The sequence below is a fragment of the Phaeovulum veldkampii DSM 11550 genome, assembly GCF_003034995.1.
Lineage (GTDB): Bacteria > Pseudomonadota > Alphaproteobacteria > Rhodobacterales > Rhodobacteraceae > Phaeovulum > Phaeovulum veldkampii.
This window is the reverse complement of record NZ_PZKF01000005.1, coordinates 1-54,808: the sequence shown is the minus strand read 5'-3', so window position 1 is coordinate 54,808 and position 54,808 is coordinate 1. Positions and strand designations below refer to the sequence as shown.

Here is a 54,808-nt window from a genome sequence, read left to right as displayed (position 1 = left end):
GCCCGATCAGGCCGCCCGGCGCATAGATCACGATGGCCAGCAAAAGCAGCCCCAGCAGCGCCTGCCAATAGTCGCTGACGCCGCCCAACAGATGCTCCAGCGCGATATAGGCCAGCGCCCCCGCTACCGGCCCGAACAGTCGCCCCACCCCGCCCAGGATTACGAACACCATGATTTCGCCAGACATGTGCCAGCTCAGCATCGCCGGGCTGACAAAACGGTTCAGGTCGGCATAAAGCGACCCCGCCAGCCCCACGATCATGCCCGATAGCATGAACGCCAGCAGCCGGATCGAATAGGGCCGGATGCCCACGGCAACCACCCGCGATTCATTCTGCCGGGCCGCCCGCAGCGCAAGGCCAAAGCGCGACCGGGTCAGCACCGCCACCAGGCCCAGGGCTGCCGCCAGCAGCCCCGCGCAGATGGCGAAAAACTGGATCGGGTCAAAGGTGTTCAGGCCAGGGAAGGTGTTGCGGACGTAGAACGACAGCCCATCCTCGCCGCCGTAGGCTGGCCAGCTGATGGCGAGGTAATAGATCATCTGCGCGAAGGCGAGCGTGACCATGATGAAATAGACGCCCGAGGTGCGCAGGCTGAGCGCCCCGATCGCCAGCGCCGCAAGGCCCGAGGCCGCGATGGCCAGGGGCCAGATCGCCAGCATTTCGGTGCTGCCGTTCAGTGTGAAGGGCAGGGTGGCGACGGGCACCCCGCTCATGGCGTGGCTGGCCAGGATGCCGGTAGCGTAGCCGCCCAGCCCGAAGAACGCGGCGTGGCCGAAGGACACGAGGCCCCCATAGCCCAGCACCAGGTTCAGCCCTACCCCCGCCAGCGCAAAGATCGCAGCCTTGGTGGCCAGCGTGATGATGAACCCCTCGCCCAGCGCCTGCGCCACCAGCGCGGTGCCGATCAGGGCCACGAACAGCGCGGCATTCAGCGCGGCCTCGCGGGTCATGCCATGCCCCTTTCGCCGTAAAGCCCCTGCGGGCGCACGATCAGCACCCCCGCCATCAGCACATAAATCAGCACCGAGGCGATGGCCGAGCCGATGGTGTTGGCTGCCGACGGGTCGATCAGCCGCGCCAGAACGCCGGGCAGGAAGGCCTTGCCCAGGGTGTCAGTCATGCCCACCAGCAGCGCGCCCACCAGAGCGCCCTTGACCGACCCGATGCCGCCGATGACGATCACCACGAAGGCCAGGATCAGCACCGGCTCGCCCATGCCGACCTGCACCGACTGGATCGTGCCCACCAGCGCCCCCGCCAGCCCCGCCAGCGCGGCGCCAAGGGCGAAAACGGCGGTGTAAAGCCGCGCAATATCCACTCCCAGCGCCGCCACCATCTCGCGGTCGGCCTCGCCCGCGCGGATGCGGGTGCCAAGGCGGGTGCGGGTGATCAGCAGATAAAGGCCAAAGGCTATCGCCGCTCCCAGCCCGATCAGCGCCAGCCGGAACAGCGGGTATTGCAACCCGCCCGGCAGGGTAACGGCCCCCGACAGCAGTGGCGGCAGCGTCAGATAGAGCGGGAACGACCCGAACAGCCAGCGCGTGCCCTCGGAAAACACCAGGATCAACGCAAAGGTGGCCAGCACCTGATCCAGATGATCGCGGGCATACAGCCGGCGGATCACCAGCAGTTCCACCACCGCCCCCGCCGCAGCGGCGGCCGCAAGGCTGGCGGCCAGCCCCAGCCAGAACGAGCCCGTGGCGCCTGCCACCGCAGCGCAGGCAAAGGCGCCCACCATGTACAGCGCACCATGCGCCAGATTTATCAGCCCCATGACCCCGAACACCAGCGTCAGGCCCGCAGCCATCAGAAACAGCATCATGCCGTATTGCAGGCCATTCAGGGCCTGCTCGATCAGCAGCATCATGGGGTGATCCTCATGTCGGTCGGGCCGGGGGGCTGCCCCGGCCCGTCGGCCTTACATGCCGCACTGGTCGGCGTAGGCGTCGGCCCGGTCGGTCATCGCGGTTCCGACGATGCGGTTGGTCAGCGCGTCGCCTTCCTTCATCACCTCGCGCACATAAATATCCTGCACCGGGTGCTGGTTTGTCCCAAAGCGGAACTTGCCGCGGACCGAGGCGAAGTCGGCCGCCTGAAGTGCCGCGCGGAACGCCTCGGCATCGGCCACATCGGCCTTGGCGATCGCCGACAAGAGCAGGTTGGCCGTGTCATAGCCATACGAGGCATAGATCGACGGCAGTCGCCCATATTCGGCCTTGAACCCTTCGACAAAGGCGGCGTTGGCGGGGTTGTCCAGATCATGCGACCAGTTGGCAGTGTTTTTCACCCCCAGTGCCGCATCACCCACGGCGGGTAGGATGTCCTGGCTGAAGGAGAACGCCGGGCCGATCAGCGGCAGGCCCACGCCGGATTCGGCATATTGTTTCAGGAAGGCGATCCCCATCCCGCCCGGCAGGAAGAAGAACACCGCATCCGCCCCGCTGGCGCGGATTTGCGCGATTTCGGCGGCGTAGTCGGTCTGGCCGACCTGAGTATAGACCTCTGACACCACTTCGCCATCATAGAACCGCTTGAAGCCGGTCAGCGAATCCTGCCCTGCCGGGTAGTTCGGCGCCATGATGAACACCTTGCCGATGCCCGCGCTGGCCGCGTAGGCGCCAGCCGCCTCGTGCAGGTTGTCGTTCTGGTAGGATACCGAGAAATAGCGTGGGTTGCAGCCCTTGCCCGCCAGCGCCGAGGGCGCGGCGTTGGTGGACAGGTAGAACTTGCCCTGCGCCACGGCGGCCGGCACCACCGCCATCGCAAGGTTGGACCAGACGATCCCGGTCAGCACATCGACCTTGTCGGACTGAATCATCTTGTCGGCGATCTGCACCGCCACATCGGGCTTTTGCTGGTCATCCTCGATGATCAGTTCCACCGCCTTGGCGGCATCGCCTGCCTGTTTCAGCGCCAGTTGGAACCCGTCGCGCGTATCGACGCCGAGGCCCGCGCCGCCGCCCGAAAGGGTGGTGATCATGCCGACCTTCACCCCCTCGGCGCTCGCCGTGCCAAGGCCCATCGCCAGCGCCGCCACGGCACCCATCAGAATTGCCTTCATCGTCATCCTGTTTCCCCCGGTTGGTCTTTTGTCGAGTTAGCGGGCAGTTTTGCACGCCCGCAACCGAAACTTGACCGCGGCCGGGTATTTGGCGCCCGGCGGGGGCAGGATGCCGCAGGTTTCAGCCCATGCGCCCGGTTTCGCGCAGCCGCGCGTGCCAGGACAGCGCCTCTTCCAGAACATGTGGGGTATGCCCGCCGCGGGCGCAGGCGCGTTCGAAATAGTCCTGCAATGCGGGGCGCCATTCAGGGTGGACGCAGTTGGCGATGATGGTCTTTGCCCGCTCGCGCGGCGCAAGCCCGCGCAGATCGGCAAGGCCCACCTCGGTCACCAGAATGTCCACGTCATGTTCGGTGTGATCGACATGGCTGACCATCGGCACCACCGACGAGATCAGCCCGCCCTTGGCCTCGGATTTTGTCACAAAGACCGACAGATAGGCATTGCGCGCGAAATCGCCCGACCCGCCGATGCCGTTCATCATGTGCGAGCCCATCACATGGGTCGAGTTGACATTGCCATAGATGTCGAACTCCAGCGCGGTGTTGATGCAGATCAGCCCGAGCCGCCGCACCACCTCGGGGTGGTTCGAGATTTCCTGCGGGCGCAGGATCAGACGTGGCTTGTATTCGGCCAGTCGCGGCAGAATCTCCTGATACTTGCCCGCCGACAGCGTGATCGACGAACCCGAGGCAAAGATCAGCTTGCCCGAGTCGAACAGATCGAAGGTCGAATCCTGCAAGACCTCGGAATACATTTTCAGGTTGTGGAACGGCGTGTCGAGAAAGCCGTGCAGCACGGCATTTGCGATAGTGCCGATCCCGGCCTGCAAGGGTTGCAGGCTGTGATCGAGCCGCCCCATTTTCACCTCGTGCAGCAGGAAGTCGCCAAGGTGGCGCGCAATCGCGCGGGTGTGGTGATCGGGTTCAAGAATGGTTGCCGAACTGTCCAGCTTTTCGGTCACGACGATGGCCGCGATCTTTTCCGGCGGCACCGGAATAAAGGGCAGACCCACCCGGCTTTCAGGCGTCACCACGGGTATCGGCAGCCGGTTCGGCCGGTAGGTCGGGATGTAGATATCGTGCAGACCTTCCAGCGCGGCGGGCTGGTTCAGGTTGATCTCGACGATCACCTTTTCTGCCAGAATGGCAAAGCTGGCCGAGTTGCCGACCGAGGTCGTGGGCACGATGCCGCCGGATTCGGTGATCGCCACGGCCTCGATCACCGCGACATCGACAGCTGGAAGCTGGCGGGTGCGCAGCATTTCCACCGTTTCTGACAGGTGCTGGTCGATGAACATCACCTCGCCATGGTTGATCGCGCGGCGCAGCGCCGGGTCGGACTGGAACGGGATGCGGCGCGCCAGCACATGCGCCTCGGTCAGGGTTTTGTCGAGATCGTTGCCAAGGCTTGCGCCGGTCATCAGCGTGATCTTCAGCGGCTCAGTCTTTGCGCGGGCGGCCAGCGCCATCGGCACGGCTTTGGCCTCGCCCGCGCGGGTAAAGCCCGACATGCCCACGGTCATGCCGTCGCGGATCAAAAGCGCGGCCTCGTCGGCGGTGACGATCCGTTCGCGCAGCGTTGCGTTGCGAATTCGGTCCAAGTTCGGATTTTGCACGATTGCCTCTCCCAAGGATGTGCCGCACACCCCGATGGGCTGGGGCCAATGTCCGGCCGGGGGGGTCCGCCGGCTCGGACAAGGCCCCGACAGGGGCAAGGGGTTTGCTAGAACCTGGCCGTAGAAACCTCAATTGTCCGAATCGGATATTGGCCGACGTGAAGGCAGACATGCGAAAAACGCATGGCCTTTGGCGTCTGGTGCATGGCCTGCGGATTATCACGAATTTGTGATCATCCGCACCGGGCGCGCCGGGTGTTCCCTTGCGGGCGGTAAGGGAGGGGTAACTGTTCCCGCTCTCTGCATCGCATCTGAACAGCGTTCCGGGTTTCGGATATCCGCAGAACATATGCTTGAAATGCAATGTTTTTTTGCTGGTCAATCGTGCTAACCCCGGCCTTGAATGCCGCGGCGTCGGGTGCCACCAGAAACAAAACATTGTTCGCCAAGGAGCCCCCGATGAACAAGATCCTTGCCCTTGCTGCCGCTATTGCGCTGGTTCAGGCGCCCGCCTTCGCGCAGGGGGCTTTTGGCCCGCTGATCGCCCCCGCCGATCTGGCCGCGCAGGCCGACGCGCTGCTGATCCTCGATATCCGCCCCGCCAGCACCGAAGACGGCAAGAAACCCTATGCCGAGGGCCATATCCCCGGTGCCGTGGCCGCGCCCTATGGGCTGTTCCGCGGCCCGGCTGAAAACCCCGGCGCTGTACCCGCCATCGACAAGCTGACAGAGGTTCTGCGCAGCCTTGGTGTCACCCCTGGCCGGCCCACCGTGATCGTGCATCAGGGCAGCGACGAAACCGATTTCGGCGCCGCTGCGCGGGTTTACTGGACGCTGAAATCTTCGGGTGTCAGCCAGTTGGCGATCCTGAACGGCGGCTTTGACGCATGGACAGGGGCGGGCCTGCCGGTTTCGACCGAAGCGGTCGCGCCGGTGGTCTCTGACATCACGGTGACCTTTGCCGATACCTGGCTTGCCACGACTGACGACGTTCTGGCGGTGGTCGAAGGCAAGGCCGTGGGTGATCTGATCGACGCGCGGCCCGAGTCGTTCTGGGCGGGCGAGCAGGCCCATGCCTCGGCCGCCCGGCCCGGCACCTTGCCGCAGTCGAAATACTTCACCCATTCGCGCTGGTTCACCTCTGGTCCCAGCCTGATCGACGGCGCCGCGGTGCAAAGCCTTGCGGCGGCAAACGGGTTCCAGCAGGGCGACCAACTGGTGTCGTTCTGCAACACCGGCCATTGGGCCGCGACCAACTGGTTTGCGCTCAGCGAGCTTGCCGGGATCGAGGGGGTGAGGCTCTACCCCGAGTCGATGGTGGGCTGGTCGCAGGCGGGCCTGCCGATGGACAACACACCCGGCCCGATCCGCAACCTGTGGAACCAGATCAAGAGCGTGTTCTGAGGCAGCCATGACCGATACAACACTTTCTCCGCCCCGCGCGGGTGCCCCGATTGCCGGGCGCCTGGCGCTGGTGGCGCTGGCGCTTGCGGCGGCCCTGGCTGTCGCAGCCTTGGCGGGCGCGCGCTATGGCGCGCTTTTGCTCATCGGCCTTGGTTTCGGCATCACGCTGGAGGGGTTGCGCTTTGGTTTTGCCGGCCCGTGGCGTGCGATGATCCTGCGGCGTGAACCGGCCGGGCTGGTGGCGCAGCTTCTGGCGATTGCGTTGGTCGCGGCGGTGGCCTTTCCACTGCTGCAATCGAACGCAGGCGAGTTGATGGGCGCCCATGCGCCGGTGGGCGTGGCGATGATAGGCGGTGCCTTCGTGTTTGGTGCCGCGATGCAGCTGGTGCTGGGCTGTGGGTCAGGCACGCTGGTAAACGCGGGCAGCGGCAACCCGGTGGGGGCGCTGGCGCTGCCGTTCTTTGCGCTGGGCAGTTTCGCCGCAACGCTGCACCTGGACTGGTGGCTGGGCCTTGGCACGGCGCCGGTGGTGGCGTTGGCGGGCAATTCGGGGCTGGGCCTGACGCTGGCTGCGCTGGCGGCAGTGGCGGTTCTGGCGCTGGCGCTGGGCAAGCCCGGCAGCCGCAAGCTGCCCGGCCGGTTGTGGCTGGCGGCGGTTTTGCTGGCGGGGCTGGCGGTACTGAACCTGATCGTGTCGGGCCAGCCCTGGGGCGTGGTCTATGGCCTTGGGCTTTGGGCTGCCAAGGGCGTGCAGGCGCTGGGGGCCGATCTGACCGGCGTCGCCTTCTGGGCCGCGCCCGGCAATGCCGAACGTCTGGCGCAAAGCGTGCTGACCGATGTGACTTCGCTCACCAATATCGGCATCCTCGCGGGCGCCGCTCTGGTCGCTGCCTGGCGCGGCGGGCTGACAGCGCGGCTGCCGCGGCTGTCTGCACGGGCCTGGGTGGCGGTGGTGCTGGCGGGGCTGGTGCTGGGCTATTCCTCGCGGCTGGCGTTTGGCTGCAACGTGGGGGCCTTCTTCAGCGGAATTTCGACCGGCAGCTTGCACGGCTGGGTCTGGTTTGTCGCGGCCTTTGCGGGATCATATGTGGGCATCAAGGCCCGCCCCGCCCTGGGGCTGGAGGCGCGGCCATGACCCGTCGCCCCGTCGCCCTTGCCGTCGTGGCTGCCCTTGCCGCCGTGATCGGCCTTGATCTTGCGGCCAGCGCGCCGCTCAACCCCTACAAGGCGCCGCCGTTTCTGGCGCTGGGCTCGGGCCTGGCTGCCAGCGGGGCGCATTGCACCGCAGCGCCCGCCAAATGACCAAAGGACATGACATGACCATTTTCGCTGATAACTCGCTTTCGATCGGGCGCACCCCGCTGGTGCGGCTGAACCGGATCACCGACGGCGCCGCGGCCACCGTTCTGGCAAAGATCGAGGGGCGGAACCCGGCCTATTCGGTCAAATGCCGGATCGGCGCCGCGATGATCTGGGATGCCGAGGAAAAGGGCATCCTGACCCCCGGCAAGGAGATTGTGGAGCCGACCTCGGGCAACACGGGCATCGCGCTGGCCTTCGTGGCCGCTGCCCGCGGCATTCCGATCACGCTGACCATGCCCGACACCATGAGCATCGAGCGGCGCAAGTTGTTGCTGGCTTACGGCGCCAGGCTGGTGCTGACCGAGGGTGCCAAAGGTATGAAGGGTGCCATCGAAAAGGCCGAAGAGATCGCGGCATCAGACCCGAAATATGTGCTGCTGCAACAGTTCCAGAACCCGGCCAACCCGGCCATCCACGAACGCACCACGGGGCCGGAAATCTGGCACGATACCGACGGCGCGGTGGATATTTTCGTGGCGGGCGTGGGCACCGGCGGCACCATCACCGGCGTGTCGCGCTATCTCAAGGCGCAGAACCGCGCGATCACCTCGGTTGCGGTAGAGCCTGCCGCCAGCCCGGTGTTGACCCAGACCCGCGCGGGCGTGCCGGTGCAGCCGGGCCCGCACAAGATTCAAGGGATCGGCGCAGGCTTTGTGCCCGGCGTGCTCGACCTGTCGCTGGTGGACGTCATCGAGCAGGTCAGCAACGACGACGCCGTGGCAACCGCCCTGCGGCTGGCGCGCGAGGAGGGAATTCTGGCGGGCATTTCCTGTGGTGCGGCCACCGCGGCGGCGCTGCGGCTGGCGCATCGGCCCGAAAACGCGGGCAAGACCATCGTTGTGGTGCTGCCCGATTCCGGCGAACGCTATCTGTCGTCGGTGCTGTTCGAGGGGGTGTTCGACGCGGCAGGCGCGCCGGGCTGATCCTCGGGGCGCAGCCGACCCATGATCTCGGCATGCAGCGCGGGCGGCGCGGCGATCAGGCCGCAGGCCTGCGGATGCGGGCGGTTGAACCCCAGTGCCGCGCCCGTGCGGTCGGTCACCGTCGCCCCGGCGCGTTCGGCGATCAGGCTGCCCGCGGCACTGTCCCATTCCCAGGTGGGGCGCAGCGACAGCATGGCGTCGAACCGCCCCTCGGCCACCAGACACAGCCGCCAGGCAATCGCCGGGCGAAACGCCCGGCGCCACAGCGGCGGCTGGTCGTCGTGCCAAAGCGCCGGGTCGGAACTTGCCGCGGTCGTCAGCACCTCGGCCCCGGCCAGCGGGCGGTTTGCGGCGGCGCTGATCGGCAGGCCGTTTTTCAGCGCAGGCCCGCCCGCGGTGGCGGCATAGAGCGCTCCGCGCGCGGGCAAAAACACCACCGCCGCAATCACCCGCCCTGCTTCGGTCACGGCAAGCGAATGGGCAAAGCCGTCCTGCCCGGCCAGAAAGCTGCGGGTGCCGTCTATCGGGTCAATGATGAAGCTGCGCGGCGCGGCCAGCCGTCCGGCGCTGTCGGCGCTTTCTTCCGACAGCCAGCCATAATCAGGGCGCGCGCCGCGCAGCATCTGCGCCAGCGCGGCATTCACGGCCAGATCGGCCGCCGAGACGGGCCCCGCGCCGCCGGGCTTGTCCCAGACCTGCACCGGCTTGCGCCACCAGCGCAGCGCAATCTCGCCCGCCGTCCGCGCGGCCTCGGTCAGCAGCGCAAGCTCATGCTCCGGCAAGGGTCAGACCTTCGACCAGAAGGCTGGGTACGACATGGCTCAGATGGGGCCGCGCGTCATTGGCAGGGGTGATGCGCATCAGCATGTCGCGCAGGTTGCCCGCCACGGTGCATTCGTTTACCGGATAGACCGGCACCCCGTTTTCCACCCAAAACCCCGCAGCGCCGCGCGAATAATCGCCGGTGGTGGGGTTGATGGTCGAACCCAGCATGGAGGTGATCCACAGCCCGGTGCCCATCTCGCGCAGCAGATCGTCGCGGCTGGCGGTGCCTTGGGTCAGCGCCACATTGCCTGCCGAGGGGGAAGGCGGGGCCGCCGGGCCGCGGCTGGCCGAGGCGGTGCTGTCCATCCCCAGCTTGCGCGCCGAGGCGAGATCGAGCGTCCAGCCGGTCAGCACGCCCCTGTCGATGATCAGGCGGGGCCTGGTTGCCAGCCCCTCGGCATCGAAGGGGCGCGAACCGGAGATGCGCGGGCGGTGCGGGTCTTCGCGCAGCGACAGGCCCGCGGGCAGCACCTGCGCCCCCAGCGCATCGCGCAGCCAAGATGACCCGCGCGCGATCGAGGCGCCGTTGATGGCGGCCAGCAGATGCGTGATCAGCCCCGAGGCGATGCGTTCGTCATACAGCACCGCAAAGGCGCCAGTCGGCGGCTTGCGCGCGCCTGCACGGGCCACGGCGCGTTCGGCGGCCAGTTGGCCTACGCTTTCGGGGCTGGGCAGGTCGGCCTGAAAGGTGCGGCTTTCGGCGGCCCAGTCGCGTTCCATTCCCAGCCCCTCGCCGGTGATCGCCACCGCCGACACAGCGCGCGAGCTGCGCGCATAGCCGCCCGAAAACCCGTTGGAGGCGGCCAGATGGATCGCCCGGCGCGAATAGCTGACGCTGGCCGACTGCATCTGGCTGATGCCTGCCACGGCCAGCCCTGCGGCCTCGGCCCTGCGGGCGTCATCCTCCAGCAGGGCGGCGGCGGGTTCGGGGGCGGGGTCTTCCAGCTCCAGCGCGGCCACGTCCCAGTGGCGCGCGATCTGGTCCGGGTCGGCCAGCCCGGCGTAGGGGTCCACCGGGGCCTCGCGCGCCATCGCCACCGCGCGTTCGGCGATTTCGGTGATGGTGCGCGCCGAGATATCCGAGGCCGAAACACAGGCCTGCCGTCCGTCAAGGATCACCCGCAACCCGATTTCCACGCCTTCGGCGCGTTCGGCCTGTTCCAGCCCGCCGTCGCGCACGTCGATCGAGATCGACCGCCCCTCGATGGCGATCGCGTCGGCCTGCCCGGCGCCTGCCTGTGCCGCCGCCTGCAACAGTGCGGCCGTCAGCCCCTCTAGCCTGTCCTGCATGATGCCCCCTGCATCGCCCCATGGCGAGGAAAGAAGAAGCCGCCCGGCATCCGGGCGGCCCCGCGCGCCAAGGCGCCTGTTATTGCAGCCGCTGACCGTTGGCGTAGATGCCGCCATCGGCGCGGAACTCGATGGTCGAGGTCAGCGTATCCTCGCCCGAGGGCACCGCGAACAGGCCCAGCATCATCCGCGCGCCCATCGCCTGATCGTCGGGCAACAGGCCCATCGCCACCAGCTTGTCGATCAGCGTGTTGCCGCCGACAAGCCGCAGGTTGACCGCGCCCACGGGTTTGGGGGCGGCGCCGGAATTGTCCACCGTCACATCGCCGGTGCCGCTTAGATCGGCGCCCGCCACGTTCAACTGCATCGCGGTCAGCTTGACCGCTTCAATCTCGCCGGGGGCAGCGCCGCTCTGCATCGCGGTCGCATCGAAGAAGTCGGCCACCAGCTTGGCCTTGCCCGTGATATCAACCAACAGTCGGGCCGGGTCGCGTGGCAGTTGTGCAGTGGGGTCGAACATGCCCCAAAGCGCCTCGGAAATCGTGACGCCGCTGAAGTCGAGCTTCAGCCCGAAATCCTGCGCCATGTCACGCTTGGCCACCGGCATGGCAAATTTGAACGCGGCTTGCTGCATCGCAAAGCTGACCGGGAAGGGCATCGTCGGCGCGGTGATTTCCACCTGCGTGCCGGTGCCTTGCCCCGCATAAGACAGTCCGTCGCCCGAGACCGAGAAATCGAGCGTGGCACTGTCAGCGCTGGATTTGATGTTGCCAGTGCCTTCGGCATCAGAGAAATCCATCACATAGCCGGTCTTGCCATAGGTGATCGCGCCTGTCGAAGAGAACCCGGCCGCCAGTGCCGCGGCCATGTCTTGCATGTCCACGCCCTTGGGCATGCGGGTCTTGCCGGTCAGGCTCAGATCTTCGGTGCCACCTTTGGCGGTAAAGGTGCTGCCGGCTTCCGCATCGGCGCCCGAAAGGGTGAAATCGATCGCGTCGGTTGTGAATTTGCCGTCGATCATCTGAACATCGGCGCCGTCCACGGTATAGGCACCTTCGTTGCCGGTCATCGTGACCAGAAACTTGACCGGAACCCCGCCCGCGCCGGCAGAGCCTGCCGCGGCAGCGTCGGCTGCATCGCCTTCCAGCACGATTTTGGGGGCTGTGATGGCATAAGACATGGCCTCGGGCGTGCCTGCCACGATGGTGCGCATGTCTTTGGTGCGCATCACCACGGCCATGTCGGTTGCCGGCCCCTCGGTCGGGGTCGCGTTGATCTGCATCGGAATTTCCGGCGCCACCGTCACTTCGACGCTGCCGTCACCGCGTTCGCGCAGCCGCAGTTCGGGCACGTTGGCGCTGTAGCCGCCTTCGGGAGTGGCTTGCGAAAAGACCAGATCGCGCAGCACCAGCGTGTTGCCCTCGCGCCGTTCCGAGCCGACGCTGACCTGCTGGCCCATCGACACCGCAGTGTCGGACCAGCGTTTCCAGACATCTGTGGCGGTCACATCGGCAAAGGCCGCAGTCGTTCCCATCAGCGCAGAAAGCGCCACCCCGGCGCCGAGGGTTTTCCACTGAGCCATGACATGTCCTTTGTGCTGTGCCAGCCTTGGGCAGAGCATCCCGCGCCTGTCGGCCATGGTCAAGGGGGGGCGGGCTTGCTAGAGCGCAGATCGGCAGGCGAAAAGGGGGTGCTGCGATGATACGGCTGGAAACCGAAGCAGGGCTTTGGCAGGTGGTGATCGACCGGCCTGAAAAGGCCAATTCGCTGACCCGCGCCATGCTGGAAGACATCGACACGCTCGCCGCCCGCGCCGCGGCAGAAGGCGCGCGGGTTTTCGTGCTGCGTGGCACTGGCAAGGTGTTTTCCGCCGGCGCCGATCTGGACGAGGCGCGGGCGGGGCTGGCCACCGCCGATGTGTGGGAACGGCTGTCGGGGCGCATTGCCGCGCTGCCATGCCTGACGATCGCGGCGCTGAATGGCACCCTGGCGGGCGGCGCCTTTGGCATGACGCTTGCGTGCGACCTGCGGCTGGCGGTGTCGGGGGCGAATTTCTTTTATCCGGTGATGAAGCTGGGGTTTCTGCCCCAGCCCTCTGATCCGAAGCGGATGGCGGCGCTGATCGGCCCGGCGCGGGCCAAGATGATCTTGATGGCAGGCGCCCGGATCGGCGCCGAAGAGGCCCGCGACTGGGGTCTGATCGAGCGGGTTGTGCCCGATGCCGCGGCCCTGGATGAGGCTGTGGCGGCGCTGGCAACCGATGCGCGCAACGCCACCCCGGCCCATGTCGCCGGGATCAAGGCGTTGGTCACTACCGCCCTCTAAGCCCGCCCTGTCAGCCGTAAACGGCCTCTTTGCCAAAGTGCTTGACCAGCATGTAATAGACCACGGGGCGGTACTTGTTCCGCTCCGACCTGCCGTAGGTGTCGATCACCGTGTTGATCGCCTTCATCAGTTCCGGCCCGTCGGGCAGCCCCAGCTTGCGCATCAGAAAGTTGGTGCGAACGGTCTCCAACTCGCTTTCCTGGCTGGCGGCGACGGTTTCCGAGTCGGCGTCATAGATGGTGGGACCGCAGCCGATGGTGATTTTCGTCAGCAGGTCCATGTCGGGGGTGATGCCGCATTTGCTGCGCAGGTCGTCGGCGTATTTCGCGATCAGATCGTCTCTTTTCCCCATCGGGTTTCCCTCGTTCTGGCCTGGCGCGCAGGGCGCCCACGCCAAAGCCTAAGGCCAATCTGCCGCCGCACAAAGAAAAAACATGCACGGCCCGGGCGCACCGCTGCGACCTTGACCCGCCTTGGCGCGGCGCTGGCCACCCGGCATAGTCTGGCCGATCCCAAGCCAGAGGAGCCGGTCGATGACCTCTTACCTGAAAACCCACCCGACGCGTGACGGCTATTTCGGCAGCTATGGTGGCGCGATGCTGCCGCCTGTGCTGGTGCCGCATTTCCAGGCGATTGCCGAGGCCTATGACCGCATCTCGAATTCGGCCGAGTTCATCCGCGACCTGCGCTATATCCGCAAACATTTTCAGGGCCGCCCCACGCCGGTCTCTTATCTCAAAAACCTGTCCGGTACATGCGGCGGCGCGCAGATCTACGCCAAGCGTGAGGATCTGAACCACACCGGCGCGCACAAGCTGAACCATTGCATGGCCGAGGCGCTGTTGGCCCGCCACATGGGCAAGACCAAGCTGATGGCCGAAACGGGCGCGGGCCAGCATGGCGTGGCACTGGCCACGGCGGCGGCCTATTTCGGCATGGAATGCGAAATTCACATGGGCGAGATCGACATTGCCAAAGAGGCGCCCAATGTCACCCGGATGAAGCTGCTGGGGGCCAAGCTGGTGCCGGTCGGTTTTGGCGGCCGGTCGCTGAAAGAGGCGGTGGACAGTTGCTTTCAAAGCTATGTCGCACAGGCCGACACGGCGCTGTTCGCCATCGGCTCGGTTGTGGGGCCACATCCCTTCCCGATGATGGTGCGCAACTTTCAGCATGTGGTGGGCATCGAGGCGCGCGAGCAGTTTCTGGAAATGACCGGCAAGCTGCCCGACATCGTGACCGCCTGCGTCGGCGGCGGGTCCAACGCGATGGGGATTTTCGCGGGCTTCATCGACGATGAAGATGTGGCGCTGTATGGCATCGAGCCGCGCGGCACCTCTTCGGCGCTGGGCGACCATGCCGCGACCATCACCTATGGCGAGGATGGCGACATTCACGGCTTTCGCACGATGGTGCTGAAGGATGCCGACGGCAACCCCGCCCCGGTGCATACCGTGGCCTCCGGCCTCGATTACCCCGGCGTCGGGCCGGAACACGCCTATCTGCACCGTTCGGGCCGCGCGACCTATGCCTGGGCCGACGACAAGGAGGCGCTGGCGGCCTTTTTCGCGCTGTCGCGGCAGGAGGGCATCATCCCGGCACTGGAAAGCGCGCATGCGGTGGCCTTTGCCATGCGCGAGGCGAAAAACCACCCCGGCAAGTCGATCCTGATCAACCTGTCGGGCCGCGGCGACAAGGATATTGACTATGTGACGCAGAATTTCGGCTTTGGCGGAGTCCTGTAAGCCGAAACCCAACCGCCGCCCGGAGTGACCGGGCGGCGGCAGCGCGCGGCAGTGGCGCTTAGTAGCGGTAGTGATCGGCCTTGAACGGGCCTTCCACCGTCACGCCGATATAGTCGGCCTGATCGGGGCGCAGCTGGGTCAGCTTGACGCCGATTTTCTTCAGATGCAGGCGGGCCACCTTTTCATCCAGATGCTTGGGAAGGATGTAGACGCCCGGCGCGTAGGCCTCGCCCTTGGTCCAAAGTTCGATCTGCGCCAGCACCTGATTGGTGAAGCTGGCCGACATCACGAAAGACGGGTGGCCGGTGGCATTGCCCAGGTTCAGCAGTCGCCCTTCGGACAGCAGGATGATGCGGGCGCCCGAGGGCATCTCGATCATGTCCACCTGATCCTTGATGTTGGTCCATTTGTGGTTTTTCAGGGCGGCGACCTGAATTTCGTTGTCGAAATGGCCGATGTTGCCGACGATGGCCATGTCCTTCATCTCGCGCATGTGCTCGATGCGGATCACGTCCTTGTTGCCGGTGGTGGTGATGAAGATGTCGGCATCCTTGACCACATCTTCCAGCAGGACCACCTCGAACCCGTCCATCGCGGCTTGCAGCGCGCAGATCGGGTCCACTTCCGTCACCTTCACGCGCGCGCCCGCGCCCCGCAGGCTGGCGGCCGAGCCCTTGCCCACATCGCCATAGCCGCAGACGACGGCCACCTTGCCGGCCATCATCACGTCGGTTGCGCGGCGGATGCCGTCCACCAGCGATTCCTTGCAGCCATATTTGTTGTCGAATTTCGACTTGGTGACGCTGTCGTTCACGTTGATCGCGGGGAAGGGCAGCAAGCCCTTTTTGTGCAGGTCATAAAGGCGATGCACGCCGGTGGTGGTTTCTTCCGACACGCCCTTGATCGCGTCGCGCTGCGCGGTGAACCAACCCGGTGTTTCGGCCATGCGCTTGCGGATCTGGTTGAACAGGCACACCTCTTCATCGCTTGTGGGCACCGCGATCAGATCGGTTTCCCCCGCCTCGACCCGCGCCCCCATCAGCACATAAAGCGTGGCATCCCCGCCGTCATCGAGGATCATGTTGCAGGTGCCTTCCGGGAACTGGAAGATCTTGTCGGTATAGGTCCAGTAGTCCTCCAGCGTCTCGCCCTTGATGGCAAAGACCGGCACACCCGCCGCGGCGATCGCGGCGGCGGCGTGATCCTGGGTCGAGAAGATATTGCACGAGGCCCAGCGCACCTCGGCGCCTAGCGCCACCAGCGTTTCGATCAGCGCGGCGGTCTGGATCGTCATGTGCAGGCTGCCCGCGATGCGCGCGCCCTTCAGCGGCTTGGCCGCGCCGAATTCCTCGCGCAGCGCCATCAGGCCCGGCATTTCGGTTTCGGCGATGTCCAGTTCCTTGCGGCCGAACCCGGCCAGCGTGATGTCCTTGACGATGTAATCCTGCGGCATGGCCGGGCTCCTTAATTCGATGATTGAAGGCGAGATAGCACCGCAACGCCGTCTCGACAATCTTTGCGCGCCCGGCTTAGGGTCGCGGGGCGACATGAGGTGACCATGAAACAGCCCCGCGCCTGGCAACGGATGCTTTCAGGCCGCAGGCTTGACCTGCTTGACCCGACGCCGATGGATATCGAGGTCGAGGATATCGCGCATGGTCTGGCCTTTGTGGCGCGCTGGAACGGGCAGACGCGGGGCGAGTTTGCCTATTCGGTCGCCGAACATTCGCTGTTGGTGGAGGAAATCTTTGCCCGCGCCAACCCCGGTATTGCGGCGCGCTGGCGGTTGGCGGCGCTGCTGCATGACGCACCCGAATATGTGATTGGCGACATGATCAGCCCGGTCAAGGCTGCGATCGGGCCGACCTATGGTGAACTGGACGCGCGGCTGATGGCGGCGGTTCATCTGCGCTTTGGCTTGCCCGCGGCGCTGCCCGTGCCGATCAAGCGCGAAATCAAAAAGGCAGACGCGGTGTCGGCCTGGCTGGAAGCGGTGCAGATTGCAGGGTTTTCCGAGGCCGAGGCGAACCGGCTGTTTCACCGCCCCGACCCGGTCCTGGCGCGGGGGCTGACGATCCGGCTGCGGCCCCCTGCCGAGGTGCGCGCGGATTACACCGCGCGCCACCATGCGTTGCTGGCGGCGATCACCGCCTGAATCTGTCAGCGACGCGGGCGCACACCCTCGGGCGCCCGGCGCGGCGCATAGCCGCCAATGGCAATCGTCATCACTTCTGCTAAGATACGGATCATGGTCTGACCCTCCTGTTTCATCTCTATTGCCTCGATTATAAGCAGAATGAAAACTGAACGGTGAGTCAGGAAATTTGTGAAGCTGTTAGCTGAGGTAGCAGATGCCCAGTCTGGATTGGCGCCGGATGCCGCCCCTTGCCGCGCTGCGTGCCTTTGAGGCGGCGGCCCGCAACGGCGGCTTCAGCGCCGCCGCGCGTGAATTGAACGTCACCCATGCCGCCGTGGCGCAGCAGGTGCGCGCGCTGGAGGCGGTTCTGGGCCTGCCGCTGATGTGGCGCGAGGGTCGCAGCCTTCAGATCTCGCCCGAGGGGGCGCGACTGGCGCAGGCGCTGAGCGAGGGGTTCGGCACGATTCAGGCCGCGCTGGCGGGGTTGGCGGCCGAAACTGGCGGTGGCCCGTTGACGGTGACGCTGCCGCCGGCTTTCGCCTCGCATTGGCTGATGCCGCGGCTGGCGCGGTTCTGGAAACAGCACCCCGATATTTCGCTGTCGCTGCTGCCCGACCATCGGGTGATCGACCTGCGCCGTGAGGGGGTGGCGCTGGGCATTCGCTTTGGCGATGGCCATTGGCCCGGTGTGCGGGCCGAATTTCTGACCCGCGCGCCGCAGGTGGTGGTGGGCGCGCCTGCGCTGCTGGGCGGGCGCACCAGCCTGTCGCCCGTCGAAATGGCCGCGCTGCCCTGGGTGCGCGAGGCCGACTGGCCCGAGCAGATGGAACTGCTGCAATCCATCGGGCTTGACCCCGACGGGTTGCGTTTTACCGAATTGCCGAACGAGGAACTTGCCTTGTCGGCGGTGCGCGAGGGGCTGGGGCTGCATCTGGAAAGCGCGGCGCTGGTGGCTGACGATCTGAAATCGGGCCGTCTGGTGCCGGTTTACGAACTGCCCGATGATCGCACCGGCTTTTACGTCGTCTATCCGCCGGGGCCGCTGAGCCGGTCTGCGCGCAGCTTTGTGTCCTGGCTCAAGGCTGAAGTGTGATCGGCAATGACTTGCCTTTCCTGCCCCCCACGCTCTAGGTAAGGCGCGACGCAAGGCCGCAGCGGGGGCGGGCAGGGAATGACCGAAACGAGTAAGGGCTGGCTGGCGGGGTTTTACGCCGCGGCCCGAACGGCCCGGCTGGAGTCTGCTGGCTGGATCACCGCCGCGGCGTCGCTGTTGTGGCTGCCGCAGGCGGCGCTGGTGGCTGCGGTGATTGCGGGGCTGCTGGACCCGGCATCGGCGCAGGTCGGCCCGCTGGCGGGCACGGCGGGATTTGCGGCGCTGGGGCTGGTGCGCGCGGGGCTTGAGGTGCTGGCTGCGCGTTGGCTGATGGAGGGGGCCGAGGCGGCGCTGTCGCTGGCCCGGCGCGATCTGGTTGCCGCCGAAACCGCCCGCGCACCCAAAGACCCGTCACGTCCCGCGGCTGCCGCCGTTGCCGCGCTTGCCAGCGAAAAGCTGGCGCTGCTGGGGCCGTGGCTGATCCGGTTGCGCCCGGCCATGCTGCGGGCGCGGGTGGTGCCGCTGGCGATTCTGGCGGCGGCGCTGCCGCTAAGCTGGGTTGTCGTGCTGATCTTTGTGGTCTCGGGGCCGCTGATTCCGGTGTTCATGGCGCTGGTGGGTATGGCCGCGAAAGAGGCCAGCGCCCGCCAACTGGCCGAGGTGGGCACACTGAACACGCTGCTGCTGGAACGGCTTCAGGCGCTGGTCGATATCCGGCTGCTGGCGGCATCAAGCCGGGTGGTCGAGGGGTTTCGCGCCGCGGCCGAAGATTTGCGCGCGCGCACCATGGCGGTGCTGCGGCTGGCGTTTTTGTCCTCGGCGGTGCTGGAACTGTTTTCGGCCATCGGGGTGGCGATGGTGGCGGTCTATGTGGGCTTTCATTTGCTGGGGGCGCTGGGCTGGGGCAGTTGGGGCGGGCTGTCGGTGGGCGAGGGGATCTTTCTGATCCTGCTGGCCCCTGCCTTCTTTGAGCCGCTGCGCGATATGGCCGCCGCCTGGCACGACAAAGCCGCCGCCGAGGCCGTGGCCGAAGAGATGGCGGCGCTGGAGGCCGGGCGCGGGGCGCTGATGCTGGGCGCGGGGGCTGCGGTTGCGCCGCTGCCCGGCGCGCCGGAAATTGCGTTGCGGGGGGTGGCGGTGCAGATCGCCGGTCGCTGGCTGCGGCTGCCCGATCTGACCGTGGCACCTGGCGAAGCGCTGGCGCTGACCGGCCCCAGCGGCGTGGGCAAAAGCACCGCCTTGGCGCTGATTGCCGGCCTTCAGGCCCCCGATCAGGGGGAAATCCGGGTCGCGGGCCAGCCACTTGGCCCTGACACGGCCGATGCCTGGCGGGCGCGGCTGGGCTGGCTGCCGCAGGTGCCGCATTTTCTGGCCGGAAGCCTGCGGACGACGCTGTCGGCGGGGCCGGTGGCGCCTGCGGCCATGGCGGCGGCGCTGCGGCTGGCGCGGGCTGATGGCGTGGTGGCGCGGTTGCCGCGCGGCCTGCTGGCGCGTCTGGGCGAAACCGGGGCCGGGGTGTCGGGCGGCGAGGCGCGGCGGCTGATGCTGGCGCGCGTCGCGCTGGCCGCGCCGCAGGTAGTGCTGGCCGATGAACCGACAGCCGATCTGGACGAGGAAACCGCCACCGAAGTAACCGAGGCGCTGCTGGCGCTGGCTGCGGGCGGGGCCACGCTGATCGTGGCCACCCATGATGCGCGGCTGGCCGCGCGGATGGGCCGGGTGGTTGCGCTGGAGGGGGCGGTCTGATGCGGGCCTTGCGGGCAATTCTGCGCCGGATGTGGCGCGCCGAACGTGCCGCGCTGTTGCGCGGGGTGGCGCTGTCGGCGGTGGTGCTGATGGCGGGGGTGGCGCTTCTGGGCCTGTCGGGCTGGTTCATCACCGCCGCAGGGCTTGCGGGCATGCTGGGGCTGGGGCTGGTCTTTGACGTGTTCCGCCCGTCGGCCGGGGTGCGGATGCTGGCGCTGGGGCGCACTGCGGCGCGCTATGGCGAACGGTTGATTACCCATGACGCGGTACTGCGGGTGTTGGCCAGCCTGCGCGTGGCCTTGCTGGAGCGGTTGCAGCGCCTGCCCTATGGCCAGATGCTGCGCCTGCGCGGGGCGCAGACGCTGAACCGGCTGACCGCCGATGTCGATGCGCTGGACGGGGTCGCGCTGCGGCTGGCGATGCCGCTTGCGGCGGGAGCGGTGACGCTGGCGATTTCCGGGGCGATGCTGGCGTGGCTGGTGGCGCCCGCGGTGGCACTGTGGTCGGTGGCCAGCTTTACGCTGGGCGCGGCGGCAGCCCTGATCTGGGCCGGGCGCCGGGCGCTGGCCCCCTCGCGCCGGGCGGAACTGGCACAACAGGCGTTTCGGATGCGGCTGATCGATGCCCTGCGCGCCGCGTCCGATCTGGCGGTGCAGGGTCGGTTGCACATGCAACGCATGGCCGTTCTTGAGGCCGAGGCGCGCCTGCATTCTGCCCGCGATCAGGTCAACCGGGTGGAGCGGCGCGCGGGGTTTGCGCTGTCGGTCACGGTGACGCTGGCGGCGGCGGGGGCGCTGTGGCTGGGCTCGGGTCTGGCGCAGGCGGGGCAGATTTCGGTTGCGGCGCTAGCGCTGGGGTTCTTTGCCACGCTTGCCTTGGGCGAAATCACCGGGCCGCTGCGCCGGGGCATGGCCGATCTGGGGCGGATGATGGACGCCGCCCGCCGGGTCGAGCGGCTGCTGGCCGCCCCGGACCCGGCTCCGGCCCCCGCGGCCGCCGTCGCCGCGCCGCGCCCCGATCCGACGGCCCCGGCGCTGGCCTTTGCGGGCGTGTCGCTGGCGGCGCCGGGGTCGTCGCGCCCTGTGCTGGATGCGCTGTCGTTTGACCTGGCCGCCGGGGAATGCGTCGCGATGACCGGGCGCAGCGGCAGTGGCAAATCGCTGGTGCTCGCGCTCGCGGCGGGGCTGATCGCGCCGGATGCGGGCCGGGTGCTGCTGGCGGGTCAGCCGCTGGCCGACTGGCCCGAGGCCGACCTGCGCGCCCGGCTGGCGCTGTTGCCGCAGCGCGCGGCGCTGATGCGGGGGACGGTGTTCGAGGCGCTGGCGCTGGCCCGCCCCGATCTGACCGAGGCCGAGGCAATGGCGGTGCTTGAGGCGGTGCAACTGACCGGGGTGGTTGCGCAGAACGGCGGGCTTTCGGCGCGGCTGGGCGACGGCGGCGCGGGCCTGTCGGGCGGCGAGGCGCGGCGGCTGACACTGGCCCGCGCGATTCTTCGCCGCCCGCAAGTGCTGTTGCTGGACGAGCCTACCGAGGGGCTGGACCGGCCCACCGCCGAGGCCGTGCTGCGCGGGATTCGCCACGAATTGCCTGCCGCCGCGCTGCTGATCGCGTCGCATCGCGCTGTGGAACAAGAGTTTTCCGACCGTCTGCTAAGGCTGGATCAAGCGGCTGCGACGACCTGACGCCTGCGACAAAAAATTGCAGACCGGGATGATTCTTTGATCTGCATCAATTATACATAGAAGAATTATAATATACCGTTTCTCTATCTATTACGCCCTCCGCTTCGAGGGCAACTGGAGTGAAGAAATGGAGCTTGATGTCGTCGAGCTGTCGCGCCTGCAATTTGCGATGACAGCGATGTATCACTTCCTCTTCGTGCCGCTGACGCTTGGTCTGTCGATCATCGTGGCGGTCATGGAGACGGTTTACGTCATGACCAACCGCCCAATCTGGCGGCAGATGACGAAATTCTGGGCAACGCTGTTCGGCATCAACTTTGTGTTGGGTGTGGCGACTGGCATCACGATGGAATTCCAGTTCGGGATGAACTGGAGCTACTACAGCCACTATGTCGGCGATATCTTCGGGGCTCCGCTGGCTATCGAAGGGCTGATGGCCTTCTTCATGGAAGCCACGTTCGTCGGTTTGATGTTCTTTGGCTGGGACAAGATGTCGAAGGTGGCCCACATGATCGTGACCTGGCTGGTTGCGATCGGGTCGAACTTTTCGGCGCTTTGGATTCTGATCGCCAATGGCTGGATGCAGAACCCGGTGGGGGCCGAATTCAACCCGCTGTCGATGCGGATGGAGATGACTTCGTTCTTCGAGGTGATGTTCAACGAAGTGGCGCAGGCGAAATTCGTTCATACCGTTTCGGCGGGCTATGTGACGGCGTCGATCTTTGTTCTGGGCGTTTCGGCGTGGTACATGCTGAAGGGACGGCACATCGAGCTGGCGCGCCGGTCGATCGCGGTGGCAGCGGCTTTTGGCTTGGCCTCGGCGCTGTCGGTCGTGATTCTGGGCGACGAGTCGGGCTATTCGGCGACCCACAGCCAGAAGATGAAACTGGCCGCCATCGAGGGCATGTGGCACACCGAAGAAGCCCCCGCCAGCTTCACCGCCTTTGGTTTCCCCGATCAGGAAGCGCGCGAGACGCACTATGCGGTGCATATCCCCTATGTGATGGGTATGATCGGCACCCGCTCGCTTGATACCGCGATTCCGGGCATTGCCGAACTTGAGCAGAACGCGATCACGCGGATACGCTCGGGGATGATCGCCTATGACGACCTGATGAAAATCCGCGAGGCCAAGGGCGTTGTGGACGAATCCGTCAAGCTGTCGTTCGAGAACCACTCGGCCGATCTGGGCTTTGCCTTCCTCTTGAAGCGCTATATCGATGACCCGCGTCTGGCGACCGAAGAACAGATCCTGATGGCGGCGGAAGACACCATTCCCACCGTCTGGCCGCTGTTCTGGTCGTTCCGTATCATGGTCGGCCTCGGCTTTGCCTTCATCGCGGTTCTGGGCTACTTCTTTGTGGTCACGAACTGGAAGGGCATGAACTACCCGCGTTGGGCGCTGCGGATGGCGGTCATCGTCATTCCCGCGCCGTGGATTGCCGCCGAAATGGGCTGGTTCACCGCCGAATTCGGGCGCCAACCCTGGACGGTGGACGGGGTTCTGCCCACGGCCATGTCGGTCAGCCATCTGTCGGTGACAGATCTGGCCATAACGCTTGCAGGCTTTGTCACCTTCTACTCGATCCTGTTCATCATCGAGATGGGCTTGATGATCAAATACATCAAGAAAGGCCCCTATATGGATGTGGCCGAAACCGAGGAATGGACGCGCACGCACGAACGCCGCCTGTCTACCTTGGGCGACCCTGTCGTCATGCCTGCGGAGTAATCAGCCATGATCTTGCATGAACTTCTGAGTTTTGAACTGCTGCGCGTGATCTGGTGGCTGCTTCTGGGTGTGCTTCTGATCGGTTTTGCGCTGACTGACGGGTTCGATTTTGGCGTGGGGGCTCTGCTGCCTTTCGTCGGGCGCACCGATACCGAACGCCGCGTGGCGATCAACACCGTTGGCCCGGTCTGGGAAGGGAACCAGGTTTGGTTCATCCTTGGCGGGGGCGCGATCTTTGCCGCCTGGCCGCCGCTTTATGCGGTCAGCTTCTCGGGCTTCTACCTGGCGATGTTTGCGGTTCTGGCGGCGCTGATCCTGCGTCCGGTGGGCTTCAAATACCGGTCCAAGCGCGACAGCAAGCTGTGGCGCAGCTCGTGGGACTGGGCGCTGTTCGTGGGTGGCGCGGTGCCTCCGGTGATCTTTGGTGTCGCGGTGGGCAACGTGCTGCTGGGTGTGCCCTTCCACCTGACCGATGATCTGATGCCGATGTATGAAGGCACCTTTTACGGCAAGTTTCTGGGCCTGCTGAATCCGTTCTCGATCCTTGTTGGCGTGGTGTCGCTGTCGATGCTGATGATGCACGGTGCGGCATGGCTGGCGCTGAAAGCCGAAGGCCCGGTGCAGGCGCGCGCCCGCTCGATCGGGGCGGTCGCGGGGATTGTGGCGATTGCAACCTATGCGGCCGCGGGCCTTTGGCTGGCCTTCGGCATCCAAGGCTATGCGATCGTGGGTGAGGTGGTCAAAGACGGGCCGTCGAACCCGCTGCATTCCGAAGTGGTGCGCACGGCAAGCTGGCTGTCGGCCTATGCCGAACGCCCTTGGATCATCATCGCCCCGGTGCTGGGCTTTGTGGGCCTTGCGCTGGCGGTGCTGGGGCTGCGGTCTACCCGCGAGGTGTCAACGCTGTTGTGGTCCAAGCTGGGCATCTTTGGCGTGATTTCGTCGGTTGGCCTGACGATGTTCCCGTTCATCCTCCCCTCGTCTAAGATGCCCGCAGCCTCGCTGACGGTGTGGGACAGTTCGTCCTCGCATCTGACGCTGTTCGTGATGCTGATCTCGGCGCTGATCTTCATGCCGATGATCCTCGCCTATACGGCATGGGTCTATAAGGTGCTGTGGGGCAAGGTGACGGAGAAAGACATCACTGACAACAGCCATACCGTTTACTGAGGAGACACAAGATGTGGTATTTCGCCTGGATCCTCGGTCTGCCGCTGGCGGCGCTGATTGCCGTTGCCAATGCGATGTGGCTGGAAATGCTGAATGACCGCCGCATTGCCGAAGAGGCCGATGCAAAACGCTGATCCCTGAGACGCGTCCCTTCGCAACTCAGGCTCTGCCGCCCGGCCCGCAAAGGTCGGGCGGCTTTTTGTTCGCCTCACACCGTCATCGTGGCGGCCACTGCGCGTTGCCAGCGGGCGTATTTCTCGGCGCGGGGGGCGGCGTCCATCTGCGGGGCAAAGCGGCGTTCCAGCGCCCAGCCTGCACTGAACCCGTCGGGGCCGGGGCACAGGCCCGCCTGCATCCCCGCCAGCCATGCGGCCCCCAGCGCAGTGGTTTCCGTCACCCGCGGCCGGTCCACCGGGGCGCCCAGAATGTCGGCCAGAAACTGCATCGCCCAGTCTGACCGGGCCATGCCGCCATCCACCCGCAGCACCGCGCCAGTGGCGCCCGGCCAGTCGGCGCGCATCGCCTCCAGCAGGTCGCGGGTCTGGAAGCCCACGCTTTCCAGCGCCGCGCGCGCCAGTTCCGCGGGCCCCGAGTTGCGCGTCAGCCCATAGATTGCGCCACGACAGTCGGGCCGCCAGTAGGGCGCACCCAGCCCGGTAAAGGCGGGCACCAGAACCACCTGCTGTGCGGGGTCTGCGGCCCCGGCCAGCGCCTGGGTCTCGCCTGCCTCGCGGATCATCCTCAGCCCGTCGCGCAGCCATTGCACCACCGCGCCCGCAATGAAGATTGAGCCTTCCAGCGCATAGGTCGTCTGCCCGTTCAACCGGTAAGCGATGGTGGTCAGCAGGCGGTTGTGGCTGGTCACGCGGTCGGCGCCGGTGTTCAGCAGGGCAAAACAGCCGGTACCGTAGGTGGCCTTCATCATGCCTGGGGCAAAGCAGGCCTGCCCCAGCGTTGCCGCCTGCTGATCGCCGGCAACGCCCAAGACAGGGATTTCGTGCCCGAACAGGTCGGCCCGTGTCATGCCAAAGGGGGCGGCGCAGTCGCGCACCTCGGGCAGCATCGCCATGGGCACGCCAAAGGCGGCGCAAAGCCCCGCGTCCCATGCGCCCACGCCGATGTCATACAGCATCGTGCGCGCGGCATTGGTGGCGTCGGTGGCATGGACGCGCCCGCCCGTCAGCTTCCAGATCAGGAAGCTGTCGACGGTGCCAAAGGCCAGGTCGCCTGCCTCGGCCCGCCGCCGTGCGCCTTGCACGTGGTCCAGTATCCAGCCGATCTTGGTGGCCGAGAAATAGGGGTCCAGCAAAAGGCCCGTCTTCGCGGTCACCTCGGGTTCCAGCCCCTCGGCGCGCAGCCGGTCGCAGGCGGGGGCGGTGCGGCGGTCCTGCCAGACGATGGCGTTGTGCAAAGGTGTGCCCGTGGTGCGGTCCCACACAAGGGTCGTTTCCCGCTGGTTGGTGATGCCGATTGCGGCAATCTTGCGCGGATCAATTCCGCCGCGTTCCACCGCCGCGCGGGCAGTTGCCGCGACGCTGGCCCAAAGGTCGGCGGGGTCATGTTCCACCCAGCCGGGGGCGGGATAGATCTGGCGAAACTCTTGCTGCGCAACGGCTCGCACGCTTAGGCCAGCATCAAACAGGATCGCGCGCGATGAGGTTGTGCCCTGATCTATGGCAAGGATGAACGGCATCATGTCCTCCGGTCAGTCGGGGTTTTGGGCTTGCGCCATGAAGGCGGCAATCGCCGCCACCTGATCAGCGCCCAGCCGCAGCCCCAGTTTCGAGCGGCGCCAGATCACATCATCTGCGCTGCGAGCATATTCGCGGGTCATCATCCAGCGCAATTCCGCCTCGGTCAGGGTTGCGCCGAAATCGCGGCCCAGATCGGTTCGGCTGCGCGCCCCGCCCAGAACTGCGGGCGCCTCGGTGCCATAGGCGCGGATCAGCCGTGCAGCCCAGTCGGGTGCAAGAAACGGATAGTCGGCGCGCAGCGATGCGGTCAGCGCCGCGACCCCGTCATGCGGAAAATCGCCGCCCGGCAGCGGCACCCGCGCTGTCCAGCGGCCGGGCAAGCCGGGAAAAGCCGGGGCCAGCCGGTCCAGCGCGGCCTCGGCCAGACGGCGATAGGTGGTGATCTTGCCGCCAAATACATTCAGCAGTGCAGGGCCCTGCCGGTCCAGCCGCAGCACATAATCGCGCGTTGCCGCACTGGCCGAGGCGGCGCCATCGTCATAAAGCGCGCGCACCCCGGAATACCGCCAGACGATATCGGCGGGGGTGACAGGCCGGGCGAAATAGGCCGAGGCGAAGGCGCACAGATAGGCGGCCTCTGCCTCGGTGCACCTGGCTGTTTCAGGCGGGGCCGACTGGTCCTGATCGGTGGTGCCGATCAGGGTGAAATCCTGCTCATAGGGAATGGCAAAGATGATGCGACCGTCGCTGCCCTGAAAGAAATAAGCGCGGTCGTGGTCAAACAGGCGCCGGGTCACGATGTGACTGCCGCGCACCAGCCGCACGCCTTCGGGGCTGACGATCCCCAGCGTGTCGCGGATCACATCGCCCACCCATGGCCCCGCGGCGTTGACCAGCGCGCGGGCGCGATGGGTTGCCACGCCCGCAGGGCCATGGGTGGTGATCTGCCACAGATCGCCCGCGCGCCGCGCTGCGGTCACGCGGGTGCCGACCATGATACGCGCCCCGCGCGCCGCCGCATCGCGCGCGTTCAGCACGACCAGGCGGCTGTCATCGACCCAGGCATCTGAATATTCGAACGCGCGGGTGTATTTGGCCTGCAAGGCTCGGCCCGCCGGATCGTGCCGCAGATCGAGGCTGCGGGCGGCCGGCAGGATGCGGCGCCCGCCCAGGCGGTCATAGACCCACAGCCCCAGCCGCAACAGCCAGGCCGGGCGCCGCCCCTTCATCCAGGGCATCACCCTTGCCAGCAGCTGCGACGAGGGGGTGTCGGCCTCAAACCGCATTGCGGGGCTAAGCGGCAGCACAAAGCGCAGGGGCCAACTGATGTGCGGCATGGCGACCAGCAGGGTTTCGCGCTCGGCCAACGCCTCGCGCACCAGCCGCAGTTTGAAATATTCCAGATACCGCAGCCCGCCATGAAACAGCTTGGTCGAGGCTGACGACGTCGCCTGCGCCAGATCGCCCTGTTCCGCCAGCGCGACCGACAGCCCGCGCCCCGCCGCGTCGCGGGCAATGCCGCAGCCGTTGATGCCGCCGCCGATGATGAACAAATCGACCGGGTCGGTCCCAGGCTGGCATTCGGCCATTGCGCCCCCCTTTGGATGCCTTCCAAGGGACACGCGCCGCCAGTGATTTGTCAAAGGCTGGTTTCGTTGCGCCACGATTTTGTGCAAGCAACCCAAAGGTGCCCGATCTCGCCGCGCATTGCTGTGGCGGGGGCTGCGGCGGCAAGATAACTGGAATGTGTCTAAACTAGCGGATGCAGTTGTCGCACAGATCGGCTAACACGGCGAAGAAATATACATCCATAATAAAGGATTTCCCAATGGCGCTACGCATCAACGACATGGCCCCCGATTTCACCGTCGATTCGACGCAGGGGCAGATCAACCTGCATGACTGGATCGGCGACAGTTACGCGATCCTGTTTTCGCACCCGAAGGATTTTACCCCGGTCTGCACCACCGAATTCGGTGCGGTTGCCCAACTGGCCGGTGAATTCGCCAAACGTAACACCAAGGTGATGGGTGTTTCGGTCGATACGGTCGAAGAGCATATGCGCTGGAAATCCGATATCGAGATGGTCTCGGGAAGCCCCGCCGATTTTCCGATCATCGACGACACCGCGCTGACCGTGGCCAAGCTGTATGACATGCTGCCCGCCGAGGCCTACCTGCCCGGTGGCGACACCGCAGCCGACAGCGCTTCGGTTCGCACCACATTCATCATCGGCCCGGACAAGAAAATCCGGCTGATGCTGATCTACCCGATGACGGTGGGCCGCAACTTTGCCGAAATCCTGCGCGCGCTGGATGCGGTGCAGGCCGCTGACCGCCTGCCCATCGCCACCCCCGCCGACTGGACGCCGGGCGACGATGTGATCGTGCGGCTGAACGTCAGCACCGCCGATGCAACGGCCCGCTTTGGCGCGGTGAACGAGGTTCTGCCCTATCTGCGCACGGTGGCCCTGCCCGCCTGAGCGCCGCACAGACGGCAATGCAAAAGGCCCCGGATCGCTCCGGGGCCTTTTCTGTCTGATGAAACGCTCAGGCCTCGGCCGAGTCTTCTTTTGCCTTTTCAGGCGAGATTTCCTCGCCGGTTTCCTGATCGACCATCTTCATGCCCAGGCGCACCTTGCCGCGGTCGTCAAAGCCCAGCAGCTTGACCTTCACTTCCTGCCCTTCTTTCAGCAGTTCGTTCGGATGGTTCAGGCGCTTGCCCGAAATCTGCGACACATGGACCAGACCATCACGCTTGCCGAAGAAGTTGACGAAGGCGCCAAAATCAACCAGTTTCACCACCTTGCCGGTGTAGACCTTGCCTTCTTCGGGTTCGGCCACGATCGACCAGATCATGTCATAGGCCTTCTTGATCGAATCGGCATTGGCCGATGCGATCTTGATCACGCCGTCGTCGTTGATATCGACCTTGGCGCCCGAGGTTTCCACGATCTCGCGGATCACCTTGCCGCCCGAGCCGATCACTTCGCGGATCTTGTCGGTCGGGATCTGCATCGTCTCGATCCGCGGCGCATGCGCCGAGAATTCCTGACGGCCAGCGGTCAGCGCTTTGGCCATTTCGCCCAGAATGTGCATCCGGCCGTCTTTCGCCTGCGCCAGCGCCTGTTTCATGATCGCGGGGGTGATGCCGGCGATCTTGATGTCCATTTGCAGCGAGGTGATGCCCTTGTCGGTGCCGGCCACCTTGAAGTCCATGTCGCCGAGGTGATCCTCGTCGCCAAGGATGTCGGTCAGCACGGCCCATTTGCCGTCATCTTCCAGGATCAGGCCCATCGCTACACCCGCCACCGGCGCCTTCAGCGGAACGCCCGCATCCATCATCGACAGCGAGCCACCGCAGACCGAGGCCATAGAGGACGAACCGTTCGATTCGGTGATCTCGGACACGACGCGGATGGTGTAGGGGAAGTCGGTCGGTGCGGGCAGCACCGCCTGAAGCGCGCGCCAAGCCAGCTTGCCATGCCCGATCTCACGCCGTCCCGGAGGGCCGAAGCGGCCCACTTCGCCGACCGAATACGGCGGGAAGTTATAGTGCAGCATGAAGTTGGAGCGCGAGTTGCCGTGCAGCGCGTCGATGATCTGTTCATCATCGCCGGTGCCCAGCGTGGTGATGACCAGACCCTGCGTTTCGCCGCGGGTGAACAACGCCGAGCCATGGGTGCGCGGCAGGATGCCCACTTCCGACACGATCGGGCGCACGGTGCGGGTGTCGCGCCCGTCGATGCGCGGGCCGCCGTTGATGATGTCGCCGCGCAGGATCGAGGCTTCCAGCTTCTTGAACGCCGAGCCGAGGTTGATGTCGGCCAGTTCATCCTCGCCCAGAGCCGCTTTTACGGCATCGCGGGCGGCGGAAATGGCGTTCACACGCTCTTGCTTGTCCTTGATCGCGAAGGCTGCACGCATCTGCGCCTCGCCCAGCGATTTGACCTTGGCATAGAGCGCCGAATAGTCGGGCGCTTGGAAATCGAACGGCTCTTTGGCGGCTTCTTCGGCAAAGTCGATGATCAGGTCGATCACCGGCTGCATCGCCTTGTGGCCAAATTCGACGGCGCCCAGCATCTCGTCTTCCGAAAGCTCATAGGCTTCGGATTCGACCATCATCACTGCGTCTTTGGTGCCCGCGATGACCAGGTCAAGCCGCTGCTCGGGGTTCATGCGCAGGTTGTCCATGTCGGACACTTCGGGGTTCAGGACATAGGCGCCATGCGAGAAGCCGACGCGCGCCGCGCCGATCGGGCCCATGAAGGGCACGCCCGAAATCGTCAGCGCCGCCGAGGTGGCGATCATCGCCACGATGTCGGGGTCGTTCACCAGATCATGGCTCAGAACGGTGCAGATGATCAGCACCTCGTTCTTGAAACCTTCGACGAACAGCGGGCGGATCGGGCGGTCAATCAGGCGCGAGGTCAGCGTTTCCTTTTCCGAAGGACGGCCTTCACGCTTGAAGAAGCCGCCGGGCACCTTGCCCGCGGCATAGTATTTTTCCTGGTAGTGCACGGTCAGCGGGAAGAAATCCTGCCCCGGCTTGGCTTCGCGGGCGAAGGTCACGTTGGCCATGACCGAGGTTTCCCCCAGCGTGGCGATGACCGAACCATCCGCCTGACGCGCGATCTTGCCGGTTTCCAGCGTCAGGGTTTCCTGACCCCACTGGATGGATTTCCGAGTAACGTTGAACATATCTTTTCCTATAGATGCGCGAGGACCCTCCCCGCGCCGGTTGCGTACGGGCCCCATGCCCGTGGCTTCTTTTCCTTTCCCGGCTGCCCGCCCCATGAAGCCCGGTGGGGAGGCCGACACCCACGCAAGCCGCGCAGGTCGAAAGAGAAACGCGCCCCGCAGGGCGCGTTCCGTCAGATCAGCGGCGCAGGCCCAGACGACCGATCAGCGCGGTATAGCGCGCTTCGTCGCGGGACTTGAGGTAGTCCAGCAGCTTGCGGCGCTGGGCGACCATCATCAGAAGGCCACGACGCGAGTGGTTGTCCTTCTTGTGGCTTTTGAAGTGCTCGGTCAGCGTCGCGATGCGCGACGACAGGATGGCCACCTGAACCTCGGGCGAACCGGTGTCGCCTTCCTTGGTGGCATAGTCCTTGATCAGACGGGCTTTTTCTTCAACGGTGATCGACATCGGGTTCTCCTGTAAGGTTGGTGTGACGGCACAAGCCGGGATGTCGTCCAGCAGGGCCCTTGGCTCTGCCACGCGGGGCAGATGCGCGCCTATAGGGGAAATCGCGCGAAAAGGGAAGTGTTTTCCCTGTGCGGCCCGGCCTAGAACGCGATCAGCGGGCTGTCGGCGCGCAGGTAAAGCGGGTGTTTGGCCGAGCCGTCGGCGTTGCGGCCAAGGCAGAACAGTGGCTTGCCGGTGGCGCGCAGCGCCTCCAGCGTCGTGGCCACCACCGGGGAATAGCGCGGGGCCAGCTTGCCGTAAGCCAGCACCACCTGTTCGGCCTCGGCCGCCAGTGCAAGGATCGCGGGCAGGTTTGCGGGGCTGGCGGCAAGGCCCGGATCGGCGGGCAGATCGCGCGGCGAGGTGGCGCGCCAGTCCAGCATGTTGGCCTTGAGATAGCGGGTAAAGCCCCAGCGGCGCGCAAAGCCCAGTTCGCGGTGGCAGGTCGGGTCTGACACTGCCGCATCGGCGACCGAGGGGTTCATGCCAACAAACACCACAGCCCGCGGCACGGTGCCCGCGGGTGTCCAGTCGCGCACAAGGGTCTGGCGATAGCGCCCGCAGGGCGAAAACTGCGCCTCGCCCGCCACCCCGTCGGGCAGGCGGATGCGCACCCGCCCGCCGGGGTCATGCTGCGCCGCGGGGTCGGGCGCGCCGGTCACAGGTTGAACACCCGACTGGGGTGCAATTCGCCGGATTTGTAGATGCCCACGGCGACCGGCTGACCCTGAAAGCTGGCCCAGGCCTCCTCGCCCCACTCGGCTTCCGACGCAAACACCATGCCGGGGTTGCCGTTCTTCAGCCGCACCGCGCCTTCGGGGGTTGCCTTGACCTCGGGCAGATCGGCAAGGCCCACCTCCAGCGGCAGAAGGTGCGCCTCAAGGTCGGGGGTGCGGGCCAGCCGCTCGATCTCTTCCATGCTGATCCCGTCTTCGGCGTCGAACGGCCCCGACCAGACCCGGCGCAGGCACAGCACATGGCCAAGGCAGCCCAGCTTGGCGCCCAGATCGCGGGCGATCGACCGCACATAGCCACCCTTGCCGCAGACCATTTCCAGTTCCACCGTATCGGGGTCGGGGCGGGCGATCAGCGTCAGGCTTTCCACCCACAGCGGGCGGGCGGCCAGATCCATCTCTTCGCCGGCGCGGGCCAGCGCATAGGCGCGTTCACCATCGACCTTCACGGCGGAAAACTGCGGCGGCACCTGCATGATCTCACCGGTGAAGGCGGGCAGGGCGGCGGCGATGGCGTCATCCGCGGGTCGGATGTCGGACGTGGCGATCACCTCGCCCTCGGCATCGTCGGTGTTGGTGGCCGCCCCCAGCCGCACGGTGAAGCAGTAGCATTTCAGCGCATCGGTGATGTAGGGCACGGTCTTGGTGGCCTCGCCCAGCGCCACCGCCAGAACCCCGGTCGCGGCGGGGTCGAGCGTGCCGGCGTGGCCTGCCTTTTTCGCGTCCAGCGCCCAGCGGACCTTGTTGACGACCATGGTCGAGGTGACGCCCGCAGGCTTGTCCACCACCAGCCAGCCGGAAATGTCGCGTCCCTTTTTGCGTGCCATGATCGCCCCCTTGCTGCGAAGGCCGCGTGCTAGCCCCTGCGGGCCGGGCCGTCAACGTGCCTGCGCCACAAGCCCCACGATTGGCCCCATCGGCGCCCCGGTATCCGCGCGCCCCAGCCCCGGCGCGAACAGGCGCGACACCGAGCCGTCAAGATACAGCGCATTCGCTGCCCCCAGCTCATCCCGGAACAGCCGGGCAAAGGCGTGAAATGTCACCGGCGCGTTCGAGATGGCAAACCATGCGGTGTCGCCATCGGCGGAAACCCCCACGCCGTTGCGGGTGTTCAGGCTGTCACTGTCGGGCACGAAGCGGGGGTGAAGCGCGCCGTCGATCACCAGCATCGGCCCCGACTGGGTGGCAAAGCGGCACTCCGGGCCGGTAGCGGCATAGGCGCGCGATTCGATCACGGCAAATCGGTTGGCGATGCAGAAAACGCCGTTGGGCAGCAGGCCAAAGTTGCCCGGCCCTTCGCGCGTGACGATCGGCGCCGCCTGAGTGCCATTCTCGACATAAAGTCCGACGGGGCGCCGATCCGGGTGATACATCCCGGCATTCATTGCAAAAGCGATGGTTTCGCCGGGCGCAAGCCCTGCCTGCAACCGCTCGAACGTAGCCACGGGCAACCCGTCGGGCGCCTGCCACCACAGCCGCAGATCGGCGGGGGCGGTCACCTCGCAGACGGTATAAGAGGTGCCGTCATGGGTCAGGTCGCGGCAAGGTTCGGCCAGCGCCGGAGTGGCCAGCGCGATCAGCGCCAGCGCCTCAAGCGTCGGTTTCATCGTCGCTGTCGGGCTGCGCGATGTCGCGCTGCACACGTTCGTCGGCGAACATGCGGCGAGTTTCATCCAGCCGGTCAAAGGTTTCGTCAATCTGAAACCGCAATTCGGGCGCAAATTTCAGCGTCAGCCCCTTGGCGACCAGATGGCGCAACTCGCCCTTGTTGCGGCGCAGCGCCTTGAGCATGTCATCGGCGCCTTCGCCGCCCAAGGGCGCCACGTAGGCGGTGGCCACCTTGAGGTCGGGCGAGGTGCGCACCTCGCCCACGGTGATCGAGATGCGGTTGAGGTCCGGGTCATGCACATCGCCACGCAGCAGCACGTCGGACAGGGTGCGTCGGATCAGTTCGCCGACGCGAAGCTGACGTTGCGAGGGGCCATGCCCATGGGAAAAGCGCGATTGTGCCATGCGCTCCATGTAGGGCATGGACGCCGCCCCCGCAACGGGGCTTTGCCAAGCGCCGCGCACCGGGCTAAAGCTTGCCGATCATCAAGGAGGACCGCCATGACCGATCTGCCGGGCGTTGTGATTACCGGGGTTTCCGGCCGTATGGGCCGCATGCTGGCGGCCATGGTGGCCGCATCGGGCAAGGCGCGGCTGGTTGGCGCGGTGGAACGCGCAGGCCATGGCTGGGTCGGGCAGGATCTGGGAGCCGCCCTGGGCGGCGCGGCCAATGGCGTGATCGTGACCGATGACCCGCTGGAGGCATTTGCGACTGCGCAGGCGGTGATCGACTTTACCGCGCCCGCGGCGACGGTGGAATTTGCGGCGCTTGCCGCGCAGGCCCGTGCGGTGCATGTGATCGGCACCACGGGGTTCGAGCCCGCCCATCTGGCGGCACTGAAGGCCGCCGCCCGGCATGCGGTGATCGTGCGGGCGGGTAACATGAGCCTTGGCGTCAACCTGCTGGTGCAACTGACCAAACGCGTGGCCGCCGCGCTGGATGCCGATTGGGATGTCGAGGTGGTCGAGGCGCATCACCGGATGAAGGTCGATGCGCCCTCGGGCACGGCACTGATGCTGGGGCAGGCCGCCGCCGAGGGGCGCGGCGTCGATCTGGCCCAGAATCGCGAGGCCGGCCGCGACGGGCTGACCGGGGCGCGGGCGCGTGGCGCCATCGGTTTTTCGTCGATCCGGGGCGGCGACATCGTGGGTGAACATGATGTGATCTTTGCCGGTGAAGGCGAGCGGGTGATCCTGCGCCATGTCGCCACCGACCGCGCCATCTTTGCCCGCGGCGCGTTGCGGGCGGCGCTGTGGGGGCAGGGCCAGAAGCCCGGCGAATATGATATGCTCGACGTGCTGGGGCTTTAGTCCACGGTCTTGCGACTGCGCCGGTGCTGGACCTGTTCCAGCCGCGTGTGTCGTAGTGCTTCGACCAGAAGCGCGGTCAGCAGACCGATGTTCAACAGCCCGTTGGCCGCCGCCAGCCCACCCAGAATGCGCCATTCCTGGGGCAGCAGCACATCGCCGTAACCCAGCGTGGTGAATGAGACGAGCGAGAAGTAGACGGCCTCCTCGACCGTCGGAAAGATGCCCAGCCATAAATAGGCCACAGCCCAGACCCAGACCCCCGCAGTCATGATCACCAGCACCCATAAAGCGGCCAGCAGCACCACCGCCATCAGCTTTGGCCCGTGGGGTTCGCGCAGCATCCAGTCATGGGCGCGGGAAAAAAGCCATTCCATCGCCAGCGCGCTGAGCGCAGCGATCAGGATCGAAATCAGCATCAACCCGGACCCAAGCGCGATTTGCGTGACCATGGCCCCTCCCTGATGCCGCGCTAGCCTGCCGCGCCCCGCCCGGTCAAGCCCCCCCCCGCACTGGACAGGGCGCGCGGGGGCGACTATCTGCTAGCGATCATGGCCCAGAAATCAGACCCCAACTCCAAGATTATCGCCGAAAACCGCCGGGCGCGGTTCGACTACGCTATCGAGAGCGATCTTGAGGCGGGGATCATCCTGACCGGGTCCGAGGTGAAATCTTTGCGCACCGGGCAGTCAAACATCGCCGAAAGCTATGCCAGCGTCGAAGGTGGCGAGCTGTGGCTGATCAACGGCTATATCGCATCCTACAAACAGGCGGGCATCTTTGGCCATGAGGAACGCCGCCGCCGCAAGCTTCTGGTGTCGAAAAAGGAACTGTCGCGGCTGTGGAATGCTGTCGGGCGCGAGGGCATGACGATTGTTCCGATGCTGATGTATTTCAACGACCGTGGCATCGTGAAGCTGAAACTGGGCATCGCCAAGGGCAAGAAACTGGCTGACAAGCGCGCCACCGAGGCCAAGCGCGACTGGGACCGCCAGAAGCAGCGGCTTCTGAAGCAGGGCGGCTGAGGATCGGCTTGCCCCGTTCCCCTTGCCCGGTTAAGGAAACCGCAGAGCAGCAAGGGGTGCCGGACGATGGACGATCCGAAAACGCTTGTCTCCACCGATTGGCTGGAGGCGCATCTGAAAGACCCCGATCTGCGGGTGCTTGACGGGTCGTGGTTTCTGCCCACGATGGCGCGCGATCCCAAGGCCGAATATGCCGAAGGCCATATTCCTGGCGCGAGGTTTTTTGACATCGACGAAATCGCCGACAGCCGGTCTGCCCTGCCGCATATGGCGCCGCCGCCGGAAAAGTTCATCAGCCGGATGCGTGCGATGGGCGTGGGCGATGGCCATCAGGTCGTGGTCTATGACACGGCGGGTATCTTTTCGGCGCCACGGGTGTGGTGGACGTTCCGCCTGATGGGCAAGACCGACATTGCCGTTCTGGATGGCGGCCTGCCGAAATGGAAGGCCGAGGGCCGCCCGCTGGAAGACCTGCCCCCTGTGCTGCGCGACCGCCACATTACCGTGCAGCGGCAGGCGCATCTGGTCAAGGACGTGACGCAGGTTGCAGCCGCCTCGAAGCTGGGCGACTGGGAGATCATCGACGCGCGCGCGCCGGGGCGGTTCAACGGGGTTGAACCCGAGCCGCGGCCGGGGTTGCGGATGGGGCATATTCCCGGCTCGAAGAACGTGCATTTTGCCACGCTGCTGAACGCCGACGGCACGCTGAAATCGCCGCAGGCGCTGCGCGCGCTGTTCGAGGCGGCAGGCGTTGACCTTGCCAAGCCCGCGATCTGCACCTGCGGGTCGGGTGTCAATGCCGCGATGCTGGCGCTGGCGCTTGAGGTGATCGGCCACCGCAACCATGCCGTTTATGACGGGGCCTGGGCCGAATGGGGCATGTATAACGACCTGAAGGTCGCCACATCGAAAAACTAAAAGGGCGCATGATGCTGAACAACCTCAAACCGCAGGCCCCCGACAAGATTCTGGCTCTGATGGGCCAGTTCCGGGCCGATCCGCGCGCCGACAAGATCGACCTGGGCGTCGGCGTCTACAAGGATGCAACGGGGCTGACCCCGGTGATGCGCGCGGTCAAGGCGGCCGAAAAGCAACTGTGGGAAGCCGAGACGACCAAGACCTATACCGCGCTGGCGGGTGAGCCCGCCTATCACGCGGCGATGGCGGGCATGATCCTTGGTGCTGGCTATCCGGCCGACCGGGTGGCGGCGCTGGCGACGGTCGGCGGCACCGGGGCGATCCGGCAGGCGCTGGAGCTGATCCGCATGGCCAACCCCGATGCGACGATCTGGGTGTCGGACCCGACCTGGCCGAACCACCTGACGATTCTGGCCTATCTGGGCATGAAGACCCGGCTTTACCGTTATTTCGACGCCGATACGCGCGGCGTGAATTTCGCCGGCATGATGGATGACCTGAAAGAGGTGAAGGCGGGCGATGTGGTGCTGCTGCACGGCTGCTGCCACAATCCGACCGGCGCCAACCTGAACCTGACCGAATGGGCTGCTGTCGCTGATCTGCTCGAGCGCAGCGGCGCCATGCCGCTGATCGACCTTGCCTATCAGGGTTTTGGCGACGGGCTGGATGCCGATGCGGCGGGCACCCGGCTGATCGCGGCGCGCCTGCCGCAGGTTCTGATCGCGGCCTCGTGTTCCAAGAACTTCGGCATCTACCGCGAACGCACCGGCATCTTGCTGGCGCTGGCGCCCGACACCGCCACCCGCGATCTGGCGCAGGGCACGATGGCCTATCTGAACCGGCAGAATTATTCCTTTGCCCCCGATCACGGCGCGCGTCTGGTCACGATGATCCTGACCGATGCCAGCCTGCGCAAGGAATGGGAAACGGAGCTGGAGCAGGTGCGCCTGTCGATGCTGGGCCTGCGCGAGCAGCTTGCGTCGGAACTGCGCGCGCTGGCCGGGTCTGACCGGTTCGGATTCATCGCCCAGCACCGGGGCATGTTCTCGCGTCTGGGGGCCAGCCCCGAACAGGTGGAACGGCTGCGCGCCGAGCATGGCATCTACATGGTGGGCGACTCGCGGCTGAACATCGCCGGGCTGAATGCCACCACGGTGCCGATCCTGGCCCGTGCGATTATTGACTGCGGGATCTGAACTGCCGCCACCGACAATGAAAAAGGCAGGGCTTTCGCCCTGCCTTTGCGTTTTTGCCGCCCGAAGGATCAGCTGTGGTAGGCAGTTTCGCCGTGCGACGACAGGTCGAGGCCTTCGCGTTCGGCGTCGCTGTCCACCCGCAGGCCGATGACCATGTCGACCAGCTTGTAGAGCACGATCGAGCCGATACCGCACCACAGGATGGTCACGCCCACGGCCTGCGCCTGAATGATCACCTGGCCGACGATCGAATAGTCGTCGCCCTTCACGCCACCGAGGCTGGCGGCCGAGAACACGCCGGTGCCGATCGCGCCAACGATGCCGCCCACGCCATGGATGCCGAACACATCAAGGCTGTCGTCATAGCCGAACTTCTGCTTCACGACCGCCACAAAGAAGTAGCAGACCACCGAAGCAATGGCGCCAAGGAGGATCGCGCCAACCGGCCCGATGGTGCCCGCCGCCGGGGTGACGGCGACCAGACCCGCCACCAGACCCGAGGCCGCACCCAGCATCGAAGCCTTGCCGCGCAGCATCGCTTCCAGTGCAGACCAGGCGAGGATGGCGCCGGCGGTTGCAGTGAAGGTATTGATCATCGCCAGACCGGCGCCGCCATTGGCCTCAAGGTTGGAGCCGGCGTTGAAGCCGAACCAGCCCACCCACAGGATGCCCGCGCCGACCAGCGTCAGCGTCATCGAATGCGGAGCCATCATGTCTTTGCCGTAGCCGATGCGCTTGCCCACCATGATTGCGCCGATCAGGGCCGCAACACCGGCGTTGATGTGCACCACCGTGCCGCCCGCAAAGTCAAGCGCGCCCATGCCGAACAGCAGACCGCTTGCATCCCAGACCATGTGCGCGATCGGGAAGTAGACGAAGGTCACCCACAGCGCGATAAAGGCCAACACCGCCGCGAATTTCGCACGCTCCGCGAAAGATCCGATGATCAGCGCCGCCGTGATGACCGCAAAGGTCATCTGGAACGAGATGAACACGAATTCCGGGATCACGACGCCAGCGGTAAAGGTCGCCGACATGCTTTCCATCGTCACGCCCGACAGGAACATCTTGCCCAGGCCGCCCCAGAACGGGTTGGTGCCGCCACCGAAGCTCATCGAATAGCCCCAGAACACCCAGATCACCATCACAACGGCGGCGATCAGCGTGGTCTGCATCAGCACCGACAGCATGTTCTTGGAGCGCACAAGGCCGCCGTAGAACAGCGCGAGGCCCGGAATGACCATAAACAGCACCAAGAGGGTGGAAGTCATCATCCAGGCCACGTCGCCCTTGTTCATCACGTCGGCGGGCGCTTCGGCCACAGCTTCGGCAACGGCTTCGGCCACTGGCGCGGCTTCCTGCGCCAGCGCTGGCAGGGCGGCGGCGCCGATCAGCGCCGCAAGCCCCGTAAGTTTCGCAAGGTTGGTCATATCTCTTGTCCCCTGATCCGCCCGCGTCACAGCGCGTCGTCGTTGGTTTCGCCGGTCCGCACGCGCACGGCCTGCGCCACATCCAGCACGAAAATCTTGCCGTCACCGATCTTGTCGGTCTTGGCTGCCTTCAGGATCGTTTCCACCACCTCGTCGGCCAGCGGATCGGGAACCACGATCTCCAGCTTGACCTTGGGCACGAAGTTCACGGCATATTCCGCGCCGCGGTAGATTTCGGTGTGGCCGGACTGCGAGCCGAAGCCCTTGATCTCGGTCACCATCATGCCACGCACGCCGATGGTGGTAAGCGCCTCGCGCACCTCCTCGAGCTTGAACGGCTTGATTGCTGCAATGATGAGTTTCACGTCGTTGTCCCTTCCTTTGTCAGCATCCCGTCAAATGTGTCTGGGCCTTCTGATGCAGACAGAAGGCCCAGATCACGGGCGCGGCACAAGAAAAGGGGCGGGGGTGGCAGGCGGAAATATCGACTATATTGCACAAAATTTGCACAATTGCTGGCGTACGCCTAAATATTGCGCGGTGAGAAAACCGAATCGCTGCGCAAAGTCGCTCCACAAGGCGGCCAAGCGCGTGTAGTGTCGGCGCCCAAAGAGCAGTATCAACGCAGGTCGGGGAATGGCGCAAACAGGCGGGCGGCGGTCGTCGCTGGTGGCGGACAGGCGGTATCCATCCTCGGGGCCGCAGCCGAAAAAAACTGGCGGGTCGGGGTCTGGCAAGGGGGCGGGCGGGCGGCGCAAAAGCCCACCCAAACGGGCGCCGCAGCGGCGCAACCCGGTTCTGGCTGCCTTGCTGTGGCCGTTCCGTCTGGTCTGGCGCATTCTGTGGGGCGTCGGCTGGCGGGTGGGCGCTATCGGCGCGATGATCCTGGGGTTGGCCAGCTTTTATTTTTATGCGCAACTGCCCGAGGTCGCCACGCTGCTGGACGGGCGCCACCGCGGGTCGGTCACGCTGCTGGACCGCGACGGCAAGGTGTTTGCCTGGCGTGGCGAAACCTTTGGCGGCCAGATCACCGCGGCCAATGTTTCGCCGCATCTGAAGAACGCGGTGATCGCCACCGAGGACAAGCGGTTTTATGGCCACTTCGGCGTGTCCCCCCGCGGCATTCTGGGCGCGGTCCGCATCAACCTGTCTGAAGGGCGCGGCCCGCTGGAGGGCAATGGCGGCTCCACCATCACGCAACAGGTGGCCAAGCTGCTGTGCCTGGGCGTGCCCTATGACCCCAAGGCCTGGAAATCCGAAGCGGCCTATGAGGATGACTGTCGCGGCGGCGGCGTGTGGCGCAAGGTCAAGGAAATTCCCTATGCCATCGCTATGGAGGCGAAATACACCAAGGAGGAGATCCTGACGATCTACCTCAACCGCGCCTACATGGGCGCGGGCGCGCGTGGCTTTGAGGCGGCGGCACAGCGGTATTTCGGCAAATCGGCCGCCAATGTCACTGCGCAAGAGGCGGCGATGCTGGCCGGACTTCTGAAGGCACCCTCGCGCTATGCGCCGACCACGAACCTTGCCCGCTCGCAGGAGCGTGCGGCGATGGTTCTGGCGCTGATGCACGATCAGGGCTATCTGAACGACGCCGCCTATTCGACCGCCAAGGCCAATCCAGCCGTGCTGAGCCAGGCGGCGCAGGATAGGGCAGGCGGCTATTTTGCCGATTGGGTGATGGGCGCGGGCCCCGATTTCTTGACCACCGACACCACCGAAGACGTGGTGATTCAGACGACGCTGGACCAGCGGCTGCAGCGCGCAGCGGAAACTGCCTTGGCCGAGGTGTTTGCCAGCAAGGTGAAAGAAGGCTCAAAGGCCGAGGCGGCGGTTGTGGTGATGTCGGCCGATGGCGCGGTGCGCGCCATGGTCGGCGGCCGTCAGGCCAAGGTTTCGGGTGCCTTCAACCGCGCTACGCAAGCCCGGCGGCAGACCGGATCGACCTTCAAGCCCTTTGTCTATGCCGCAGCGCTGGATATGGGCTACACTCCCGACACCATCGTGCAGGATGGGCCGCTGACGCTGAACATCAAGGGCTCTGGCCCGTGGTCGCCGCAGAACTATGGTGGCGAATATGCGGGCTCGGTGCCGCTTTGGACCGCGCTGTCAAAATCGCTCAACACCGCCACGGTGCGTGTGTCAGAGGCGGTGGGCCGTGCGGCTGTGCGGCAGGTGGCACAGGATTTCGGCTTTGCCTCTGATCTGGCCGATGGTCCAGCGGTCGCGCTGGGGGTGTCTGAATCGACGCTGCTGGAAATGACTGGTGCCTATGCGGGCATTCTGAACGGTGGATCGTCGGTCAAGCCTTATGGTCTGGTCGAGTTGCGGATCAAGGGCGACGATACCGCGCTGATCGGTCAGACTGGCGGCATGGGCGAGCGGGTGATCTCAGAGAAGGCCGCGCGCGAACTGATCTGGATGATGCATCAGGTGATCGAGCGCGGCACCGGCGGGCGGGCAAAACTGCCGGGCCGCGAGGCGGCGGGCAAGACCGGCACCACCCAGGCCGCGCGCGATGCCTGGTTCATCGGGTTCACCGCCGATTATGTGGCGGGCGTCTGGATGGGCTATGACGATAACACCCCCTTGTCGGGCGTGACCGGGGGCGGCCTGCCCGCGCAAATATGGCAGGCGGTGATGAGTCGTGTGCAAGAGGGCTTGCCCGCCACGCCGCTGCCGATGGCGCATCCGGGCGATTGGTATGTGGCCCCGCCGGCCCCGGTGGAGCCTGCGGCACCGCGTTATGACGGGCAAGTGTGGGGCGCTGCCCCGCAGCAGCCGCAGCCGGTTGCGCCGCGGCAGCCGAACGATGGCGTTCTGATCGAGCGTATCTTGCGCGATGTGTTGGGGACTCTGGGCCGCAACTGAACGCGAACGGCGCCCCGAAGGGCGCCGTTTCACGCGATCAGGGCCAGATCAGCCCGCGGTTTTCAGATCGGCGATCAGCGCGTCGATATTGCCGCGGCGGCGATCCAGCATGGCGCCGATTTCCGCGCGCTCAGCCGCCAGCATGTTCACGCCTTCGACGATGATGTTGAAGAACAGGTTGCGCCCCGACTTGTCGGAGACGTGCCATTCCACCTTGAACGGCGCCTCGCCCTTCAGATAGGCGATCGAGGACACCTCGTAGAAGCTTTTGACCTGACGCGCGCCCGTCACCTCGAACCGGCCGCCGACGATCTCGCGGAAGCGGCGGCCGTATTTGCGGGACAGATAGCCCTTGAAGGCGGCAGTGAAGGCGGTCATCTGCGCCGGGCTCGCCTGCCGGGCCGCAACCCCCAGCGCACTGCGCGCGATCACCGGAACGTCGGAATAGCGGGTAAAGATCGCCTCGAATTCACGAAACAGTTGCGCCTGGGACTTGCCCGAAGCAATAGCCGCGTTCACATCGCCCAAGGCGCGGTCGATCAGCGCGCGCGCCTCGGCATCGTTCAGGGCCAGAGCTGCGCCGGGCAGGGAAAAGGCGCCCACGATCCCGCCTGCCACAAGGGCAAGCGCGCCGCGCCGTGAAATGTTATTGGGCATAGGGGTCCTCGTAAGGGTCAATCGCCTCGGCGTCTGTCTGCCCCGCCTGGCCAAGCTGGAAGCGACGGTTTTGCAGGAACAGAAGCCGCGACTGGGCGTAGCTGTCGGCACTGTCATATAGAACCGAGTCGATGGTGCTGGTAAACTTGTAGCGATCCCCCACGATATCGACCGCCTGAAGCGAACGCGCCCGCGCCGCCTTGTTATCCTTGAGAACGGCGCCCACCGGGTCGATGAACAGATCGACCAGCCTGCCCCACGAATCGCGCTCGGTCGAGGGGCCGGCGAGGGGTAGCTCCACATATCTGCCTTCACCCACGCCCCAGACATGCAGCGTTTCGCCAAAGTCGCTGTCATCTTCGGGCAGGCCGAAGGACGAGGCGGCGGGATCAAATATCCCCGCAACGCCGAGAGTGGAGTTGATCAGGAACCGGAACGTGTTGCGGCCCGCCGCCTCGATACGGCCTTGCAGCAGATTGTTCACGATCGCGCCAGGCACCTGCAGGTTGCCCGCCACATTGCCGACGCCCAGCCGCACCGGCTCGGGCAGGACGGTGCCATAGACCTGCGAGGCTGGGCGCAACAGCGCCCGGTCAACGCCCTTGTTAAAGCTGTGCATGGCGCGGTTGGTTGGTTCCCACGGGTCGTCGCCGCCGCCTGCCGCATCGGGGTTGGCGCAACCGCTCAGCGCCGCCAGAACGGCGAGCAGGGCCAGCGGGCGGCCGAAGGCGATGTGGGGTGCTATGTGGCGCACGGGCATACTCGATTGACAGACCTGAATAAGGGCGGGGGTGTTCAGAATTCGCGGGCCGGGCCAGGCCGCGGTTGCAGCGTCAACGGATAATTCTGCATTGCCGCAGAAACAAGCCGGGGCGACCGCTTTTTGGCAGGTGCGGGGCCATAATGTCACTGTCGGAGCCGGTGCAAAAGCGGGTATGCGCCCCCCGCATGGTCTGCGCCCTGCTGGCACAACCTAAAGCGCTGCCAGCAGGGCCGCATCGGGCCAGCCATCTGCGGGCAGCCCCAGCCGTTCCTGTTCGGTCTGCACCGCAGCACGGGTGCGCGCGCCAAGGATGCCATCAAACTTGCCCATATCGTGCCCGCGTGCGGCCAGTTTTTGCTGAAGCGTGGTCATCTGGTCGGGGCTCAGGCCGGGGACCGGGCTGCGCGGGTCGAACGGGGGGGCGCCTTCCAGTCGGGTGGCGAAATAGGCGGCGGTGGTCACATAGACAAAGCTTTTGTTCCAGTCGAACAGCACCCCGAAATTCGGGTAGGCGAGGAAAGCCGGGCCCTTGCGCCCCATCGGTAGCAAGATCGCGCCTGCAAGCCCCGGCGCCAGCGTGCCGGTGCGTGCGCGCACCCCCATCTGTTCCCAGTCGGCAATGGGGCGGTCGCGGCCCAGCCCGGTCAGCCGCCAGTCCAGCGTGTCGGGCACGACCACCTCTTGTAACCACGGCTGGTCGCGGCGCCAGCCCAGACCGGCCAGCATTTTGGCCCCTGACATCAGGGCATCGGGCGCCGAGGGTTTCAGCCGCACATGCCCGTCGCCGTCGCCATCCACACCGCTTTTCAGGATATCGGCGGGCAGCATCTGCACCTGCCCGATCTCGCCCGCCCAGGCGCCGGTGGTGGCTGTGTCGAAATCGCCACGGTGATGCAGCCGCAGCGCGGCCATGACCTGCGGGCGGAACAGGTCGGGGCGGCGGCAATCATGTGCCAGCGTCAGCAGCGCGTCGCGGGTGTTGAAATCGCCCTGCACCGCGCCGAAATCGGTTTCCAGCGCCCAGAACGCCAGCAAGATGCCGCGCGGCACGCCGTAGTCCTGGGTGATACGGTCAAAGATGACGGCATGGCGGCGGGCGTTGGCGGCGCCATTGGTCAGCCGGTTCTGGCTGATGACGGCACGCGAAAAGTCGATGAAATGCTTGCGAAACACGCCCTGCGCGCGGTCGGCACGCAGCACCTGCGGGTTTTGCCGGGCGTCCGCCAGAAAGGCCGCGACCTGCGCAGGCGGGTGGCCCGCCGCCAGCGCCTCGGCCCTCACCCCGTCCAGAAAGGCGCTGAATGTGCCGCCGCAACCCGCCTGTCCCGCGCTGGCGGGCAGCGTGGCGATGAGGCCAACCAGAAAAACCTGCACTGCGCGCATGAACACCCCCTTCGCCGGAGGCAGAGTAGCATGTGAACATCGGCTGGCAACCACGGCGTGGCACGCGGTTTGCGGCGGCTTGCCCTGGGCGGTCGGCGGGTATGTTGCCGGTTTAACTTGATTTTTGGAAATTCTGGCCCAATCTTGAAAGCAAGGGGGAGAAAGGAGCGTGCCATGGAATTTCTGGCATCCGGACCTATCGACGAACTTGAGACGATCCGTCGGAAAGAGCAGGCGCGCAAGTCGCGTCTGAGCGTGGTTGCGGGCAAGGCGACCTACAAGGTGCTGCGCCGCTGGCGTGGTGGCTTTGCGCTGGACGCATCTGAGGTGACGCGGTTGCGCGGGATCGTTGACCTTTACGAGGGCAAGCGCCATGTGGCGCATTGCCTGATCGTCGCCACCGAGATTGAGGGGGGCGAGTTGCTTTGCACCCTCAAGCGGGAGAATCTGGTGTCAGATCGTGCTGCGGTGGATTTCGACCGCGACGCAGGCGCGACCGATTTCCTGCGCCAGACCTGAGCACGAAAGACCGGGGCGCCCCGTAAGGGCGCCCACGGTGATCATCATTGCAGGTCGGCGAAGGCCGCGTGCAGCCGCGCAACCGCATCCAGCACCCGCGCCCGCGGGGTAGCCAGGTTAAAGCGCAGGAACGACTCGCCCCCCAGCCCGAAGGTCGGCCCGTGGTTGGCCGCGATACGGGCGCCTTTCTCCACCCGCGCGGTAAATTCAGCCCGGTCCATCCCGGTGCCCGAGAAGTCCACCCAGGCCAGGTAGGTCGCCTCCAGTGGCATCGAGTGCAGGCCGGGTATGGCGTTGATGCCGTCGTCAAAAACTCGCCGGTTTTCGTCCAGATAGGCCAGCAGCGCCTCCAGCCAGTCGGCGCCTTCGGGCGAATAGGCCGCGGTCGCCATCGCCATGCCAAAGGAATTGGGCGAAATCCCCAGCGCCATCATCCGGCCCGCGAATCGCGCCCGCAGCCCCGCATCGGGGATGATGACATTACCGGTGTGGCAGCCCGCGATGTTGAAGGTCTTGGTGGCCGATGTCATCATCACCAGTCGGCCGGCCACCTCGGGGGCGGCCTTGGCCATCACGGTGTGGCGCTGGCCGGGCATGACCAGATCGTGGTGAATCTCGTCAGACACCAGAATCAGATCATGGTCGACACAGAACTCGGCCACGCGGCGCAATTCGTCTTTGGTCCAGACGCGGCCGCCGGGGTTGTGCGGCGAACACAGGATCAGCATCCGCTCGCGCCCGGTCATCTGGCGGCCCCATGTCTCGAAGTCCATTTCATAGCGGCCGTTCACCAGCGCCAGCGGGCATTCCACCACCTCGCGTCCGGCGGCGCGGATCACCCGGGCAAAGGCGTGGTAGACCGGCGTCATCAGCACCACCCCGTCGCCCGGTGCAGTGAAGGCATCGACACACAGCGCCGTGCCGTTCACCAGCCCGTGCGCGGTCAGAATCCAGTCCGGCGCTACCTCCCAGCCGTGGCGGTTGGCCATCCACCAGCGGACCGCTGCCAGATAGGCAGAATCGTCGCCCCAGTAGCCATAGATGCCATGCGCCGCCATCGCCTCGACCGCGCGCTGCACCGCTAGCGGCGGGCGAAAATCCATGTCGGCCACCCACATCGGCAGGCCATCGGCGGCGGGCACGCCGTAAATCGGCTCCATGCAGTCCCATTTGGAGGAATGGGTGCCGATGCGGCAGATGATCTCGTCAAAGTCCGGGGTGGGGGTCATGGGGCGGGTCCTGCGGTGAGAATATTCCTGTGGGCGGTTATAATCCGGCACAAGGTTCCGCGGAATATGAATTAGATGGAATATTATCCTGATTATGACCGTTATGCCGGAACAAAGCGCCTGAAATTTCGGTGCCATTGCGCGCGGCGGCGGCATCGCCTAAATCAGGCCCATGACCCTTCGCAGCATCCTCATACACCCCGATCCCCGGCTCAAGAAGCTTTGCGACCCGATCGCCGAGATCGACGTCACGATCCGCAAGCTGGCCGATGACATGCTGGAAAGCATGTATGACGCCCCCGGCATCGGCCTGGCGGCGCCGCAGGTGGGCATCACCCGTCGCATGTTCGTTATGGATTGCGACAAGGACAAGGCGGGCAACCCGCAACCGATGGTGTTGATCAACCCCGAGGTGACCTGGGTTTCGCCAGAAAAGAACACCTACGAAGAGGGCTGCCTGTCGATCCCCGAAACCTTTGCCGATGTCACCCGACCGGCGCAGGCGCGGGTGCGCTGGATGGCGCTGGATGGCAGCATCAAGGAAGAGCAGTTCGACGGTCTGTGGGCGACTTGCGCGCAGCACGAAATCGACCATTTGAACGGCAAACTGTTCATTGATCATCTTGGCCCGTTGAAGCGGCAGTTGATCACCCGCAAAATGGAAAAGCTCAAGCGCGACAAGGCGCGGGGCCTGGCGTGAGCTTGCGGGCCGTCCTGCGCTGGCCCGATCCGCGGCTGGCGCAGGTCTGCGCCCCGGTCGAGCAGATTACCGATGATGTCCGCCAGCTGGCCGCCGATATGCTGGAAACGATGTATGCCGCGCCGGGCCGTGGGCTGGCCGGGCCGCAGGTGGGGGCGATGCTGCGGATTTTCGTGATGGATACCGAGTGGAAAAGCGGCCCCGCCGCGCCGCGCGTGATCCTGAACCCCGTTGTTGTGCCGCACGGCTCCGAGACGGCGATCCGCGCCGAGGGCTGTCTTTCGCTTCCCGGAATCGAGGCCGAGGTGACGCGCCCGGCAACCGTTCACATGCGCTGGACCGATCTGGACGGCGCCGCGCAAGAGGCCATATTCACCGGCTTTGCCGCCGCCTGCGTGCAGCACGAGGCCGACCATCTGGACGGGATCGTCACGCTTGACCGGATCGACCCCGCAACTCGTTCGCGGCTGGAGGCCGCCTGTCGCCCATGACCGTTCGCCCCTTTTTGCCCTACACCGACCCGCGCCTGCACCGCCCTGCCGAGCCGGTGACGGCGATCACCGAAACTGTCCGTATGATCTGGGACGACATGGTCGATACGATGGAGGCGATGCCGGGGCAGGGCGTGGGGCTGGCCGCGCCGCAGATCGGCATCATGCTGCGGCTGGCGGTGGTAGATTGTTCCGACAGCCGCGGGCAGGTGATCCGTATGGCCAACCCCGAGGTGCTGCACGCTTCGGTCCAGTTCCGCAGCCATGATGAGGGCAGCCCCAACCTGCCCGGCGTGTCGGCGGCGATCAAGCGCCCGCGCGCGGTGACGGTGCGGTTCCTGAATGAGGCGAACGAGGTCGAAGACCGTGATTTCGTGGGCCTTTGGGCGACCAGCGTTCAGCATCAGATCGACCATCTGAATGGCAAGGTCTATGTCGATCACCTCTCGCCGCTGCGGCGCAAGATGCTGGTGGCAAAATCGGCGAAATGGGCGCGGGCATGACCCGGCGGCGCGTGGTGTTCATGGGCACGCCGGATTTTTCCGTGCCGGTGCTTGACGCGCTGGCCGCGCGCCATGACGTGCTGGCCGTCTATTGCCAGCCGCCGCGCCCCGCAGGCCGGGGCAAGAAAGACCGCCCCAGCCCGGTGCAGGCCCGCGCCGAGGCGCTGGGTATTCCGGTGCGCCACCCGCGCAGCCTGAAATCGCCCGAGGAACAGGCGGCCTTCGCCGCGCTGGGCGCCGATGTGGCGGTGGTCGTGGCCTATGGCCTGATCCTGCCGCAGCCAGTGCTGGATGCGCCGCGTTTTGGCTGCCTGAACATCCACGCCAGCCTGCTGCCACGCTGGCGCGGGGCAGCGCCGATCCACCGGGCGATCATGGCGGGCGATACGGAAACCGGCATCTGCATCATGCAGATGGAGGCGGGGCTGGATACCGGCCCGGTGCTGCTGCGCGAGGCAACCCCGATCACCGCCGAAGACACCACTGCCGACCTGCACGACAGGCTTTCGGCGATGGGTGCTGCCCTGATCCTGACCGCGCTGGACCGGCTGGGCGAGATGGCGCCTGCGCCGCAGTCTGACCAAGGCGTGACCTATGCCGCCAAGATCGACAAGGCCGAGGCGCGGGTGGAGTTTTCCCGCCCCGCCCCCGAGGTGGACCGGCTGATCCGTGGCCTGTCGCCCTTTCCCGGTGCTTTCGTGGAAATTGCGGGCGAGCGGGTCAAGCTGTTGCGCTCCCGTCTTGCGCCGGGCGCCGGGGCGCCGGGGCAGGTGCTGAGCGGGTTCACCATCGCCTGCGCCAACGGCGCCGTCGAGGTGCTGGAGGCGCAGCGCGAGGGCAAGCGGCCGATGCCTGCCGCTGAATTGCTGAAAGGTCTGACCCTGCCCGACCGCATCGGCTGAGGCACTTGCGCCGCGGCCGGCTCTGCCCCCATATCAAAGGGGCAATGCACGGAGGCGGCAATGGGCATCATCGCGCTTATCATCATCGGGGCGGCGGCGGGTTTTCTGGCCACGCGGCTGATGAAAATCGACGCCGACGTGCCGACGACTGTTGCGATCGGCATCTTTGGCGCGTTGGTCGGGGGCCTTGTGCTGCGGGTTCTCTTGACGATTTCGGGCTGGATGGCAGGCTTTGTGGGCGCGGTTCTGGGCGCCATGCTTCTGATCTGGCTGTGGCAAACCTATGGGCCGCGCCGCTAAAGCATCTGCCAGATCAGCCGCAACGCCAGCGCCGTCGAGGTGATGACCAGTAGCGGCTTGATCAGACGCGCGCCCTTTTTCATCGCCAGCCGCGACCCGACGGTGGCGCCTGCGATCTGGGCCAGCCCCATCGCCAGCCCGGTGATCCACCATGGCGCGCCCACCACCGCAAAGGCCGCCAGCCCACCGATGTTCGAGGCAAAGTTCAGCAACTTGGTATGCGCGGTGGCCTTCAGAACCCCATAACCCGCCAGCAATACGAAGCCGATCATGTAGAACGCCCCAGCGCCGGGACCGATCAGCCCATCGTAAAAGCCGATCAGCGGCACGACGAAGGCGGTGAAGGCGGCGGGGCGGATGCGCTCGATCCGGTCGGTGTCGTCAAGGCCGGGCTTGAAGGCGAAAAATGCGGCGATGCCGATCAGCACAACTGGCAGAACAAGGCGCAGTGTCTGGGTCGGGATGGCGCTGACCAGCAGCGCCCCCACCAGCCCCGCGCCGAAGGCCAGCCCCGCCGCGCCGATCTGGCGGCGCAGGTTCACATGACCCGCGCGGGCATAGCTGATCGCGGCCGTGGCCGCGCCAAAAGCGCCCTGCACCTTGTTGGTGGACAGGGCTTCCAGCGGCGTGGCGCCCGCCAGCAGCAGAACCGGCAGGGTGATCAGCCCGCCGCCGCCTGCGATACTGTCCATGAACCCCGCGGCAAAGGCGGCGGCGATCAGTAGAAGGGCAAGGTCAAGGCTGACTTCAAACATCGGGCATCCGGGGCTGGGCCGCCCTTCATCCGATGCCGCGCGCCGAAAGGCAAGTCAGGCGAAATCGGAAACTGCGTAGCCCTGAATATACAGCAGCGCGCTGAGATCGCCGTGGTTGATGCGGATGTCGCATTGCGCCGCGACCGCGGGCTTGGCGTGCAAAGCCACGCCCGCGCCCGCGCGATGCAACATGCCCAGATCGTTGGCGCCATCGCCCACTGCCAGCACCTCGGCGGGGGTAATGCCCAGCCGCGCGGTGATGTCGTCCAGCGCAGCGACCTTGGCCTCGCGCCCCAAGATCGGGCGGGCGACCTGCCCGGTCAGCAGGCCGCCTTCGGCCAGCAGGGTGTTGGCGCGGTGTTCGTCAAACCCCAGATGCGCCGCAACCGCGCCGGAAAAGGCCGTAAAGCCGCCCGACACCAGCGCCGCATAGCCGCCCTCGCCCTGCATCGTGGCGATCAGCTCGCGCCCGCCGGGGGTGTAGGTGATGCGTTCGGCCAGAACCTGCGCGATCACCGATTCGGGAAGGCCCTTCAGCAGGGCCACGCGTTCGATCAGTGCCGTCTCGAAATCCAGTTCGCCGTTCATCGCACGGGCAGTGATGGCGGCCACATGCGCGCCCACACCGGCCATGTCGGCCAGTTCGTCGATGCATTCCTGCCCGATCATGGTGCTGTCCATGTCGGCCAGCAGCATCCGCTTGCGGCGGCCCTCGGCAGGCTGCACCACCAGATCGACGCCCAAAGCCTGAAGCCCCTCCCACACCTCCCAGCGGTTCGCGGGGATCGTGGCCACCGGAAATTCCGCCGCAATGCCGGGGTTCAGCCAGATCGCCTCGCCCCCGGCCCAGGCGTCGCGCAGGCTTTCGACCGTGGTGCGGTGCAGATCGGCGCGGGCGGGGGCCGCAAGAAGGGTGACGATGAACATGGCGGCTCCGGGGTCGTATTCGGGGATCAAAGCGGCGCTTATCGCAAATAATTCTCTTGCGCCAGAGCAGGCGCAGGCGTATGCGCGGCATTGGGAAACCCCTCCCCACCGAGGGGCGTTTATCTGGAAGGATACCATGTCTGATCTGCAGACCCCGGCTGCGCGCCCGGCCAACCCGCGCTTTTCCTCTGGCCCCTGCGCCAAGATCCCCGGCTTTACCCTTGACATGCTTGCAGATGCGCCGCTGGGCCGCTCGCATCGTGCCGCTGTGGGCAAGAACAAGCTGAAAGAAGCGATTGACCTGACCCGCGAGGTTCTGGGAGTGCCTGCCGATTACCGCATCGGCATCGTGCCCGGATCGGATACCGGCGCCGTTGAAATGGCGATGTGGTCGCTGCTGGGTGCGCGCGGCGTGGAAATGCTGGCCTGGGAAAGCTTTGGCGAGGGTTGGGTCACCGACGTCGTGAAACAGCTCAAGCTGGACGCCACCGTCAAGAAAGCCCCCTATGGCGAGATCGTCGATTTCGCCACCGTCGATTTCAACAAGGACGTGGTCTTTACCTGGAATGGCACCACCTCGGGCGCGCGCGTTCCCAATGGCGATCTGATCCCCGCTGACCGCGACGGCCTGACGATCTGCGACGCGACCAGCGCCGCCTTTGCCATGGACCTGCCGTGGGACAAGCTCGATGTCGTCACCTTCTCCTGGCAGAAGGTGCTGGGCGGCGAGGGCGCGCATGGCGTTCTGATCCTGTCGCCCCGCGCGGTCGAACGGCTGGAAACCTACACCCCCGCCTGGCCGCTGCCCAAGATTTTCCGCCTGACCGCCAAGGGCAAGCTGATCGAAGGCATCTTTGTGGGTGAAACGATCAACACCCCCTCGATGCTGGCGGTGGAAGATTACCTTGTTGCGCTGAAATGGGCCAAATCCATCGGCGGGCTGAAGGGCCTGATCGCGCGGGCCGAGGCGAACTCGGCTGCGGTGAACGACTTTATCAAGGGCAAGGACTGGATCGCCAATCTTGCCGCTGATCCGGCCATCGCCTCGACCACCTCGGTCTGCGTGAAATTCACCGATCCCGCGATCAAGGACGGGGCGGCCTTTGCCAAGGCCGTGGCCAAGCGGCTGGAAAAAGAGGGCGTGGCGCTGGACGCCGGCGCCTACCGCGATGCCCCTCCGGGCCTGCGCATCTGGTGCGGCTCGACGGTGGAAGCCGCCGATGTTCAGGCGCTGATGCCCTGGATCGAATGGGCCTACCGCGCCGAACTCGCCGCGCAGTGACGTCTTGCGTGGGGTGTGCCTGACGGCGCGCCCTGCCGCCCGCAGGGTGCGCATCCCTGCGCACCGCCCCCCTCATTTCCGCATGGAGCCCAACATGGCACCCAAGGTTCTCGTTTCCGACAAACTTTCCGAAACTGCCGTTCAGATCTTCCGCGACCGCGGGGTCGAGGTGGATTACCTGCCCGATCTGGGCAAGGACAAGGAGAAGCTGCTGGAGGTAATCGGCCAGTATGACGGCCTCGCCATCCGCTCGGCCACCAAGGTCACCGAAAAGATCCTTGCCGCCGCCACCAACCTCAAGGTGATCGGCCGCGCCGGGATCGGTGTTGACAACGTCGATATTCCCGCCGCCTCGAAAAAGGGTGTGATCGTGATGAACACGCCCTTCGGCAACAGCGTCACCACCGCCGAACATGCCATTGCGATGATGTTCGCCGTGGCCCGCCAACTGCCCGAAGCCAGCGCCTCGACCCATGAAGGCAAGTGGGAAAAGAACCGCTTCATGGGCGTGGAACTGTTCAACAAGACGCTGGGCGTGATCGGCGCAGGCAACATCGGCGGCATCGTCTGCGACCGGGCGCTGGGCCTGAAGATGAAGGTCATCGCTTATGACCCGTTCCTGTCGGACGAGCGCGCGCACAAGATGGGCGTGATGAAGGTCGAACTGGATGAACTGCTGGCCAAGGCCGATTTCATCACGCTGCACGTCCCGATGACGGAAAAGACCAAAAACATCCTGTCGCGCGAAAACCTCGCCAAGACCAAAAATGGCGTGCGGATCATCAACTGCGCCCGCGGCGGCCTGATCGACGAGGAAGCTCTGGTCGATGCCCTGAAATCGGGCCATGTGGCGGGTGCGGCGCTGGATGTGTTCGCCAATGAACCGGCCACCGAAAGCCCGCTGTTCAATATGCCCAACGTTGTGGTCACGCCGCATCTGGGCGCCTCGACCACCGAGGCGCAGGAAAACGTGGCGCTTCAGGTGGCTGAACAGATGTCGGACTATCTGCTGACCGGCGCGGTGCAGAACGCGCTGAACATGCCCTCGGTGACGGCGGAGGAAGCCGCCGTGATGGGGCCGTGGGTCAAACTGGCCGGCCATCTGGGCGATTTCGTGGGCCAGATGACCGATGAGCCGATTCAGGCGATCAACATCCTTTACGATGGCCTCGTGACCGAAATGAACCTGCAGGCGCTGAACTGCGCCGCGATTGCGGGCATCATGAAGGCGGCCAACCCCGATGTGAACATGGTCTCGGCCCCGGTCATCGCGCGCGAACGCGGTGTGCAGATCGCCACCACCACGCAGGAAAAATCGGGCGTGTTCGACGGTTACATGAAGCTGACCGTTGTCACTGAAACCCGCGAACGCTCGGTCGCGGGCACGGTATTCTCCGATGGCAAGCCGCGCTTCATCCAGATCAAGGGCATCAACATCGACGCCGAGGTGGGGCAGCATATGCTCTACACCACCAACCGCGACGTGCCAGGCATCATCGGCACGCTGGGCGGCACGCTGGGCAAGCATGGCGTGAACATCGCCAACTTTACCCTTGGCCGGACCGCCGTGGGGCAGGATGCAATCGCGGTTTTGTATCTGGATGCGCCGCTGCCGCAGGTCGTGGTTGACGAACTGAAGGCAACGGGCCTTTTCCTGCAAGTCAAACCGTTGGAATTTGATGCGGCCTGACGCTGTGGCGCTGCCGCCTGACCTGCGCTAAGCCATCACGGCCCCCGCCGACCAGCGGGGGTCGTTTCCGTTCGGAGGTTTCATGCGAAGCTATGCCATCGGCGATATTCACGGCCATCTGGGCCTGCTGCGCGCGGCGCATGAGCTGATCGCCGCGGATCGTGCTGCCTGCGGCGATGCCGCGGCGCCGGTGGTGCATGTCGGCGATCTGGTCGATCGCGGCCCCGACAGCCGCGGCGTGATCGCGTTTTTGATGGCCGGGCAGGTGGGGGGCGCGCCCTGGGTCGTGCTGCGCGGCAATCACGACCGGATGTTTTCGATCTTTCTGGAAAACCCCTGGGCGCGTGACCCGCGGCTCAGGGCCGAATTCAGCTGGTTCCACCCCCGGCTTGGCGGGCCGCAAACATTACTTTCCTACGGCATCTGCGAACCTGCCAATCGCCCCGTGGATCAGGTCCATGCCGAAACACTGGCCGCTGTGCCGCCCGAACAGGTGGCGTGGCTGGCCGGTCTGCCCGGTTATGCGCGGGTGGGCGATGCGGTTTTTGTTCACGCCGGTATCCGCCCCGGCATCCCGCTGGCGCAACAGACCGAGGATGACCTGCTCTGGATAAGGTCCGA

54 protein-coding genes (1 of these 54 cut by a window edge) are annotated in these 54,808 nt (G+C 65.7%); 28 read left to right on the top strand and 26 right to left on the bottom strand.

Annotated elements, in window-relative coordinates; all coding sequences use genetic code 11:
- From C5F46_RS03340 to C5F46_RS03325, 4 genes are all read right to left on the bottom strand, one after another.
- Nucleotides 1–952: the 5' portion of a branched-chain amino acid ABC transporter permease gene (locus C5F46_RS03340; protein WP_107323944.1), read on the bottom strand. It extends 26 nt beyond the left edge of the window; 952 of the gene's 978 nt are visible here — the first part of the coding sequence; the start codon lies at nt 950–952; the stop codon falls past the left edge of the window.
- Nucleotides 949–1,866 carry a branched-chain amino acid ABC transporter permease gene (locus C5F46_RS03335; RefSeq protein WP_107324015.1) on the bottom strand — a complete coding sequence of 306 codons (918 nt, stop codon included), beginning with the start codon at nt 1,864–1,866 and terminating at the stop codon, nt 949–951. The genes C5F46_RS03340 and C5F46_RS03335 overlap by 4 nt, the downstream gene beginning before the upstream one ends.
- Before the next feature lie 54 nt (nt 1,867–1,920).
- Nucleotides 1,921–3,069: an ABC transporter substrate-binding protein gene (locus C5F46_RS03330; protein ID WP_107323943.1), complete on the bottom strand. Its 1,149-nt coding sequence runs from the start codon at nt 3,067–3,069 to the stop codon at nt 1,921–1,923.
- 115 nt (nt 3,070–3,184) lie between these two features.
- Nucleotides 3,185–4,681, bottom strand: a complete 1,497-nt coding sequence (locus C5F46_RS03325; protein ID WP_168796847.1) for an acetyl-CoA hydrolase/transferase family protein — start codon at nt 4,679–4,681, stop codon at nt 3,185–3,187.
- Between the two features lie 459 nt (nt 4,682–5,140).
- Here C5F46_RS03325 and C5F46_RS03320 point away from each other — a divergent pair, with 459 nt between their 5' ends.
- From C5F46_RS03320 to cysK, 4 genes are read left to right on the top strand one after another with little or no spacing between them, the layout of a single operon-like run.
- Entirely contained in the window at nt 5,141–6,085 is a 945-nt protein-coding gene (locus C5F46_RS03320; protein ID WP_107324013.1) for a sulfurtransferase, read from the top strand.
- A 7-nt stretch (nt 6,086–6,092) separates the two neighbouring features.
- Nucleotides 6,093–7,220, top strand: a complete 1,128-nt coding sequence (locus C5F46_RS03315) for a YeeE/YedE thiosulfate transporter family protein (RefSeq protein ID WP_107323942.1) — start codon at nt 6,093–6,095, stop codon at nt 7,218–7,220.
- Entirely contained in the window at nt 7,217–7,387 is a 171-nt protein-coding gene (locus C5F46_RS16570) for a hypothetical protein (RefSeq protein WP_168796846.1), read from the top strand. Before C5F46_RS03315 ends, C5F46_RS16570 begins: the two co-directional genes overlap by 4 nt.
- A 14-nt stretch (nt 7,388–7,401) precedes the next feature.
- Nucleotides 7,402–8,370 carry a cysteine synthase A gene (gene cysK, locus C5F46_RS03310; protein ID WP_107324012.1) on the top strand — a complete coding sequence of 323 codons (969 nt, stop codon included), beginning with the start codon at nt 7,402–7,404 and terminating at the stop codon, nt 8,368–8,370.
- On the opposite strand, the gene C5F46_RS03305 is transcribed toward cysK, so the two are convergent.
- The 3 genes from C5F46_RS03305 to C5F46_RS03295 form a co-directional block, all read right to left on the bottom strand.
- On the bottom strand, nt 8,313–9,152 hold the full coding sequence (locus C5F46_RS03305; RefSeq protein ID WP_107323941.1) for a 3'(2'),5'-bisphosphate nucleotidase CysQ: 840 nt from the start codon (nt 9,150–9,152) through the stop codon (nt 8,313–8,315). The two genes, cysK and C5F46_RS03305, sit on opposite strands and share 58 nt — an antisense overlap.
- Nucleotides 9,139–10,485 (bottom strand): TldD/PmbA family protein, encoded by a 1,347-nt coding sequence (locus C5F46_RS03300; RefSeq protein WP_107323940.1) that lies wholly within the window; start codon nt 10,483–10,485, stop codon nt 9,139–9,141. The genes C5F46_RS03305 and C5F46_RS03300 overlap by 14 nt, the downstream gene beginning before the upstream one ends.
- Before the next feature lie 79 nt (nt 10,486–10,564).
- Nucleotides 10,565–12,067, bottom strand: a complete 1,503-nt coding sequence (locus C5F46_RS03295; protein ID WP_168796845.1) for a DUF2125 domain-containing protein — start codon at nt 12,065–12,067, stop codon at nt 10,565–10,567.
- Between the two features lie 116 nt (nt 12,068–12,183).
- Here C5F46_RS03295 and C5F46_RS03290 point away from each other — a divergent pair, with 116 nt between their 5' ends.
- Nucleotides 12,184–12,810, top strand: a complete 627-nt coding sequence (locus C5F46_RS03290) for an enoyl-CoA hydratase/isomerase family protein (protein ID WP_107323938.1) — start codon at nt 12,184–12,186, stop codon at nt 12,808–12,810.
- Between the two features lie 10 nt (nt 12,811–12,820).
- Here C5F46_RS03290 and C5F46_RS03285 read toward each other — a convergent pair whose 3' ends face one another.
- The gene (locus C5F46_RS03285; protein ID WP_107323937.1) at nt 12,821–13,162 is read right to left on the bottom strand and encodes a DUF2853 family protein; all 342 of its coding nucleotides are present in this window, start codon (nt 13,160–13,162) and stop codon (nt 12,821–12,823) included.
- Between the two features lie 181 nt (nt 13,163–13,343).
- On the opposite strand from C5F46_RS03285, the gene trpB reads away from it, so the two are divergent.
- The gene (trpB, locus tag C5F46_RS03280) at nt 13,344–14,552 is read left to right on the top strand and encodes a tryptophan synthase subunit beta (protein ID WP_107323936.1); all 1,209 of its coding nucleotides are present in this window, start codon (nt 13,344–13,346) and stop codon (nt 14,550–14,552) included.
- A 58-nt stretch (nt 14,553–14,610) separates the two neighbouring features.
- Here trpB and ahcY read toward each other — a convergent pair whose 3' ends face one another.
- The gene (gene ahcY, locus C5F46_RS03275) at nt 14,611–16,005 is read right to left on the bottom strand and encodes an adenosylhomocysteinase (protein ID WP_107323935.1); all 1,395 of its coding nucleotides are present in this window, start codon (nt 16,003–16,005) and stop codon (nt 14,611–14,613) included.
- Nucleotides 16,006–16,110: 105 nt separating this feature from the next.
- Between ahcY and C5F46_RS03270 the strand changes: the two genes are divergently transcribed.
- The 7 genes from C5F46_RS03270 to cydX all read left to right on the top strand — a co-directional run bounded on the left by C5F46_RS03270 (nt 16,111) and on the right by cydX (nt 24,246).
- Nucleotides 16,111–16,707 carry an HD domain-containing protein gene (locus tag C5F46_RS03270; RefSeq protein WP_107323934.1) on the top strand — a complete coding sequence of 199 codons (597 nt, stop codon included), beginning with the start codon at nt 16,111–16,113 and terminating at the stop codon, nt 16,705–16,707.
- A 196-nt stretch (nt 16,708–16,903) separates the two neighbouring features.
- The gene (locus C5F46_RS03265; protein ID WP_107323933.1) at nt 16,904–17,782 is read left to right on the top strand and encodes a LysR family transcriptional regulator; all 879 of its coding nucleotides are present in this window, start codon (nt 16,904–16,906) and stop codon (nt 17,780–17,782) included.
- Between the two features lie 78 nt (nt 17,783–17,860).
- On the top strand, nt 17,861–19,528 hold the full coding sequence (locus tag C5F46_RS03260; protein ID WP_107323932.1) for an ATP-binding cassette domain-containing protein: 1,668 nt from the start codon (nt 17,861–17,863) through the stop codon (nt 19,526–19,528).
- Nucleotides 19,528–21,210, top strand: coding sequence for a thiol reductant ABC exporter subunit CydC (cydC, locus tag C5F46_RS03255; protein WP_107323931.1), 1,683 nt, complete (start codon nt 19,528–19,530; stop codon nt 21,208–21,210). The genes C5F46_RS03260 and cydC overlap by 1 nt, the downstream gene beginning before the upstream one ends.
- Nucleotides 21,211–21,337: 127 nt before the next feature.
- Complete coding sequence (locus C5F46_RS03250) at nt 21,338–22,942, top strand: cytochrome ubiquinol oxidase subunit I (protein ID WP_107323930.1); 1,605 nt, start codon at nt 21,338–21,340, stop codon at nt 22,940–22,942.
- A gap of 6 nt (nt 22,943–22,948) precedes the next feature.
- Complete coding sequence (cydB, locus tag C5F46_RS03245) at nt 22,949–24,112, top strand: cytochrome d ubiquinol oxidase subunit II (protein WP_107323929.1); 1,164 nt, start codon at nt 22,949–22,951, stop codon at nt 24,110–24,112.
- 11 nt (nt 24,113–24,123) lie between these two features.
- Nucleotides 24,124–24,246, top strand: a complete 123-nt coding sequence (cydX, locus tag C5F46_RS03240) for a cytochrome bd-I oxidase subunit CydX (protein WP_107323928.1) — start codon at nt 24,124–24,126, stop codon at nt 24,244–24,246.
- 74 nt (nt 24,247–24,320) lie between these two features.
- Here cydX and glpK read toward each other — a convergent pair whose 3' ends face one another.
- Together glpK and glpD are read right to left on the bottom strand one after the other, a co-directional pair.
- Nucleotides 24,321–25,805, bottom strand: coding sequence for a glycerol kinase GlpK (glpK, locus tag C5F46_RS03235; protein ID WP_107324011.1), 1,485 nt, complete (start codon nt 25,803–25,805; stop codon nt 24,321–24,323).
- Between the two features lie 12 nt (nt 25,806–25,817).
- Nucleotides 25,818–27,395, bottom strand: coding sequence for a glycerol-3-phosphate dehydrogenase (gene glpD / locus C5F46_RS03230; protein ID WP_107323927.1), 1,578 nt, complete (start codon nt 27,393–27,395; stop codon nt 25,818–25,820).
- 239 nt (nt 27,396–27,634) lie between these two features.
- On the opposite strand from glpD, the gene C5F46_RS03225 reads away from it, so the two are divergent.
- Entirely contained in the window at nt 27,635–28,288 is a 654-nt protein-coding gene (locus C5F46_RS03225) for a peroxiredoxin (RefSeq protein WP_107323926.1), read from the top strand.
- A gap of 67 nt (nt 28,289–28,355) precedes the next feature.
- Here C5F46_RS03225 and pnp read toward each other — a convergent pair whose 3' ends face one another.
- The 6 genes from pnp to rbfA all read right to left on the bottom strand — a co-directional run bounded on the left by pnp (nt 28,356) and on the right by rbfA (nt 33,740).
- Complete coding sequence (gene pnp, locus C5F46_RS03220; RefSeq protein WP_107323925.1) at nt 28,356–30,506, bottom strand: polyribonucleotide nucleotidyltransferase; 2,151 nt, start codon at nt 30,504–30,506, stop codon at nt 28,356–28,358.
- Between the two features lie 178 nt (nt 30,507–30,684).
- A complete protein-coding gene (gene rpsO / locus C5F46_RS03215) occupies nt 30,685–30,954 on the bottom strand; it encodes a 30S ribosomal protein S15 (protein WP_107323924.1) in 270 nt (89 codons plus the stop codon).
- A 140-nt stretch (nt 30,955–31,094) separates the two neighbouring features.
- Complete coding sequence (locus tag C5F46_RS03210; protein ID WP_107323923.1) at nt 31,095–31,655, bottom strand: DUF1643 domain-containing protein; 561 nt, start codon at nt 31,653–31,655, stop codon at nt 31,095–31,097.
- Entirely contained in the window at nt 31,652–32,554 is a 903-nt protein-coding gene (gene truB, locus C5F46_RS03205) for a tRNA pseudouridine(55) synthase TruB (RefSeq protein ID WP_107323922.1), read from the bottom strand. Before truB ends, C5F46_RS03210 begins: the two co-directional genes overlap by 4 nt.
- A 51-nt stretch (nt 32,555–32,605) precedes the next feature.
- Nucleotides 32,606–33,334, bottom strand: a complete 729-nt coding sequence (locus C5F46_RS03200) for a phosphodiester glycosidase family protein (protein ID WP_107323921.1) — start codon at nt 33,332–33,334, stop codon at nt 32,606–32,608.
- Nucleotides 33,318–33,740 (bottom strand): 30S ribosome-binding factor RbfA, encoded by a 423-nt coding sequence (rbfA, locus tag C5F46_RS03195; protein WP_181317728.1) that lies wholly within the window; start codon nt 33,738–33,740, stop codon nt 33,318–33,320. The genes C5F46_RS03200 and rbfA overlap by 17 nt, the downstream gene beginning before the upstream one ends.
- Before the next feature lie 96 nt (nt 33,741–33,836).
- On the opposite strand from rbfA, the gene dapB reads away from it, so the two are divergent.
- Nucleotides 33,837–34,646 (top strand): 4-hydroxy-tetrahydrodipicolinate reductase, encoded by an 810-nt coding sequence (dapB, locus tag C5F46_RS03190; RefSeq protein WP_107323920.1) that lies wholly within the window; start codon nt 33,837–33,839, stop codon nt 34,644–34,646.
- Here the strand turns inward: dapB and C5F46_RS03185 are convergent.
- Nucleotides 34,643–35,095: a potassium channel family protein gene (locus C5F46_RS03185; RefSeq protein ID WP_107323919.1), complete on the bottom strand. Its 453-nt coding sequence runs from the start codon at nt 35,093–35,095 to the stop codon at nt 34,643–34,645. The two genes, dapB and C5F46_RS03185, sit on opposite strands and share 4 nt — an antisense overlap.
- 99 nt (nt 35,096–35,194) lie before the next feature.
- On the opposite strand from C5F46_RS03185, the gene smpB reads away from it, so the two are divergent.
- The 3 genes from smpB to C5F46_RS03170 all read left to right on the top strand — a co-directional run bounded on the left by smpB (nt 35,195) and on the right by C5F46_RS03170 (nt 37,782).
- Nucleotides 35,195–35,668 carry an SsrA-binding protein SmpB gene (smpB, locus tag C5F46_RS03180; RefSeq protein ID WP_107323918.1) on the top strand — a complete coding sequence of 158 codons (474 nt, stop codon included), beginning with the start codon at nt 35,195–35,197 and terminating at the stop codon, nt 35,666–35,668.
- 66 nt (nt 35,669–35,734) lie between these two features.
- Nucleotides 35,735–36,586, top strand: coding sequence for a 3-mercaptopyruvate sulfurtransferase (sseA, locus tag C5F46_RS03175; protein WP_107323917.1), 852 nt, complete (start codon nt 35,735–35,737; stop codon nt 36,584–36,586).
- 11 nt (nt 36,587–36,597) lie between these two features.
- Nucleotides 36,598–37,782, top strand: coding sequence for an amino acid aminotransferase (locus tag C5F46_RS03170; RefSeq protein ID WP_107324009.1), 1,185 nt, complete (start codon nt 36,598–36,600; stop codon nt 37,780–37,782).
- A 68-nt stretch (nt 37,783–37,850) separates the two neighbouring features.
- On the opposite strand, the gene C5F46_RS03165 is transcribed toward C5F46_RS03170, so the two are convergent.
- Entirely contained in the window at nt 37,851–39,212 is a 1,362-nt protein-coding gene (locus C5F46_RS03165; RefSeq protein WP_107323916.1) for an ammonium transporter, read from the bottom strand.
- 26 nt (nt 39,213–39,238) lie between these two features.
- Nucleotides 39,239–39,577 carry a P-II family nitrogen regulator gene (locus C5F46_RS03160; RefSeq protein WP_107323915.1) on the bottom strand — a complete coding sequence of 113 codons (339 nt, stop codon included), beginning with the start codon at nt 39,575–39,577 and terminating at the stop codon, nt 39,239–39,241.
- 271 nt (nt 39,578–39,848) lie between these two features.
- On the opposite strand from C5F46_RS03160, the gene C5F46_RS03155 reads away from it, so the two are divergent.
- Nucleotides 39,849–42,086: a transglycosylase domain-containing protein gene (locus tag C5F46_RS03155; RefSeq protein WP_107323914.1), complete on the top strand. Its 2,238-nt coding sequence runs from the start codon at nt 39,849–39,851 to the stop codon at nt 42,084–42,086.
- A gap of 48 nt (nt 42,087–42,134) precedes the next feature.
- Here the strand turns inward: C5F46_RS03155 and C5F46_RS03150 are convergent, their stop codons facing one another.
- From C5F46_RS03150 to C5F46_RS03140, 3 genes are all read right to left on the bottom strand, one after another.
- On the bottom strand, nt 42,135–42,743 hold the full coding sequence (locus C5F46_RS03150; RefSeq protein WP_107323913.1) for an MlaC/ttg2D family ABC transporter substrate-binding protein: 609 nt from the start codon (nt 42,741–42,743) through the stop codon (nt 42,135–42,137).
- Complete coding sequence (locus C5F46_RS03145) at nt 42,733–43,497, bottom strand: MlaA family lipoprotein (protein WP_235820070.1); 765 nt, start codon at nt 43,495–43,497, stop codon at nt 42,733–42,735. The genes C5F46_RS03150 and C5F46_RS03145 overlap by 11 nt, the downstream gene beginning before the upstream one ends.
- A gap of 219 nt (nt 43,498–43,716) precedes the next feature.
- Nucleotides 43,717–44,889: a lytic murein transglycosylase gene (locus tag C5F46_RS03140; RefSeq protein WP_107323911.1), complete on the bottom strand. Its 1,173-nt coding sequence runs from the start codon at nt 44,887–44,889 to the stop codon at nt 43,717–43,719.
- 174 nt (nt 44,890–45,063) lie between these two features.
- Between C5F46_RS03140 and C5F46_RS03135 the strand changes: the two genes are divergently transcribed.
- A complete protein-coding gene (locus C5F46_RS03135) occupies nt 45,064–45,408 on the top strand; it encodes a protein kinase family protein (protein WP_107323910.1) in 345 nt (114 codons plus the stop codon).
- Between the two features lie 44 nt (nt 45,409–45,452).
- Here the strand turns inward: C5F46_RS03135 and C5F46_RS03130 are convergent, their stop codons facing one another.
- A complete protein-coding gene (locus C5F46_RS03130) occupies nt 45,453–46,637 on the bottom strand; it encodes a MalY/PatB family protein (RefSeq protein WP_107323909.1) in 1,185 nt (394 codons plus the stop codon).
- A 172-nt stretch (nt 46,638–46,809) separates the two neighbouring features.
- On the opposite strand from C5F46_RS03130, the gene def (C5F46_RS03125) reads away from it, so the two are divergent.
- Genes def (C5F46_RS03125) through C5F46_RS03105 form a run of 5 tightly spaced genes read left to right on the top strand, consistent with a single transcriptional unit; the run spans nt 46,810 to nt 49,533 of the window.
- A complete protein-coding gene (gene def, locus C5F46_RS03125; RefSeq protein WP_107323908.1) occupies nt 46,810–47,337 on the top strand; it encodes a peptide deformylase in 528 nt (175 codons plus the stop codon).
- Nucleotides 47,334–47,828, top strand: coding sequence for a peptide deformylase (gene def / locus C5F46_RS03120; protein WP_107323907.1), 495 nt, complete (start codon nt 47,334–47,336; stop codon nt 47,826–47,828). The genes def (C5F46_RS03125) and def (C5F46_RS03120) overlap by 4 nt, the downstream gene beginning before the upstream one ends.
- The gene (def, locus tag C5F46_RS03115) at nt 47,825–48,331 is read left to right on the top strand and encodes a peptide deformylase (protein ID WP_107323906.1); all 507 of its coding nucleotides are present in this window, start codon (nt 47,825–47,827) and stop codon (nt 48,329–48,331) included. The genes def (C5F46_RS03120) and def (C5F46_RS03115) overlap by 4 nt, the downstream gene beginning before the upstream one ends.
- Nucleotides 48,328–49,233, top strand: coding sequence for a methionyl-tRNA formyltransferase (gene fmt, locus C5F46_RS03110; RefSeq protein ID WP_107324008.1), 906 nt, complete (start codon nt 48,328–48,330; stop codon nt 49,231–49,233). The genes def (C5F46_RS03115) and fmt overlap by 4 nt, the downstream gene beginning before the upstream one ends.
- A 60-nt stretch (nt 49,234–49,293) precedes the next feature.
- Nucleotides 49,294–49,533 (top strand): GlsB/YeaQ/YmgE family stress response membrane protein, encoded by a 240-nt coding sequence (locus C5F46_RS03105; protein ID WP_107323905.1) that lies wholly within the window; start codon nt 49,294–49,296, stop codon nt 49,531–49,533.
- On the opposite strand, the gene C5F46_RS03100 is transcribed toward C5F46_RS03105, so the two are convergent.
- Complete coding sequence (locus tag C5F46_RS03100; RefSeq protein ID WP_107323904.1) at nt 49,530–50,288, bottom strand: TSUP family transporter; 759 nt, start codon at nt 50,286–50,288, stop codon at nt 49,530–49,532. The genes C5F46_RS03105 and C5F46_RS03100 overlap by 4 nt on opposite strands.
- Nucleotides 50,289–50,342: 54 nt before the next feature.
- Complete coding sequence (serB, locus tag C5F46_RS03095; RefSeq protein ID WP_107323903.1) at nt 50,343–51,215, bottom strand: phosphoserine phosphatase SerB; 873 nt, start codon at nt 51,213–51,215, stop codon at nt 50,343–50,345.
- A 136-nt stretch (nt 51,216–51,351) separates the two neighbouring features.
- On the opposite strand from serB, the gene C5F46_RS03090 reads away from it, so the two are divergent.
- From C5F46_RS03090 to C5F46_RS03080, 3 genes are all read left to right on the top strand, one after another.
- The gene (locus tag C5F46_RS03090) at nt 51,352–52,497 is read left to right on the top strand and encodes a phosphoserine transaminase (protein WP_107323902.1); all 1,146 of its coding nucleotides are present in this window, start codon (nt 51,352–51,354) and stop codon (nt 52,495–52,497) included.
- Between the two features lie 94 nt (nt 52,498–52,591).
- Nucleotides 52,592–54,187, top strand: a complete 1,596-nt coding sequence (serA, locus tag C5F46_RS03085) for a phosphoglycerate dehydrogenase (protein WP_107324007.1) — start codon at nt 52,592–52,594, stop codon at nt 54,185–54,187.
- Nucleotides 54,188–54,269: 82 nt separating this feature from the next.
- Nucleotides 54,270–54,808, top strand: a 539-nt coding sequence (locus C5F46_RS03080) for a metallophosphoesterase (protein ID WP_107323901.1), incomplete at its 3' end; no start/stop codon positions are given.

What these genes read in the sequence shown, in the direction of transcription:
- C5F46_RS03290 (WP_107323938.1), top strand. Translation starts at nt 12,184, where the DNA reads ATGATACGGCTGGAAACCGAAGCAGGGCTTTGGCAGGTGGTGATCGAC.
- C5F46_RS03185 (WP_107323919.1), bottom strand. Translation starts at nt 35,095, where the DNA reads ATGGTCACGCAAATCGCGCTTGGGTCCGGGTTGATGCTGATTTCGATC.
- cysK (WP_107324012.1), top strand. Translation starts at nt 7,402, where the DNA reads ATGACCATTTTCGCTGATAACTCGCTTTCGATCGGGCGCACCCCGCTG.
- C5F46_RS03330 (WP_107323943.1), bottom strand. Translation starts at nt 3,069, where the DNA reads ATGACGATGAAGGCAATTCTGATGGGTGCCGTGGCGGCGCTGGCGATG.
- C5F46_RS03270 (WP_107323934.1), top strand. Translation starts at nt 16,111, where the DNA reads ATGAAACAGCCCCGCGCCTGGCAACGGATGCTTTCAGGCCGCAGGCTT.
- C5F46_RS03225 (WP_107323926.1), top strand. Translation starts at nt 27,635, where the DNA reads ATGGCGCTACGCATCAACGACATGGCCCCCGATTTCACCGTCGATTCG.
- C5F46_RS03130 (WP_107323909.1), bottom strand. Translation starts at nt 46,637, where the DNA reads ATGACCCCCACCCCGGACTTTGACGAGATCATCTGCCGCATCGGCACC.
- glpK (WP_107324011.1), bottom strand. Translation starts at nt 25,805, where the DNA reads ATGCCGTTCATCCTTGCCATAGATCAGGGCACAACCTCATCGCGCGCG.
- C5F46_RS03265 (WP_107323933.1), top strand. Translation starts at nt 16,904, where the DNA reads ATGCCCAGTCTGGATTGGCGCCGGATGCCGCCCCTTGCCGCGCTGCGT.
- serA (WP_107324007.1), top strand. Translation starts at nt 52,592, where the DNA reads ATGGCACCCAAGGTTCTCGTTTCCGACAAACTTTCCGAAACTGCCGTT.
- C5F46_RS03285 (WP_107323937.1), bottom strand. Translation starts at nt 13,162, where the DNA reads ATGGGGAAAAGAGACGATCTGATCGCGAAATACGCCGACGACCTGCGC.
- C5F46_RS03150 (WP_107323913.1), bottom strand. Translation starts at nt 42,743, where the DNA reads ATGCCCAATAACATTTCACGGCGCGGCGCGCTTGCCCTTGTGGCAGGC.
- C5F46_RS03315 (WP_107323942.1), top strand. Translation starts at nt 6,093, where the DNA reads ATGACCGATACAACACTTTCTCCGCCCCGCGCGGGTGCCCCGATTGCC.
- C5F46_RS03105 (WP_107323905.1), top strand. Translation starts at nt 49,294, where the DNA reads ATGGGCATCATCGCGCTTATCATCATCGGGGCGGCGGCGGGTTTTCTG.
- fmt (WP_107324008.1), top strand. Translation starts at nt 48,328, where the DNA reads ATGACCCGGCGGCGCGTGGTGTTCATGGGCACGCCGGATTTTTCCGTG.
- C5F46_RS03165 (WP_107323916.1), bottom strand. Translation starts at nt 39,212, where the DNA reads ATGACCAACCTTGCGAAACTTACGGGGCTTGCGGCGCTGATCGGCGCC.
- C5F46_RS03320 (WP_107324013.1), top strand. Translation starts at nt 5,141, where the DNA reads ATGAACAAGATCCTTGCCCTTGCTGCCGCTATTGCGCTGGTTCAGGCG.
- C5F46_RS03260 (WP_107323932.1), top strand. Translation starts at nt 17,861, where the DNA reads ATGACCGAAACGAGTAAGGGCTGGCTGGCGGGGTTTTACGCCGCGGCC.
- C5F46_RS16570 (WP_168796846.1), top strand. Translation starts at nt 7,217, where the DNA reads ATGACCCGTCGCCCCGTCGCCCTTGCCGTCGTGGCTGCCCTTGCCGCC.
- smpB (WP_107323918.1), top strand. Translation starts at nt 35,195, where the DNA reads ATGGCCCAGAAATCAGACCCCAACTCCAAGATTATCGCCGAAAACCGC.
- dapB (WP_107323920.1), top strand. Translation starts at nt 33,837, where the DNA reads ATGACCGATCTGCCGGGCGTTGTGATTACCGGGGTTTCCGGCCGTATG.
- C5F46_RS03090 (WP_107323902.1), top strand. Translation starts at nt 51,352, where the DNA reads ATGTCTGATCTGCAGACCCCGGCTGCGCGCCCGGCCAACCCGCGCTTT.
- C5F46_RS03135 (WP_107323910.1), top strand. Translation starts at nt 45,064, where the DNA reads ATGGAATTTCTGGCATCCGGACCTATCGACGAACTTGAGACGATCCGT.
- C5F46_RS03170 (WP_107324009.1), top strand. Translation starts at nt 36,598, where the DNA reads ATGCTGAACAACCTCAAACCGCAGGCCCCCGACAAGATTCTGGCTCTG.
- sseA (WP_107323917.1), top strand. Translation starts at nt 35,735, where the DNA reads ATGGACGATCCGAAAACGCTTGTCTCCACCGATTGGCTGGAGGCGCAT.
- C5F46_RS03300 (WP_107323940.1), bottom strand. Translation starts at nt 10,485, where the DNA reads ATGCAGGACAGGCTAGAGGGGCTGACGGCCGCACTGTTGCAGGCGGCG.
- def (WP_107323906.1), top strand. Translation starts at nt 47,825, where the DNA reads ATGACCGTTCGCCCCTTTTTGCCCTACACCGACCCGCGCCTGCACCGC.
- C5F46_RS03250 (WP_107323930.1), top strand. Translation starts at nt 21,338, where the DNA reads ATGGAGCTTGATGTCGTCGAGCTGTCGCGCCTGCAATTTGCGATGACA.
- C5F46_RS03200 (WP_107323921.1), bottom strand. Translation starts at nt 33,334, where the DNA reads ATGAAACCGACGCTTGAGGCGCTGGCGCTGATCGCGCTGGCCACTCCG.
- glpD (WP_107323927.1), bottom strand. Translation starts at nt 27,395, where the DNA reads ATGGCCGAATGCCAGCCTGGGACCGACCCGGTCGATTTGTTCATCATC.
- cydC (WP_107323931.1), top strand. Translation starts at nt 19,528, where the DNA reads ATGCGGGCCTTGCGGGCAATTCTGCGCCGGATGTGGCGCGCCGAACGT.
- trpB (WP_107323936.1), top strand. Translation starts at nt 13,344, where the DNA reads ATGACCTCTTACCTGAAAACCCACCCGACGCGTGACGGCTATTTCGGC.
- rpsO (WP_107323924.1), bottom strand. Translation starts at nt 30,954, where the DNA reads ATGTCGATCACCGTTGAAGAAAAAGCCCGTCTGATCAAGGACTATGCC.
- def (WP_107323908.1), top strand. Translation starts at nt 46,810, where the DNA reads ATGACCCTTCGCAGCATCCTCATACACCCCGATCCCCGGCTCAAGAAG.
- C5F46_RS03155 (WP_107323914.1), top strand. Translation starts at nt 39,849, where the DNA reads ATGGCGCAAACAGGCGGGCGGCGGTCGTCGCTGGTGGCGGACAGGCGG.
- serB (WP_107323903.1), bottom strand. Translation starts at nt 51,215, where the DNA reads ATGTTCATCGTCACCCTTCTTGCGGCCCCCGCCCGCGCCGATCTGCAC.
- cydX (WP_107323928.1), top strand. Translation starts at nt 24,124, where the DNA reads ATGTGGTATTTCGCCTGGATCCTCGGTCTGCCGCTGGCGGCGCTGATT.
- rbfA (WP_181317728.1), bottom strand. Translation starts at nt 33,740, where the DNA reads ATGGCACAATCGCGCTTTTCCCATGGGCATGGCCCCTCGCAACGTCAG.
- C5F46_RS03100 (WP_107323904.1), bottom strand. Translation starts at nt 50,288, where the DNA reads ATGTTTGAAGTCAGCCTTGACCTTGCCCTTCTACTGATCGCCGCCGCC.
- pnp (WP_107323925.1), bottom strand. Translation starts at nt 30,506, where the DNA reads ATGTTCAACGTTACTCGGAAATCCATCCAGTGGGGTCAGGAAACCCTG.
- C5F46_RS03140 (WP_107323911.1), bottom strand. Translation starts at nt 44,889, where the DNA reads ATGCGCGCAGTGCAGGTTTTTCTGGTTGGCCTCATCGCCACGCTGCCC.
- C5F46_RS03335 (WP_107324015.1), bottom strand. Translation starts at nt 1,866, where the DNA reads ATGCTGCTGATCGAGCAGGCCCTGAATGGCCTGCAATACGGCATGATG.
- cydB (WP_107323929.1), top strand. Translation starts at nt 22,949, where the DNA reads ATGATCTTGCATGAACTTCTGAGTTTTGAACTGCTGCGCGTGATCTGG.
- truB (WP_107323922.1), bottom strand. Translation starts at nt 32,554, where the DNA reads ATGGCACGCAAAAAGGGACGCGACATTTCCGGCTGGCTGGTGGTGGAC.
- C5F46_RS03295 (WP_168796845.1), bottom strand. Translation starts at nt 12,067, where the DNA reads ATGGCTCAGTGGAAAACCCTCGGCGCCGGGGTGGCGCTTTCTGCGCTG.
- ahcY (WP_107323935.1), bottom strand. Translation starts at nt 16,005, where the DNA reads ATGCCGCAGGATTACATCGTCAAGGACATCACGCTGGCCGGGTTCGGC.